We start from the raw sequence: 55,775 nt of genomic DNA on the forward strand, positions 1-55,775 counted from the left end.
GTCGGCACGAAGAGGCTCGTAGAAATGCAGGGCGAGCTGGCCGTCGGGTTCGGCGGCATAGGGCAGGCCGGGCGCGGTCCGGCGTTCGGCGCCGGGAAGGACATACTGATCGCCCTGGGCGGTCCTCTCGGTCAGCGGCACCAAGACACATCCCTTCGCCGGTTGAAGCCTCGCTCAACCTATCAGCTTTCGGCCGATCCTCTCCAGCGAATACGGCGGAATGCCGGGCGTGCGAAAGGATAACGGACCGCCACGGCGCCGAACGGCCGCCCGCACCTCCGGCACCGGTTCCGCCGTCATTCCCGCCCTGTCGGGACCGGCTGTCCCGCGCGTCGCACCAACGCCGCGAAGTCCTGTTCGGCGTGGTAGGAGGAGCGGGTCAGCGGGCTTGCCGAAACCATCCGGAAACCCTTGGCCCGCGCCACGCGTTCGTAGTCGGCGAACTCCTCCGGCGGGGCGTAGCGCACCACCGGGTGGTGGCGCGGCGTGGGCCGCAGATACTGGCCGATGGTCAGGAAATCGACGCCCGCCACCCGCAGGTCGTCCATGACCTGAAGCACCTCGGCGCGCTCTTCGCCAAGGCCCAGCATGATGCCGGACTTGGTGAAGATCTCCGGGCGCCGAGTCTTCACCTGGTCGAGAAGGCGCAACGAGTGATAGTAGCGCGCCCCCGGCCGAACCGTCGCGTACAGGCGCGGCACGGTTTCCAGATTGTGGTTGAAGACGTCCGGCCGGGCATCGGCGACGGTCTCCACGGCTCCCGTCTTGTTGCGGAAATCGGGGGTCAGGATCTCGATCGTCGTCGTGGGCGAGGCGGCGCGGACCCGTTCGATGCAACGCACGAACTGTCGGGCGCCGCCGTCCGGCAGGTCGTCGCGGTCCACCGAGGTGATGACCACATGGCGAAGGCCAAGCTCCAGAACCGCCTCGGCCAAGCGGTCCGGTTCCTGCGGATCGAGCGCGTCGGGCCGTCCCGTCGCCACGTTGCAGAAGGCGCAGGCCCGCGTGCACACGCTGCCCAGGATCATCACCGTCGCGTGCCGCTTGCTCCAGCATTCGCCGATGTTGGGACAGGCGGCCTCCTCGCAGACCGTGTGCAGGGCATGTCGGCGGACGAGGGCGCGGGTGTCCTCGTTGGCACCGGTGGACGGCGCGCGGGCCCGAAGCCAAGCCGGCTTCTCGGCCTGATGAACAGGCGCAGTGGGTGACGCGGGCATGGCCGTTATTCCACCGCGACGGCCGGGGCCGCCGGCTGCCCGATTATCTTCACGTTCCGGCCCTTGTTGTGGACCAGCTCCTCGAACCCGCGCGAGACGATCATGTTCGATCCTTCCAATTATGTCGTTGCCAATCTTGCCGTTGAACGGTGCGCATCGCCCCGATATCGCCGGGTTGCGGTCAGGCGAAGACCATCCCGCCGTCGACCAGCAGGGATTGGCCGGTCATGAAGTCGGAATCCGACGAGGCGAGGAAGCGCGCCACCCCGACCAGATCCTCCGCCGTCGACGGACGGCCCAGCACGGCGCCGGCCGCGAACTGGTTGAACGCCTCGTCCTCGGCCGTCGTCAGGCCGGTGTCGCGGAAGCCCTTGTCGATGATCTTCCACATCTCCGTCGCGACGACGCCGGGGCAGATCGCGTTGGCGGTGATCTTCTCCTTGCCGAAGGCACGCGCCGCCGCCTGGGTCAGGGCGACCACCGCGAACTTGCTGGCCGAGTAGTGGGCGAGCGGTTCGTACCCCTGCTTGCCGGCGATGGAGGCGGTGTTGATGATCTTTCCACCCCCGCCCTGCGCGCGGAAGGTCTTGATCGCCTCCTGCATGCCGATCAGCACGCCCAGCGCGTTGACGTCGGTGACGAAACGCCAGTCCTCCTCGGTGATGTCGAGGAAGGGCTTGGTCTGGGCGACGCCCGCGTTGTTGAAGAGGACGTCGAGGCGTCCGAAGGAGGCGACGGCCGTATCGATCATGCGGCGGACCGCGGCGCGGTCGCGGACGTCCACCGTGACCGCGACGGCGTCGCCACCGGTCGCGCGGATGGACTCCGCCACCGTCTTCGCATCGTCCTCCGTGCGATCGGCGATGACCATCCGCGCGCCGTCGGCCGCGAGCGCGCGGGCGATGGTGGCGCCGATCCCGCGGCCGGCGCCGGTGACGATGATGCTCTTGTCCTTGAGGGTGGGCATGGTGCGTCTCCAAGGGCCGGCCTGGGGGAGAACCGCAAGCCGGCCGCACGGGTGGAAAGGTCAGGCGTTTTTCGTGACGTGGTCCTTGACGAGGGCGTTCACCTTCCCGGCCGCCTCCATCTGCACCATGTGACCGGCGTTCGGGACCACCTCGACCCGCGCGGCGGACCCCAGCGCCGTGGCGTGGGCGGCGGGAATGATGCGGTCCTCCGCGCCCCACACGACCAGCGTCGGCACCGTCGCGGCCCCGACCGCCTCGCCGAGAACGGCCGTCTGCTCCCCGTTCTCGAACATCGAGGACGCGATGGCCCGAAGCGCACCGTCCACGCCGTCCAGCCGCTTGTACTTCAGCAGGTCGTCGATCAGCTGGCGGTTGACGAGCCCGGCGTCGGCGAACAGGGTTTCCAGCACCGGTTTCAGGTCGCGGCGCGAAGTCGCGCCGATGAAGCCCGTGATGTAGTCCTGGTTGATCTCCCGCCCCAGGCCGGCCGAGCAGATCAGCGACAGAGACGCCACCCGCTCCGGCGCGTCGAGCGCCGTGCGCATGGACACCGCACCGCCCATGGAATGGCCGACCAGATGCGCGGCCCCGATGCCCACCGCGTCCATGAAGTCCCGCACCGCCTTCGACAGGCCGGTCAGCGTCGGGTCGGGCAGCGTCTTGGCGGACTGGCCGTGTCCCGGCAGGTCCAGCGCGTAGACCGTGGCGCTCTCCGCCCGGGCGTCGATGGTGAACAGCCAGTTGTCGAGGTCGCCGCCGAAGCCGTGGACCAGCAGCACGGTCGTCGCCCCGTCGCCGCGCCTGGCGTAGCGGATGGTGCCCGCCGCCGTTTCGGCGAACTCGTAGCGCGGGCCGGCGTCGGCCCCGTCCTCCTCGCCGTCGGCGGCGGGGACGGCGTAGCCGGCGATGAAGGCGTCGATGTCGCTGTCCGGCACGTCGGGTTCGGCCAGCACGGCGATCAGCGCCTTCACCGGGTAGACGGTGCCGGGCTCGCCCAGCACCCGGCGCAGCACGCCGGCCTCGCCGGCCTCGACCACGTTGGTGATCTTGTCGGTCTCGACCTCCAGCAGGTCGTCGCCCAGCTTGACGGTGGCCCCCGGCTGCTTCAGCCAGCCGGTGACCTTGCCCTCCGACATGGACAGGCCCCACTTGGGCATGACGATGGGCTTGATGCGCTCGTTGGGAGTGGTCATGAAAAAGCGGCTCCGGGATCAGGCGGCGAGGGTGCTGCGGGGGGAGGGGGCCAGCGTGCGGCGGACGGCGGCGGCGACGGCCTCGGCACTGGGGATGTAGAGGTCCTCCAGCGAGGGCGAGAAGGGCACCGGCGTGTGCGGCGGCGTCACCATCTGGATGCCGGCCTTCAGCGCGCCGAAGGCGTTCTGCGCCACGAAGGCCGAAATGTCGGTGGCGAGGTTGCAGCGCGGGTGCGCCTCGTCCACCACGACCAGCCGGCCGGTGCGCTCCACGCTGTCGATGATGGTGTCCCAGTCGATGGGCGACAGGGTGCGCAGGTCGATCACCTCCGCCTCCACCTTGTCCCTGGCGAGCGCGTCCGCGGCCTCCATGGCGCGGTGGACGGTCAGGCCGTAGCTGACGATGGTGACGTGATCGCCGTCGCGGAGCACGTTCGCCTCGCCGAAGGGGATGGCGTAGGACTCCGCCGGCACCTCGGTCTCATGACCGTAGAGGTTCTTGTGCTCGCAGAAGATGACCGGGTCGTTGTCGCGGATCGACTGGATCAGCAGGCCCTTGGCGTCATAGGCGTTCGACGGGCAGACGACCTTCAGCCCCGGAATGTGGGTGAACAGCGGCGTGAGCATCTGCGAATGCTGGGCCGCCGCGCGGAAGCCCGCGCCGACCATGCCGCGGATCACCACCGGCGTCTCCGCCTTGCCCCCGAACATGTAGCGGAACTTGGCCGCCTGGTTGAAGATCTGGTCGAAGCAGACGCCCATGAAGTCCATGAACATCAGCTCCGCGACCGGGCGCATGCCGCAGGCGGCGGCGCCGATGGCCGCACCGATGTAGGCGGATTCCGACAGGGGCGTGTCCAGCAGACGGTCGCCGTGCTTCGCGAACAGGCCCTTGGTGACGCCCAGCACGCCGCCCCAGGCGTCGTCCTCGCCGGGCGCGCCGGTGCCGCCGACGATGTCCTCGCCCATGAGGATGACGGTCGGGTCGCGGCGCATTTCGAGGTCCAACGCCTCGTTGATCGCCGTCTTCATGCTGATTTTGCGGGACATGGTGTTTCCTCCGGTGAAGGCCGTTTCTTTGGCGTGGGCCGCTCAGTAGGCGACGTAGACATCGGTCAGCAGGTCGGCGGCGACGGGCAGCGGGGCCGCCTTGGCGCAGCGCACGGCGTCCTCGATCAGCGCGTTCACCTCGCGGTCGATGGCTTCCAACTCGGCGGGGGCGACGGTGCCGGTTTCGGTCAGGCGCTGGGCGAGCAGCGTGATGCAGTCGCGGTTGGCGCGCAGGCTCTCCACCTCGCCCTTGGCGCGGTAGGTCTGGGCGTCGCCTTCGAAATGGCCGTAGAAGCGGACCATGTTGCATTCCAGCAGCGCCGGGCCGCCGCCTTCGCGGGCGCGCCGGATGATCTCGCCGGCCGCCTCGTGCACCGCGAAGAAGTCGGTGCCGTCCACCGTCACGCCGGGCAGGCCGAAGCCGGTGGCGCGGTCGATGTAGCTGTCGCAGGACACCGCCCATTCCATGGCGGTGGATTCGGCGTAGCCGTTGTTCTCCACCACGAAGATGACCGGCAGGTTCCACACCGCCGCGAGGTTCATGCTCTCCAGGAAGGTGCCCTGGTTCGACGCGCCGTCGCCGACGAAGGTGATGCCGACTCCGCCGTCGCCCCGGAACTTGGCGGTCAGCGCCGCCCCGCAGATCAGCGGCGCGCCGGCGCCCAGGATGCCGTTGGCGCCCATCATGCCCTTCGACAGGTCGGCGATGTGCATCGACCCGCCCTTGCCCCGGCAGGCGCCGGTGGAGCGGCCGTAGATCTCCGCCATCATCTCGTGGACATCGACGCCCTTGGCGATGCAATGACCGTGGCCGCGATGGGTCGAGGCGATGCGGTCGTTGTCGTTCAGGTGCATCATGATGCCGGTGGCGCAGGCCTCCTCACCGGCGTAGAGGTGGACGAAGCCCGGAATGTCGCCCTTGGCGAAGTCGATGTGCAGACGCTCCTCGAACTCGCGGATGGTCCGCATGGTCCGGTAGGCTTGCAGCAGGTCCGCTTTGTCGAGTGGATAAGGATTGTCGGTCACGGACGTTTCTCCCTTGTCAGGTTTTTCAAAGGCAGGTTTTTCAGAGGCGGTTTTTTCAAAGCTCGGCCGTGACCGGCGCCGGGGCGCCGGTCAGCAGCCTGTACTGGGCGGCGTGCTGCATGCAGCCGCCCACGTTCACGGTGCGGAAGGCGTCGTCCCGGAGCGTCAGGGACACGCGGTCTTGCGCCGAGAATGCGATTTCCCGCTCGCCGTCGAGCGCGATGGAGCCGGCCTTCACCTCCGGCACGAACGGCACGCCGGCCGGCATGCGGCGCCAGTCAGCGACGCCGACCGAGGCCATCAGCCCCGGCGCGATGGGCGCGCGCAGCACCGTCACGCCGGACGCCGCCGTGCCGGACGCCGGTGCGCCGAGACGCACCATCAGCCCGCCGCTCTCCTCCCGCGTCACCGGCTCCAGCAGGCCGGCGATGGCCGACATGCCGATGACCTCCGGGTCGGCGAAGGTGACGAACAGCTCGCGGAAGCTGTCCGGCTTCCACAGGGCGCGGGCCCCGACGTAGCGCTCGGTCACCAGGGCGACGTCGACCAGCGCGATCTCCTCCACCCGGCCGTTGAGCGACACGTCGATGCGCTTGTTCGCCGCGAAGGCGATGTCCGCGGGCACTCGCCCGGTCACCGCCAGGCCGGTCGCCAGTCCGGTGATGGTCGGCTCGCGGTGTTCGGGAAAGGCGTTGTTGGTACCGGTGGAGATGCCGGCCACGGGCACCGCCCCGCAGTGCGCCACCACGGCGCGGTGCGTGCCGTCGCCGCCCAGCACGACGATGGCGGCGACTCCCGCCCGGCGCATCGCGTCCGCCGCCCGATGGGTGTCGGCGACGGTGCCGGTGACCGGCATGGGCAGCGGGTGAATGGCGGGGTAGGGCGCCTCGCCGTGCGCCGCCGCCCGCGACAGCCCGCGCGCCACATGGCGCCCGATGCCGCCATGCTCCGGCATCATCAGGACGTCGGTGACCCCGCAGGCGCGCAGCGCGGCCAGCACCCGCAGGACGATGTTGGCGCGATCCGTGATCTGGAGGTTCGCCGCGTTCGCGACGACCCGGCGGATGTCGCGTGCGGATACTGGATTGGCAATGATGCCGACGGCCGGTGCCACGCGTCCACCCCTTCGCTTCGCTGTTTTGAAGGGGTCTATGGCAAGAGCCGTGCCAAATGTGCGTGTGGCTGACTATCGTGGTTCCGCAACGGTTTGCGCGACGAGTGGCGGTGTTGCGATCACCTCACCTGTTGCATGACCTGTTGCAGGGGCGTTGCAACAGGTGTTGCATGCCTCAATCCAGCCGGTGCGGCGGGACGATGCCGAAACGGCGCATCTGGCGGTGGACGGTCGAGCGGTCCACGCCCATGTCCCGCGCCGCCGCCGACACGTTCCAGTGCAGGCGGCGCAGCACCTCGCGCAGGCGGACGGCGGGGTCGTCGCTGTCCGGGGCGGCTGTCGGAGCGCCCGCCGGCCACGCCTTGAACACGTCGCTGCGCTGCATGGGGTCGGGAATGTCCATCAGCTCGATCAGCCCGTCGGTGCAGACGGCGCAGGCGTAGTCGAGCGCGTTCACCAGCTCGCGCACGTTGCCGGGCCAGCCATGGGCGCGCAAGGCCGCCAGCGCCGGGGCGGCGATGGCGTAGGCGATGCCGTCCCGCTCCGTCCGCTCGGCCAGCAGCCGGTCGATCAGCCAGTCGAGGTCGCCGCGCTGGCGCAGCGGCGGCACGGTGAACACCGCGCCGTTGAGACGGAAATACAAGTCGTCGCGGAACGTTCCGGCCTTGATCAGCTCGACCAGATCGCGGTGGGTCGCGGCGATGACGCGCACGTCCACCGACACCGCCCTGGTGCGGCCGACGGGCGTGACCTCCCGCTCCGCCAGGACCCGCAACAGGCGTGTCTGCGAGGACAGCGGCATGTCGCCGATCTCGTCCAGGAACAGCGTGCCGCCGTCCGCCTCCAGGATCAGCCCCTTCTTGCCCCGCGACGCGGCCCCGGTGAAGGAGCCGGGCTCATGGCCGAACAGCTCGCTTTCGATCAGCGCCTCCGGCAGCGCGGCGCAGTTCACGGCGACGAAGGGCTTGGCCGCGCGCACGCTCGACTGGTGCAGGGCCTTGGCGAGGTGCTCCTTGCCGGTGCCGGTCTCGCCGTGGATCAGCAGGCTCATCCGCGTGTTCACCAGCTTCGCCGCGCGCGTCAGCACCGCCTTCAGCGCCGGATCGCCGCCGCACATCGCCTGGAGCGGCTTGGGCAGGCTTCCCTCGTCTCCTTTGTGTGGGCGCGGGACGGCGATGGCCGGAGGCGGCATCGCCTGCGCGAACAGGGGGGTCCCGCTGCGCCGCAGGCGGAGGGTGCGCTGGTCGGTGGGCTGAGAGCGCACGAACCGCACTAGGTCGTCCACCTGGCAGTCGAACAGGTCGGAGAAGGATCGTCCGATGAGTTGCTCCCGGCCCTCCCCCTCGCCGGCCAGCAGTCGACACGCGCGGTGATTGAAGCCGATGATCCGCCCGGCGCCGTCCAGCGCGATCACGAAGTCCGGATCGACTTCCGCGAACTCCTGGGAGGCGGAGAGCTTGACCACCCACTCCCGGCGGAAATTGTTGTAGAGGTTGGCGTTTTCGATCTTGTGCGTGTAGGCCTTGACCAGTTGGAGGGCCAGATACTGGCTGATCTTGGGCTCCGGCGAACGGAGCGCGGAGATGTCCAGCACCGCCGCAAGCCCGCCGCCGCTGTGGAACACCGGAGCCGCCGTGCAGGTCAGGGGAATGTGGGTCGCGTCGAAATGGTCCGTCTGGTGGACGGTCAACGCCTCGCCCGTGGCGATGCAGGTGCCGACCGCGCAGGTGCCGGCCCGGCCCTCGTTCCAGTCCGCGCCGAGATAGAGGCCGGTCCGGCGCAGGTCGTCGTCCGACGCCCGGTCGCCGATGAAGTCGACGGTGACGCCGTTGCTGTCGGTCAGCAGCAGGGCGTAGCCCATGCCGGCCACCTGATGATACAGCGCCTCCAGCCCGAAACGGGCCATGCGCAGGAACTCGTCCATCGCGTCGCGGTGCAGGCACAGGCGCTCGTGCGGCAGGATGTAGGCCTCGCGCCGGACGGTCGGGTCCAGCTTGTGATCGGCCACGCACCGGCGCCAGGATGCGGTGATGATGGCGTCGCGCTTCGACGCGATCCCTTCCGAGACGCGGACCAATTCGTTGATGTGCGCCGCTTTGGCGTTCTCCATCAGCGTATCCTCCCTGGAGCGCAAGCGCTCTGATCTGGTCAGCCGAATCGGAGCAATATATCAAGCGCCGCGTCGCACAGGCAATTTGTGCAATAGTATTGCAGGCAGCCTGTGCTGCGGCCCGGAAATGCGCCACACCCCAATGACTGACTGACGCTCAACCCCTCCCGACGGGCCCCTGGAGATCGCCGTCGACACGGCGCCACAGGTTCAGCGGGTTGCCGTCCTGAACCGCCTCGGGCAGCAGCGCCGCCGGAACATCCTGGTAACAGACGGGGCGCAAAAAGCGGCGGATCGCCAGGGCCCCCACCGAGGTGGTGCGGCTGTCGGAGGTCGCCGGAAAGGGGCCGCCGTGGACGATGGCGTGGCACACCTCGACCCCCGTCGGCCAGCCGTTGAACAGCACCCGCCCAGCCTTCCGCTCCAGCGTCGGGAAGAGCTGGCGGGCCATGTCGGCGTCCGCGTCGTCGGTGTGCACGGTGGCGGTGAGTTGGCCCTCCAGACGCTCGGCCACCGCGCGCATCGTCGCCACCTCGGGGCAGCGGACCACCAGCGAGGCGGAGCCGAACACCTCCTCCTGCAAGCCCGGGTCGGACAGGAAGGCCGCGGCGTCGGTGGCGAACAGCGCCGCCTGGCACTGGTTCGGCCCGGCGCAGGCCTGCCCGCGCGCGACCGTCCGCACGTCCGAACGTGCCGTCAGCCGGCGCACGCCGTCGTCATAGGCGGCGTGGATGCCCGGTGTCAGCATGGTGGCCGCCGCGCTCTCCCGCAAGGCTGCCGAAGCCGCCTCCAGGAAACGGTCCAGGCCGGGGCCGTCCACCGCCAGGACGAGCCCCGGATTCGTGCAGAACTGACCGGCGCCCATGGTCAACGAGGCGGCGAACGCCTTGCCAAGCGTCTCCGCGCGCGTCTCCAACGCGGCGGGCAGCAGGAATATCGGGTTGACGCTGCTCATCTCGGCATAGACGGGGATGGGCTCCCGCCGCGCCGCCGCGACGTTCATCAGCGCGATGCCGCCCCGGCGCGAACCGGTGAAGCCCACGGCCTTGATGCGCCAATCGGCAACCAGCGCGGTTCCGGCCGCATGGCCGGAATCGAACAGCATGGAGAACACGCCGTCCGGCAGGCGGCATTCGGCAACCGCAGCCTGGATGGCGCGCCCGACCAGTTCCGATGTGCCGGGATGGGCGGGATGCGCCTTGATGACCACCGGGCAACCGGCGGCCAGCGCCGACGCGGTGTCACCGCCGGCCACGGAAAAGGCCAGCGGGAAGTTGCTGGCGCCGAACACCGCCACCGGGCCCAGCGCGATGTGGCGCTGGCGCAGGTCGGGCCGCGGCAGGGGGCTGCGCTCGGGCTGTGCCCGGTCGATATGGGCGTCGAGCCAACCGCCCTCCCGCACCACTTGGGCGAACAGGCGCAATTGGCCGACGGTCCGGCCGCGCTCGCCCTCGATACGGGAACGCGGCAGGCCGCTCTCGGCAACGGCCCGCTCGACCAGCGCGTCGCCCAGGTCGAGGATGCGCCGGGCGATGGTCTCCAGGAAACGGGCGCGGGTCTCCGGGCCCGTTTCACGAAAGATGTCGAACGCCTCCCAGGCCAGAGCGCAGGCGCGCTCCACCTCGTCCTCGGTGCCACCGCCGAACGCCGGCTCCATCTCGCGGCCGGTGGCGGGGTCGACTGCCCGGAAGGCGACGCCCTTGCCATACACGCCGCCGCCGCCGATCAGCATCTCGCCAGTCATCGTCATGGCACGTTCCTGTCAGGGGGTTCTTGAATTGCAGCGCGGAGGACTCCTGGGAGCCCTCCGCGCGTGGTCACGATGATGAGCAGCCGACGCGTCACGTCAGGACGGGGCGCGCCTTGGCTGCGTCCACGAGCTTCAAGGCGCCCGCCAGCGCCCAGGAGCCGAGGGTCACCACCGCGAGGGCGATGGCGAGCGGGCGGTCGAAGAACACGGACACGTCTCCGCCGCTCTTCAGCATGGACGTCATGAAGGTCTGCTCGATCACAGGCCCGAGGATCAGGCCGAGCACCGCCGGAGCGACCGGAATGTCGTTGGCTTCCATGAAATAGCCGAGCAGACCGACGATGGCGATGATTCCGACCGCGAACAGCGTGTTCTCGACCGAAAAGGCCCCGACGATGCAGAAGAGCAGGATGATCGGTGTCAGGTAGGTCCTCGGCACCTTCAGGATCAGGCCGAAGGTGCGGATGCACAGGATGCCCAGCGGAATCATCAGGAGGTTCGCGACGAAGAAGATCGCGAAGATCGAGTAGATCGCCGTCGGGTTGTTGAGAAAGATGGTCGGGCCGGGGTTGAGACCCTTCAGGAACATGACGCTGATCACGATGGCGGTGATCGCGTCGCCGGGAATTCCGAACACGGTCGCCGGGATGTAGGCTCCACCCAGGCTGGCGTTGTTCGCCGCGCCGGCGGAGATGAGGCGTTCGACCTTCTGGTCGAGGGCGTTCGGGTCCTTGCCCTTTTGCGACCGGCGGGTGACCGCGTAGGAGATCCATGCGGCGATGTCCGCGCCGGCCCCCGGCAGAGCGCCGACGAGCGTTCCCAGCGTGCTTCCGCGCAGGACCTCGCGGCGGTGTCGCCACATCAGGCGCCCCATCCCGGCGCTGACCGAGCCGACCGCCGGCTGCGCCCGCCGTTCGTCGGTTGGCGGAAGCGTCACGGTGCGCAGCAGCTCGGAGATCGCGAAGACGCCGATGAGCAGCGGAATCAGGCCGAGGCCGCCGAGCAGATTGGTGACGCCGAAGGTGAAGCGGGGGGTTCCGGAGACCGGGTCCATCCCGATGGTCGACAGCCCCAGCCCGAACAGCAGGGCCGCCACCCCCTTGAGAAGCGACGATCCGCCGACGAAGGTCGCGCAGCTGAGGCCCAGGACCGCGAGCCAGAAATATTCCACGCTGCTGAACTGAAGCGCCAGTTCGGCGAGGTTCGGAGCCGCCAGGGTCAGGACCAGGGCGCTCAGCAGGCCCCCCAGGACCGAGGAGAACAGGCCCGCTCCGAGGGACAGTCCGGCCTTGCCTTCGCGCGTCAGGCTGTACGCGTCGTCGGTGTAGGCCGCCGACGCCGGCGTGCCCGGCATGCGCATGAGCGCGCCCGGGATGTCGCCGGCAAAGATGGCCATGGCGGAGGAGGTGATGATGGCCGCGATAGCCGGCACGGGTTCCATGAACATGACGACCGGCACCAGCAGGGCCGTGGCCATCAGCGCGGTCAGGCCGGGGATCGCCCCCAGCACCAGCCCGTAGATGGCCGAAGCGACGATCACCAGCAGCAAGTGGACGTCGAGCAGGACGCCGAGAACGTCCGTAAGGATCACCATAGCAGCCACCCCGAAATGGTCTGAAGCGGTCCCCACGGCAGGGGTACGTGGAGCACGGAGGCGAAGATCGCCGTCAGCACGACCGCGGTGACGGCTCCCGCCGGCACGCTGCGGCGCAGGGGCACACCGGATACGGCCAGCACGAGGACCATCACCAGGACGGCGGTGAGCAGGAAGCCGGCCGCGTCGACGATCAGCACGTAGAGGGCGATCGCGGCGGGGATGGAGCAGAACCGCACCCAGCCCTGCCGGGTCCGCGACCACTCCGGCCGGTGCCAGAGGGGTTCGGTGCGCAAGGTGCGGAGGCCGAGCAGAGCGATGACCCCTCCGACGAGGATCAGCCCCGAACCGATGATCAGCGGGAAGAATCCGGGGCCGAACTTGAGGTGGCGCGGCGGCTTCAGGTCGGCCGCGTGGTCGATCATCAGGATGCCGATCACGATGAAGAACAGACCGACGAGGACGTCTTGAACTTTCATGGCGGATAGCCTCCACCGTCAGAAGGAATGCATGGTTTGCCCGGCTCCCCGCTGGTCACTTGCCGTAACCAAGGGCGTCCATGACGCGGGCGGTGTCCTTCTCGTGCCGCAGCATCAGCTCCTCAAGCTGCTTGCCGTTCAGGTACTTGACCCCGAAGTTCGCCTTCGCCATGGCGTCCTTGTACGCCGGGCTCTGCGTTGCCTTGGCGACCGCGGCGTCCAGCTTCGCGACCACGTCGCCCGGCATTCCGGCCGGACCGCCGAGGGCCCGCCACGTTCCGCCGTCGACGGCGGTGCCGATGGACTGCTTGGTGGTGGGCGCGTCGGGGAATCCGGGCACCGGCTCGGGGCTCAGAACGGCCAGGGGACGCACGCGGCCGGCCGACATCAGGGCGGACGCCTCGGGAAGGGAGGCGGTCTGGAAATCCACGCCGCCCGCCGCGAGCTCGATGAGGCCGGGTGCGGCGCCCTGGCCCGGCACCCATTTGATCGTGGCGACGTCGATCCCATAGTCGAGCATCATGCCGGCCACCGGGATGTCCCACACGCTGCCGCAGCCGCCGCTGCAGTGAACCTTGAAGGATCCCGGAGAGGCCTTGATCGCCTCCAGGGCCGTCTTCAGGTCCTTGAAGCGGGACCCGGAACCGACCAGAAGGGAGGAGGAGTCACCGTTGAAGTTGGCGATCGGCGTGAAGTCCTTGGCCGAGAAGTCGGCTTGTCCCGTCGCCTTGTACCCCGCGTACGGGAAGAGAAGCCCGATGGTGTAGCCGTCGGGCGTGGCGTTCTTGATCGCCGTCAGGCCGACCACGCCACCGCCCTGGCCCTGGTTGATGATGGTGATCGGCTGCCCGAGGATGTCCTTCAGTTCCCGCGCCAGGATGCGGGTCGTCGTATCGCCGCCGCCGCCGGCCGCCGCCGGAACGATGATCGTCACCGGGCGCTCGGGATATTCGGCCTGCGCCGTGCCGGCCAGACCGGCGAAAGCCATCAGAACGGATGCAAGAACGCTGATGCGCATGGATTTCCCTCCCGTTGCCGTCCGAGGCGCGCACGCCATCGGATCGATATCTTACTTGTTGTACCCGACGGCGTTGATCGCGCGTGCGGTCTCCTGCTCGTGCTGCTCCATGAAGGCCCTCAGCTCGGTCCGTCCAAGCCAGGCCGCCCCGAACCGGCGCGCCTTCATCTCGCTCTGGAAGCGGTCGCTCTCGAACGCGTCCTTCACCGCGGATTCGATCCGCGCCACGAGCGCGGGGTCCATGCCGGGGGGGCCGGCCAGACCGCGCCAGGTGCCGCCGCTGTACGGCTTGCCGACCTGTTCGCCGACGGTGGCGACGTCCGGGTAGCCCTCGATGCGTTTCTCGCTCATCACCGCGATGCTGCGGACCCGGCCCGCGTCGCGCAACGCGTCGACCTCGGGAAGCGAGCACAGGACGACATCGACGCCGCCGGAGGCCAGTTCCTGCAGCCCGGCCGCCGATCCGGCGGCGGGAATCAGATTGAGCCGCTTGGCATCGACGCCCTGGTCGAGAAGCAGGGAAATGAAGGGGATGTCCCAACTGGCGTTGCACGTGCCGCCGCACGAGATGCGGAGCGAACCGGGATCCGCCTTAAGCTTGGCCACGATGTCCGCCACGCTCTTCAGCGGGGAGTTCTGCGCAACGTGCACCGCCGCGGGATCGGCGTTGAACTGGGCGATCGGGGTGTAGCTCGCCGACGTGAAATCGGCCTGTCCCAGCAGCTTGTACTGGGCGAACGGGGCGATCTGGCCGAGCGTGTAGCCGTCGGGCTTGGCCGTCGTATAGGTCGTCATCCCGACGACGCCCGACGCCTGAGGCTGGTTCACGACGTTGAAGGGCCGGCCGAGCTTGGCTTCGAGTTCCCGGGCGAGCAGGCGCATCGTGTAGTCGCTGCCGCCCCCGGCCCCGGCAATGACGATCAGCGTCACCGGCCGCTCGGGCCATTCGGCGAGAGCCGGCGCGGCCCCCGCAAGACACGTCAACATGGCAACGGTGGCCGCCGTTCCACGGCCGAGCCTGCCTATGGGCAGTCCCATCATGAGCGTCTCCTCCAAGACATGCCGCAGGGCGGTTCGGCGCCCTGCCTTTTCTGTCGTATCCCACGATACGGGATGTTCGTCAAGCCAACATACTTATATAACCAGCATTGACAACGTTAATCAGCGTTGACAGGTTATGGGCGCTGAACGCAAATACCGCAATGTGGGACACACAAAGAGGAAACGTCCAAATGTCAACTTCGCTGAGCGGCATCATCCCCCCTCTGGTCACACCGTTCACGGCCGACGGGGAGATCGATGAGGCGGCGTTCCGCGCCCAGGTGCGGTTCATGCTGCAAAAGGGCGTCCACGGCGCCTGCGTTGGAGGAAGCACCGGCGAGGGGCACACCCTCTCGACCGAGGAGCTGACGCGTCTCGTCGCCATTTCCTGCGAGGAGGTCGACGGCGCCGTTCCCGTTGTGGCGGGCATCATCGTCAACAGCACCCGCGACGCCATCGCCAAGGCCAGGGCCCTGGAGCACCTGCCGGTGGCGGCCTTGCAGGTGACGCCCGTCCACTACGTCTTCAAACCCGACGAGGACGCGACGCTGGCGCATTTCCGCACGCTCGCCAGCGAGACGCGGATGCCGATCGTCATCTACAACGTGGTGCCCTGGAACTACCTGTCGCCGTCGCTCCTGGTCCGCATCATGAAGGAGATCGACAGCGTCATCGGCGTCAAGCAGAGCGCCGGCGACCTCAAGCTGATGGCCGATCTGCTGAACGAGCAGGTGCCGGGCAAGCTCGTCTTCACGGCGGTCGACGCGCTTCTCTACCCGTCCTTCGCGCTGGGAGCCCACGGCACCATCGCGGCGAACCCGGCCGCGGTGCCCGGCGTGACCGTCGCGCTGTGGAACGCCGTGCAGGCTGGCGACCATCCGCGCGCGCTGGAAATCCACCGGAGTCTGCTGGCCTTCTGGAACACGATCAACGGCGACAACCTGCCGGGGTGCGTCAAGCATTCGCTCAGCCGGCAAGGGTGCGAGGTCGGCGTCCCGCGCCAGCCGATGCCCGCCGCCACCGAGGCGCAGAAGGCGCGCATCGATGCCGCCCTGCGCGAGGTGCTTCGTTACGAGGCCTCGCCGACAACGGCCGCGGCGGAATAACCGCGTCGGCCGAAGCCATGGAATGCCGGCCACCCTCGGAAGCGCGCTTGCGAGGGTGGCATCCCCAGGGAGGGACGCCAGGGAGGGACGATGAGCACGTCGACACGACTTGACCCCGAAGGGCCGGTTGGCCGATCTTTGCTTCGCCCTGCGCCTGAAGCAGGCGGAACAGGGCTCAACGGCCAAGCCCGATACGCCTGTCCGGCAGGGGAGCAGAAGGAACAGGCATTCTTGAAGACGAACAACATCAAGTCAGCTGGAAAGATGCTCAGCGTCCTTGAATGTTTTTCCACGGTCGACCGCAGGCTGTCGCTCGCCGATGTGGCGCGCCGGACCAAGCTTCCGCGCAGCACGGCACACCGCCTTATTCTCACGCTCAAGGAAATCGGGTTCCTGGAACAGGACCACAGCCGCGACGAGTACCGGCTCGGCATCAAGCTCTTCGAGCTGGGATCGATCGTTCTGGCCAACATGGACGTGCACCGCGTGGCGAAGCCGTACGTGGACGCGCTCAGCACGCTGTCGCGGGAGACCGTCCACCTGTGCGTCTTCGACGGCATGAAGATGGTCTTCATCGAGCGGGGCGCGGGGGGCCGGTCCGGCCAGAACAACGCGACGACGACGATGGAGGCGTCGCCCTGCCATTGCACCGGTGTCGGCAAGGCGACCCTGGCCTTCCAATCCGACCTCGTCATCGACCGCGTCCTCGGGATGGGGCTTCCGGCCTACACACGCAACACCCTCACCGACCCCGACCGGCTGAGGGAGGATCTGGCGGCGATCCGCCAGCGCGGATACGCCATCGACGACGGTGAGATCGACATCGGCGTGCGCTGCGTCGCCGCGCCGATCCGCAACACCAGCGGCCATGTCTTCGCCGCGGTGAGCGTGAGCGGCCCCGCCACGCGCATGACGCACGAACGGGTGCAGAGCCTCGCCCCGGTCGTCATGAGCCACGCGGAGTCGATTTCGCTCCAGCTGGGCTACAGCAACGGTGACGACGCCGCGGCGCTGGCGCTCACCACACCCATCACGTAACGGGCGGGACCGGGCCCCAGCGTCCGGCCCCAAGCCCCACAAGCCCGCATCCGACCATCGAATCCTTCCAGGCACCGACGCGCCGGAGCGCTGCGGGCGGAGGGCTGTCATGGCGCGCGGACGCGGCGCAACGGGAGGAATCCATCGTGAAGAAGCTGATCAACGATCCTGCGCATTATGTGGACGAGATGCTTGACGGGCTGTGCGCCGCCCATCCGTCACTCATGCGCGATGGACCGGCGGGCCGGGTGATCCGCCGCACCGAAGGCGCCCGGTCGGGCAAGGTCGGCATCGTGACCGGCGGCGGATCCGGACACCTGCCCCTGTTCACCGGCTATGTCGGTCCGGGCCTCGTCGACGCCTGCTCGATCGGCAACGTCTTCGAAGGCCCCACCGTGGATTCCTGCATGGCCGCGATCAAGGCGGCGGACGGCGGGCGCGGTGTCCTGCGCCTGTACGGGAACTACGGCGGCGACCGTATGAACTTCGACATGGCGGGGGAGTTCCTGGAGGACGAGGGCCTGGAGCTGAGCACGGTGCTCGGCACCGACGACATCGCCAGCGCCGCCCCCGAGGAACGCAGCAAGAGGCGCGGCGTCGCCGGCATCGTCTACGCCTACAAGATCGCCGGCGCCCGGGCCGACGAGGGCGCCTCGCTGGCCGAGGTGACCGCGGCGGCGGCGAAGGCCGTGGAGCGGACGCGGACCATCGGCTGCGCCCTCTCGTCCTGCCAGATCCCCGGTGCGGCGGAACCGTCGTTCCGCATCGCCCAAGGCGACATGGAAATGGGCATCGGCATCCACGGCGAACCCGGCATCTGGCGCGACACGCTCAAGCCGGCGGATGCCGTCGCGGACGAGATGCTCGACCGCCTTCTGGCGGAACGCCCCGAGGGAAGCGGAAACCGGGTGTCGGTCCTGGTCAACAGCCTCGGCGCCACCCCCCTGGAAGAGCTCTTCATCCTGTACCGGCGCGTCGCGGAACGGCTGGACAAGGCTGGGCTGGCGGTCGTCCAGCCCCTGGTCGGGCCTTATGTGACCTCGATGGAAATGGCCGGCGTGTCGCTCAGCCTTTGCTTCCTCGACGATGAGCTGGAACGGCTTCTCGCCGCTCCGGCATCCTGCCCCTTCTGGAAGGTTGGTTGACCATGGGCCTGACCGTCACGCACATCGCCGCCGGTGTCGCCCTCGCGCACGCGCGCATGACGACCCTTGAACAGGAACTCAACGCGGCCGACGCCAGGCTCGGCGACGGGGACACCGGCGGCATGCTGCGCCGGGTGCTGGATCTCATGGCCGGGCAGCGGATGGATGGGATCGACGATGTCGGGGTGAGCCTGGGCATCCTTGCCAAGGCCGCGACCGCCGCCACGGGATCGAGCCTCGGCACCTTGCTCGCGACCGGGCTCCTGACGATGTCGAAGAGGACGAAGGGGCGGACCGAAATCCCCTGGAGCGAACTGGCTCCCCTTCTCGAACAGGCGCGCGATGCCGTCATGGCGCGAGGCGGCGCGAAGCTTGGGGACAAGACCGTGGTCGATGCGCTCGATGCGGTCACCTCGGCCCTGGCCGGCGCCGGGAATCAGGCCGCGATCCGCGCAGGAGCGGTCGCAGCCTGTGACGAGGCGCTCGTCCGCTTCCGGAACGAACCTTGCCGCATGGGACGTGCCCGCATGTATGCCGACAAGAGCATCGGCGTGGATGATCCCGGCATGCTCGCTTTCGCGCGGCTCACCGAGAGCATCTGCCGGCGTGGCGCGTGAGGCACCGTCGGCTCGCTCGGTCAGGCAGCGAATGGCGGGTCGGCGACCTCGGCCCAGGCCGCCAAGGCCTGGGCGCGGGGCCTGCATGATCGATCGGCGGCTGCGCCGAAATCAATCGCACACGACGACGTCGGCGGACGAGAGGCGATGCAGCAGGTGTTTGCGGCGGCGTTTGTCCGGCGGCAGCAGCTCGTAAAGAAAGGTCTCGATGGGCCTCCAGACCGAGACCCAACCAAGGATGACGAAGCTTTCCTGCAAAATCCGGGTCATCGGGCGAGCCGGAAAGTTGTTGGAGATCTGCCAGGCAAGGAAAAGGCAGATCGACAGAACGACGAAGCCGATCAAGGCCGCTTGGCGCCAGGTTCGGATCGACTCGCGATTCCTTTTCGCCTCGCCGGCGGCACAGGCGGCGAAATGGCCGGTCAGCGCGGCGGCGACGTCGAACCGCGGATACCGCGTCATCTCCTCGGCCGGAAGATGGATCACGATGCGAACCGGCTGATTCGCGGGCTGTTCCTTCACACGCCTCAGGAAATACTCCTCGGCGCCCGACGTCAGAGTGCCTTCGCGGAACGGCGACGGATCGACGCTGTCGAACAATTGCGACAGGTGGCAGAGCCTGATGTCGATGACGTCGTTCTTCGTGTCCAGCGGCATCCTCATCTCCCGCGTTCAAGACCGAATGTCCAAAGGCGGTCACACCGCCGATGGACGAGCCGAAGCTGGCTTGCGCACCGTCTCGCGGCGGCCGAACCACGCCACATAGAGCGTCGGAAGGAAGACGAGCGTCAGAAGCGACGCGACGAGGAGGCCGCCCATGATCGCGAAGGCCATCGCACCCCAGAACACCGTGAAGGCGATCGGGATGAGACCGAGCACGGTGGAGGCGGCGGTCAGCATGATCGGGCGGAACCGGGAGCCGCAGGCTTCGACCACGGCGTCCGTGATGCCATGTCCGGCGGCCCGCTCCGCCTCGATCTGCTCGATCAGGATGACGGCGTTCTTCGCGATCATGCCGACGAGCGCGAGGACCCCCAATATGGCGACGAAGCCGAGCGGCTGGCCGGACGCCAGCAGCGCCAGAACGACGCCGATCAGGCCGAGCGGCACCACGCTCAGCACCATCGCCAGACGCTGGAAGCTGCGAAGCTGGACCATCAGCACGGTCAGCACCAGAAGCAGCATCAGGGGGACGACGGCGAAGACCGACGCGCGGCTTTTGGCGCTTTCCTCCGCGATTCCGCCGACCTCGATGCGGTATTCCGGCGGCAGGGCGGCCGACAGGTCGGCGATGCGGGGCGCCAGGGCGTCGATGGCGGATTCCGGTGGGACGCCGGGCGCGACGTCCGCCTGCAGCGTCAGGGTCGGCTGCCGTCCGCGCCGCCAGACGAGCGGAAGATCCTGGGCGTAGCCGAAGGACGCCAGCTGGTTCAGCGGAACGCTCCGCCCGTTCGGCAGGGACACCGGCAGGCTGCGCAGGGTTTCCACCGACAGGGTCTGCCCGCGGGCGTCCCGCGCCAGAACGTCGATCAGGTAGATCCCGTCGCGGATCGGCGTGACGGGGCTTCCCGAGACGGCGGCGTTCAGCATGGTGGCGACGGCGGCCGAACTCAGGCCCAGGCGCCGCGCTTCGTCCTGGTCGATCCGCACCCGCAGTTTGCGGGCGGTTTCCATCCAGTCGAAATTGATCCGTCGCGTCTCGGGAAAGGTCGCGACGACCTGCGCGAGCTTCAGCGCGATCTCGCGCACCTCGCTCGGGTCCGGCCCGACGACGCGGTACTGCAGCGGCCATCCCACGGGCGGCCCGAGTTCCAGGGGGTACACGCGCGCGACGGCATTCGGGAACTCCTCGGCCAGCAGGGTCTCCAGACGGGATTGCAGCCGTTCGCGCGCCGCGATGTCCGTGGTCACGACCACCGTCTGGCCGATGAAGGGGTTGGCGAGCTGGACGTTCAGCGGCAGGTAGAAGCGGATCGCGCCGCGCCCGGCATAGCTGCTCCAGCGCGCGATCCCCGGCTCCTTGGCCAGCAGCGCGTCGAACCGTTCCACCGCCTCGCGCGTGGCGTGGATTGAGGCGTTTTGCGGCAGGCGGAGATCGACCAGAAGCTCGACCCGGTCCGACGGCGGAAAGAACTGCCGCGGCACGAGGCCCAGCGCCAGGATCGCGGCGACGAACAGGCCGAGCGTCGTCGCGATGGTCACCCCGCGGAACCGGATCGCCCCGCCCAGAAGGCGGCGGTACAGCCGCAGCACGGCGCCGGGCTCTCCGCCCCGCCCCGGCTTGGGCGGCCGCAGCAGCATCATGCCCAGGACGGGTGCGAAGACGGTCGCGACGAGCCACGACGCGATCAGCGCGATGCCCACGACGGCGAAGATGGAGAAGGTGTATTCACCGGCGGAGCTCTGCGCGAATCCGATCGGCACGAAACCGGCGATGGTCACCAGCGTGCCGGACAGCATCGCGACCGCCAGCGCCTTGTAGGGATACACGGCGGCGACCTCCATCCGGTCGCCGGCGGCGAGCCGCCGGGTCATCGCGTCGATGGTGGTCATGGCGTCGTCCACCAGCAGGGCGAGCGCGATGATCAGCGCGCCCAGCGAGATGCGCTGGAGGTCGATGCCGAGCAGATCCATCGCGGCGAAGACGATGGCCAGCGTCAAGGGAATCGTGATCGCGACGATGGCGCCCGCGCGCAGGCCGAGCGCGACGAAGCTGACGATCAGCACGATGACCACGGCCTGCCACAGCGACGTGATGAAGTCGGAGATCGCCTCGTCGACCGTGCGCGCCTGATCGGCCACCAGATGCGCCTCGATCCCCATCGGCAGGCCGGCGCCGATGCGCGCCATCGCCGCCGAGACGTTCCGGCCGAGGGCGAGGATGTCGCCGCCCGGACGCATCGCGATGGCGAGCCCGATGGCCGGCTCGCCGTTCACCCGGAACAGCGGCTGGGGCGGATCGGCCAGATCGCGGCGCACCTCGGCCAGATCGCGCAGGCGCAGCATGCGCCCCCCGGCCACGAAATTGACGTCGAGGATGTCCTGCTCCGACGTGAAGGCGCCCGAGACCTGCAGGGACAGCGCCTCCTTGCCGGTGCGCAGCACGCCGGCCGGACGCACCGCGTTCTGCGCCTGCAGCGCGGCGATCAGGGCGCCGGGCTCGACCCCCAGCCCGGCCAGCGTCTCCAGCGAGAAATCCACGTAGACGCGCTCGTCCTGTTCGCCCAGAAGCTCGATCTTCGAGACGTCCGGGACGAGCAGCAGGCGCGAACGGACGTCTTCGACGGCGTCGCGCAGTTCGCGGTGCGTGAACCCGTCGGCGGTGAAGCCGTAGATGATGCCGAAGGTGTCGCCGAAGTCATCGTTGAAGCCGGGGCCGAGGACGCCCTGCGGAAGGGTGTGGCGCATGTCGCCGACCCTCTTGCGCACCTCGTACCAGGTGTCGCTCACCGCGCGGCCCTGGGTGCTGCCGACCAGATCGACGAAGATCACGGTCGTTCCGGGAACCGTGTAGCTGCGCAACGTGTCGAGGTTCGGCACCTCCTGCAGCGTCCGTTCGATCCGCTCGGTCACCTGCTGGAGCGTTTCGTCCAGGGTGGCGCCCGGCCACTGCGCCTGCACCACCATGGTGCGGATGGTGAAGGCCGGGTCCTCCGCCCGGCCGAGCTTCAGGAACGCGACCGTTCCCGCCAGGACGACCCCGATCATCAGGAAGAGGACCAGGGAGCGGTTCCGGATCGCCCACGCGGAGAGATTGAAACCGCTCATCATGGCCCGGCCCCGAGCATGCGCACCTTCTGCCCCGGCCGCAACGCCTGCACCCCCGCGGTGACCACGACCTCGTCGGCTTCGAGGCCGCGCGCGACGATGACGCGGGCGAGGTCGTAGCGTTCGAGGTCGATGTTGCGCAACGCGACGGTGCCCGTCGCCGGATCGACGACCCAGACCGCCGGCTGCCGGTTGGCCTGCGTCAGGGCCGTTGCGGGAATCTCGAAGCCGCCCACGCCGCCGACCTGGATCGACCCGTTGACGGTCGAGCCGAGGCGCATCGCGTCGGGCGGGTCCTGAAGGCCGACCCGGACCGTGAAGGTGCGGGTCACCGGATCGGCCTGCGGCGCCACTTCGCGCACGCGCCCGATGGTCTGCACCGCGGGGTCGGAGGCCAGGGACACCGTGACGACCGAGTTGGCGGGGGCGATCCGGAACACCGGTGCCGGAACGTCGAAAACGGCGTCGCGCCCGTCCCGGCGGGCCAGATGCACGATCATGCGGCCGGCCGCCACCACCTCGCCGGGTTCGGCGCCGCGGGCGGTGACCGTGCCGGCGCCGTCGGCCACCAACTCCGTGTAGCCCAGGTTATCCTGCGCGGTGTCGAACTGCGCCTGCGCCGAATCGACCTGCGCCGCCGCGGCCTTCAGCGCCTGCGCCGCGGTGTCGTAGCGGGCGCGGGTCGTCCAGCCCTGGCCCAGGAGGGTTTCCTGCCGTTCGTAGTCGTTGCGTGCCAGCGTCTGCTGTCCCATGGCGGCGCTCAGGTTCGCCTGCGCCATTCTCAGGGCGTTGCGGGAGGGTTCGGGGTCCAGGCGCGCGATGGGTTGCCCCGCTTCGACCTGATCGCCGACATTCACCAGGCGCTCGATCATCCGTCCGTCGATGCGGAAGGCGAGGCTGACCTCGTCCTGCGCCTGGATCTGGCCGGTCAACGACAGGGTCTCGCCGCCCTCATGCTTCGCGACCGTCACCACCCGCACGGGGCGGACCGGGTCCGCGACGGGTTCCTCGCCGGAACCGCAAGCCGCGAGCAGGATCGACGGCGCGACGGCGAGCAGAGCCCATCGGCGGTGTGCGCGTTCGGCTCGATTGTGGTTCACGCATTCCCCCATTCTTGCGGCGTCCGGCGATCCCGATGTGACGTTCGCCCTAGACCCCGAGGCGCTTGAGCAGGCTGGCCAGAACGATCAGGACGACCAGGGCGAGCATCGGTATGGCGGCGGCGACGACGAAGACGTCGCCATAGGAGTCGCGATGGTTGAGCCTGCAGACGGTGAGCAGCGTGATGACGGCGCCGTTGTGCGGCAGCGCGTCGAGCGCACCCGAGGCGACCGCCGTCACCCGATGCATCACGTCGAGCGAAAAGCCGGACGCCTGCGCCATGTCCACGAAGGCCGGACCGAGCGAGTCGAGGGCGATGCTCATGCCGCCGGACGCCGAGCCGGTCATCGCGGACAGAACCGCCACGGACGCCGCGACCGACACCAGGGGATTGCCGCCGCCGATGGCCAGAACGGCCTGGCTGATCGTCCCGAAGACCGGAAGGGCGGCGATCACCGCGCCGAAGCCGACCAGGCTCGCCGTGCTGAAGATCGGCAGGACCGAAGCGTCGGCGCCCCTGTCCAGGCTCGTGCGCAGATCGCCCAGGCGGTTCCAGTTGCCGGCGATCAGAAGAAGGATGGCGAGGAACAGCGCCACGATGACCGCCCATACGCCGCGCACGGCCTCGATGGTCGTGGCGCCGAACCGCGGCTCGGCGAGGAAGGCGGTGTCCATCCGGGGAGCGACGACCTGGACGAACAGGAAGTTGCTGGCGATGACCACGACGATCGGCAGCACGGCCAGCGCGGCGGGGGGCAGGGCCTCCGCGTCGGCGCGTCCCTGCCGCGCGGGTTCGGCGGAGAGTTCGGCAATGTCGAATCCCTCGCACTGGGCGCGTTCGCGCGCCACGCGGTCCAGCACCGGAGTGCCGTCGTCATGGTCGCCGTATCCCTCGCCGGATGCCTTTGCGGTGGCGGCGCGCCGGTCCAGCCACAACACCCCCAGCACGAACATCACGAACCCTGTGACGATCCCGAGGCCCGGCGCGGCGAAGGCCGTGGTGCCCAGGAAGGGCATCGGGATCGCGTTCTGGATCGCCGGCGTTCCCGGCAGGGCCGACATGGTGAAGGTGAAGGCGCCCAGCGCCAGGGCGCCCGGTATCAGCCGCTTCGGAATGTCGGCGTCGCGGAACAGGGCGGCGGCCACCGGGTAGATCGCGAAGGCGACGACGAAGGCCGACACGCCGCCGTAGGTCAGGACGGCGCAGCACAGCACCACCGACACGACCGCGCGGTCCGGCCCCAGCCGGCCGCTGACCAGCCGGGCAAGGGATCGCGCCGACCCGGTGTCGTCCATCAGCTTGCCGAAGATCGCCCCAAGCATGAACAGGGGAAAGAAGGCGATGATGAAGGAGCCGGTGTTGGCCATGAAGATCTGGGTGTAGGCGCCGAGGATCGGCAGGCCGCCGGTCAGCAGGGCGGCGAGCAGCGCGGCCGCCGGTGCGGCGATCAGCAGGGTCACGCCGCGATAGGCCAGGACGATGAGCAGCGCGAGCGCGGCGAGGACGACGGCGAGATCGATCATGGCGGTGGCTCCGTGGGGCCTGCTCAGGGGGCTCCGTGCGAAGGCGGCTGGGGCGGCTCGGGGTAGCGCGCGTCGTAGGGATAGCGGGGAAAGTCCTTGCCGAGCCTGCGCCAGTCCGCCAGCCACTGTTCGGTGACGGTTCGCCCCTCCTCGCGAAGCGCCGCGAAGTAATCCAGGCTGCGGTTGAACTTCGAGGTGTGCTTGAGGCCCCAGGCGGTGTCGCGGGTCATCTTGATGGTCCGGACCGCGACGATCTTGTGGGTGTCCAGCGGGGGGCGTTCGTTTCCGTGCCGCTCGATCCATTGGTTGATCGTCATGATGGCGTCCAGTTCCTGGTTGAGCGACAGGTTGCCGGCCAGATCGTTCTCCCGGTCCCGGATGTCCTCGAGACCGATGTTCGGGGAGGCGGGATGGAACTCCTGCGGGTTGATGCGCACGATCCAGACCTCGTCCGGCTTGTCGTCCTTCACCCTGCCGTCGAGAAGGTCGCGCACCGGCGGATTGCGCGAATACAGGCCATCCCAATAGAACCCGTTGCGGGTGACGGTGCGGCCCGGCACGCAGGTCGGGAACACCATGCCGGGGATGACCTGCGCGGGCATGACTTCCGGAAGCGTTCCCGACGCCGCCACGCCTTCCAACGAGATCGCCCGGCGCATGCGCCAGCGGGTGATGTCGTACTGGTTGATCTCCCGGCCGTCCGGCCGCAGGCCCATCTGTTCGAGGGTCTTGTTGGAATCGAACACCTCGAAATTGCCGCTGAGCACCTCGATGGCGCCCGCAAGAATCCGGATGTCGGCTTCGGCCACCCGCGGCCAATCGATCGCGTCGAAATGCGGACACAGGTCCTTCAGCAACTCCGGAAACCCAAGATACTGCCAGCGGGCTCCCATCATGTTGAGGCCGGCCAGTCCCAGTTGACCGACGGCGGCGTAGGGGTTGGCCGCCGGCAACGGCAGACCCTGCGACTTCCACTCCAGGAGGGCGGCGACCAGATGGTTGTGGGCGGTCTCCACCGGGGTGGTCGCGGCGAAGGTCGTCCACAGGAAGTCCAGGCGCTCGACGGCCTTGCCGATGGTGCCGCACGCCGTGTCGGCGGTGTTCGGGGCGAGGCCGTACCACGCCGCCAGCGCGCACAGCGCGCCCGCCGACGTGCCGCTGATCGCGACGATGTCGAAGGTGTCGCCGTCCCGTGGGGTTTTGTCCCAGCCCTGTTTCGTCGTCAGGATGGTTTTCAGGACGCCCCAGGTGAACGCGGCGTGCGTTCCTCCCCCCTGGCAAGCGATCGCGACCTTCTTGGTGGCCATGTCTTCACCGCCTTCCAGGGTGTTCAGGGGGACCGGTCGTTGGGCAGGGGGTGTCCGGACGTTTCCCCGGACGCTTCATGCGCCAAGGCTTCCTCAATCCGCCCCAGCAGGTAGGGGAAGAAGGGGTTGGATGACATGCGGAGCAGGGCATCCATGCTGACGATCAGCGCTCCACGCTCCCCCCGGGCGGCCACCGCGCCCAGGTGGATGCCGAAATCCTCGTTGGGATCGGGGTGCAGGCCGTACAGGGAGTCGGTCGTCGGAAAGGGAAGGGCGACGTGCGAGAGCGAATAGACGTCGGGGGGATAGACCAGCCCCAATTCCTGCACCTGTTCCGTCTCCGCACCGGCCTCCGTCGTGCGTGCGACCACGTCGGGGCGCTCCGCATCGGCGTTGGTGATGATCGTGGTTCTGAACCGGCGGGGCGGATCGGGAAGGATGCGCGCCAGCATGGTGTCGGACGCCGAACTCAGGAGCGGGCCGAACTTGGTGTTGCGGTTCACGTCGAACAGCACGAGTTCGCTGCCGTTGGCGGGCAGGTGGGCGTACAGTCCGGACAGGATCGCGCGCGTGCTGACGGTGAAGTCCATCACGGACTGGAAGGTGAGGATCGGGGCGAGGCCGTCCAGCCGGCCATGGCCCGCAAGGTTCGCGATCCGGCTCTGAAGGGCCGAGGTCAGCAGATGCGACTGCCGCGCGCCGTTGACCGGAAACGAGTTGTACTTGAAGGGGTTGAATTCCGGCACCACGCCGAGCCAGGCGGCTTTCGCGAAGGGGGGGAAGATCGCGGGCAAACCGGCCAGCCCGGCAAAGCGCGCGAATGCGGTGATCCCGATCATCGGCGAGATCAGAACGATGCGGTCGGGGCGCTTCAGCCGTGCATCGTCGAGGGCGTCGAGCGCGTACATCATCGCAAGCGCGCCGCCGTTCGAAAACCCGACCACATGGAACGGTTGGTCCGGAGCGATGCGCCGCTGCGCTTCCCGCGCCGCCAGCCGGGTGGCCGCCAGCCAATCCTCCCACGCGATATCCGTCAGGCCTGCGGGAACCGTGCCGTGTCCGGGCAACCGGATGGCGATGGCGACAAAGCCGTACGCTTGATAAAGACGGGCGATGTGACGAAGGCTGTAAGGGGAGTCGGTCAAACCGTGCAGGAACAGCACCGCTCCTTTGACGGGACCGTCGGGTTCGAGCACATAGGAACGGTTCCAGTCCTGATCGAACCGCCCGGGGTAGATCGGGCTTCCATCGAAATACCGGTTGACCGGGACGCGCTCCCCCGGGGGCAGTTTCTGGGTGACTTCCGCCCGGACACTGTCGAAGATGGCCGCTTCCGACGTCATGTATTCGGTCCAGCCGCCGCTCTCCAGATCCTTCCCGTGCAGTTCCTGTGGCACGAAGGTGTGCCAAATCTCGAGTGGCAGGCCACGTTGCGAGTCATAGGCGCGCACGAGAAGCAGAACGACGACACTCACGACGAGCAGCGTGATGATTCTCCCTGCGATTTTGCGGACCCACAGTCTCATGAAGATATGACCTTCGAGTTCAGAGGGTTCGCTTGGCCACCGCAAATCAGAGCAACCAGTTTGAGCGTTCCCGGACCCATGGGGAACCGAGGCGAGCCGGAACACGCCCATGGCGACGGCTGTCTTGAGAGGCGCCCGCACACAGCCGGGAGCCTCGGTCATCGCAAGCGGTCGTATAGGGATTTTAACGTAATGATCATGCCGCAACGCGATCAGGCATACCCATATTATGCAAAGGGCATTTCCGATGAAAGACTTCCATATTGACTAATCCGGCTATTCATTGTGAGTTATGGCGTCACACTAAATTTATGGCAGCCGCTGCAACGAAAATGCTTATTAAAAACTAAAACGGTACCTGATCAATGCTGTTTAGTGCCTGAATAATAGAGAAGGCCAGCGTGATTATGGGAATCGATCTGGGCTGCGCCGCATTCCGCGTCGGTGTTTCAAAACCAGAGCCCGTCCCTGGGATGGGCGGGAACGTGGCCCGGCGCTGTGCGTCAGCTTTGTGTGAAACGTGGACGCTGTCCGTCCCGTAGGCCTGTTGGCCGGATACGGCCGGCGCGTCAATTGACGCGCATCCACCGCAAAGCCCCCTTTCGACCGCATGACGGCGTTCGCGGGGGCCGATCCTTCGCCCGCGGTGCTTGTTGATCACCGTCCCCCGATCTTCGCACCAATGCCGTGGCCACCCGGAGCAGGCGGGTGGCCACCGCAAGGAGGCGGCGCCTTCTCAGCCGCGAACGTCGACGACGACGCGACCGCGAATCCGGCCAGCCAGGATCCGGCTTGCCAGATCCGGCAGCGCCTCGAAGGGCTGCACCTCATACATCGTCTTCAGCAGGTCTTTGTCCAGGTCGCGGGCCAGCCGCGTCCATGCGGCGTCGCGGCGGTCCGGCGGTGCCATCACGGAGTCGACGCCCAGCAGCGCCACGCTGCGCAGGATGTGCGGCAGGACCGTCCCCGGCAGATCGGAGGAGCCGGCCAAGCCGCAGGCGGCGATGGCACCGCCCCAGACCGTCTGCGACAGCGCGTTGACCAGCGTCTGCCCACCCACCGAGTCGACGCCGCCGGCCCAGCGCTCCTTCTGCAATGGGGCGCCCTTTTCCTGGAGGGCGGCGCGGTCGATGAATCCGCCGGCGCCGAGGCTGCGCAGGTACTCATGCGTCTCCGGCCGGCCGGTGGAGGCGACCACCGGATAGCCGCGCTTGGCGAGCAGCGCCACCGCGACCGAACCGACGCCGCCGGCGGCCCCGGTGACCAACACCTCCTTGCCGCCCGGCTGGACCGCGCCCCATTTTTCCAGGGCATCGACGCAGAGCGCCGCCGTGTAGCCGGCGGTGCCGATGCCCATCGCCTCTTCGAGCGAGAAGACGTCCGGCAACCGGGTCAGCCACTCGGGCTTCAGGCGCTGGAAACGGGTGTAGCCGCCCCACTGCGTTTCCGACAGGCCCCAGCCGTTGGCCACCACCTTGTCGCCGGGTTTCCAGGCGGGGGAGCGGGATTCGACCACGGTCCCCGCCAAGTCGATGCCGGCGACCATCGGCAGCTTGCGGGCGATGCGTCCCTTGCCGCTGACGGCGAGCCCGTCCTTGTAGTTGACGGTGGAGTAGGCAACCTCGACCAGCACGTCGTTGTCCGGCAGGTCGGCGAGGGTGAGTTGCTTGAAGCCGCCCTTGGGCTTGCCGTCGACGTCTTCGATCACAAAGGCATTGAAAGTTTCGGCCATGGTTGGGTCCTTGTTTAGCGGCGACGGGAATCGCTGCGGGAAGTGTTGAATGCCGGGGGCGGTGCGCGCTGCGCGTCAGCCGCCCGCGGAGAACGCCAGTTGCGCCCGCTCCTTCAGCTTGCCGCGCTGGATCTTCTCTCCGTTGGGGCTCATCGCCGTGGGGAACTGGTCCACCACGACGAAACGCGCCGGAATCTTGAAATCGGCAAGCGCGGCTCCGACACGCTCGCGCAGGGCGGCCTCGTCGAGAACGGCGCCCTCGCGCAGGCGCAGGAAGGCGACGGGCTTGTTGCCGCGCTCCGTCGCCGCCTCGACGACCACGGCGGTCTCCACGCTGTCGTCGCGTTGCAGCACCGTCTCGATCTCCGCCGGATCGACGAGGAAGCCGCCGAGACGGAGGACGTCGCCGCTGCGGCCCTTGAAGATGAAGCCGCCATCCACCCGCATCGTCGCCAGATCGCCGGTGATGAAGAAGCCGTCCTCGGTGAAGGCGGCGCGGGTCGCTTCGGGATTGCCGAAATACGCGCAGAACAATGTGTCCGACGCGATCTCCAGGCTGCCGATCCCGCCCGGCGGCAGGACCTGTCCGGTGGCGGTGTCGCGCACCCGCACCCGTGCCTTGGGATTGACCGGATGGCCGCCGGACAGCTTGCGCAGGCCGATCGGGGCGTTCGGGGCCTGTCGTGAGAAGAACGAAAAGATCTCGCTCATCCCGAAACCGTTGGTCATCGGCACGCCGCGCCGCTCCGCCTCTTCGGGGAACAGGGCCAGGGTCGGGTTGAAGGACGCGATCAGGCAGTCGCGCAGGGACGGAAACGGCTTGTCCTCCGGGCAGACGTCGAGCAGGCGCTTGAAGAGGTCGTCCGGTCCGTTCAGGTGGGTGATCGACCGCGACCGGATCAGGTCGCGGGCCTCCTCCGGCTCGAACAGGCTCATCAGCGTGACGGACGCGCCGCCGGCCAGGGTGGCGGCGAACTGCGAGAAGCCGAACACGCCGCAGAACGGGATGGCTTGCAGCAGATGGGCGTCGTCGGCGTCATAGCCGAAGGCGACCGCCACCTGCGCGGCGTGGTGGGCGACCGCGCCCTGGCGGTGCAGGGCGAATTTGGGAAGACCGGTGGTGCCCGAGGTCGGGAAGATGATGCAGGGAAGCTCCGGTGCCGCGGCGCTTTCGCCGGCCGCCTCGGCCAGCAGGTCATGGTGATGAACGACCCGCACACCCGGCAGCGGGAAGCCGGACCGCCCATCGTCTTCGCACAGGACCGCCAGACGCAGCGACGCCGTCGCGGCCGGGTCGAGTTCGCCCAGCATGGTCAGGAACGGGATGTTCTTGAAGCCGGGCCAGACGACGATGGCCGACGCGCCGGTGCGGCTGACGATGGATTCCACCTCGGCCCGGCGGAAGCGGGTGTTCACCGAGACGGCGATGGCGCCGATGTGCAGGCAGGCGAAGAACAGGTCGAGATACGGGATGCCGTTCGGCAGCCAGAAGGCGACCCGGTCGCCCGGACCGACGCCGAGCCCCCGGAGCGCCGACGCGCAGCGCAGGCTGCGGTCCAGCAGATCCCCGTAGGACAGGGAGTGCCCGTTCCATCGGACGCGCGCGCCGGGCGCCGTCGCGGCGGCGTGGCGCAACTGGTCGATGGGGGTGACGGTGAAGGGGGGAGCCACATGCGTCATCACGGTCCTGTCGTCATCCGATGAGCCGTTGGAAAGAGGGATCAAAAAGGACGTCCCCTCCCCCAAGCCTGGGAGAGGGAGCCGTCCCGTCGGGCCGATGGCCCGGCGCCGTTACCGGTCGCTCCACTTGGGCAGGGGAACCTTGCGCATCTCGGCGTTGGCGGCGCTCTGCGGCCAGACGACCTGCAGCTTGCCGTCCTGCCACTGCATGACCGAGATCAGCGCCCGGGTGTTCTGCCCGGCTTCCTTCTCGCCGATCTGGTTCAGCTTCACCCCGGCGCCGGTCAGCAGGCTGCCGTCCGGCAGGTCGGTGGCGTAGGCGGCCTTGCGCAGCGCCGCCAGATCGGTCGAGCCCGCGCGCGGGATGACGTCCGTGAACAGGGTCCAGAAGCCGCCGAAGGCGATCAGGCCCAGCGGTCCCGGATCGCGCTTCTCCTTGGCGCGGAAGCCCTCGATGAACTCCGCGTACAGCTTCTGCGTCGCCTCCGGCAGGTTGGAGACGTTCGGCGAGGCCGGGGCGTCCACGTCGAAGATGCCGTCGGCGCTGGCGCCCGTCGCGGCGAGGAAGTCGGGAAGCGCGTAGCCGGTGCCGATGCCGATCATGGCCGGAATGTGGAGATCCAGCTCGCGGACCTGGCGCCAGAACAGGGCGGCGTCGTTCAGGTAGGAGGTCGCGATGACCGCGTCGGGTTTGGCCGCCTTCAGGCTGAGCACCAGCGACGACAGATCGTTCACCGTGCGGCTGTAGCGTTCGTTGGCGACCAGCTGCATGCCGAGGGTCTTCGTCTGGTTCGCCGCCGCGTCGCCGACCGACTGGCCGAACTCCGAATCCTCGGAGATCACGGCGATCCGCAGATCCTTCGGGTCCTTGCCCAGCTTGCCGGCGATGTCCTTGGCGAAGTCCGCCGCCGTCTGGCCCATCATCGACGCGTTGAAGGTCAGGCGGATGGTGTTCTTGTACTTGCGCTGGGTGATCTTGTCGGCGACGGCGATGGTCTCCCAGTACAGGGCGCCTTCGCGCTCCGCCACCTCGCTGGCGGCCAGGGCAAGCGAACTGGCGTAGCTGCCAGCGATCACCGGCACCTTCTCGCGCACGATCAGCCGGGTCGCCTCGGCGTTGGCGGCGGTCGGGGCCGGCGCGTCGGCGACGGCGTAGGTCACCGGACGGCCGAGCACGCCGCCGCGCTTGTTGATCATGTCGCGGGCGACCTCGGCGGCCTGATAGGCCTCGTTGCCGATCAGCGCCATCGGGCCGGACAGCGGGAACAGGACGCCGATCTTCAGCGGATCGGCGGCCTGGGACGGAACGGCGGCACCGGCCGCCGCCGCGGCGATGGCCGCCGCGGCGAGGATGGATTTCAAGCTCATGATGGTTTTTCCTCCCTATGTGTTTTGTATCGTCGCGCCGTTGCCCTCTCGCGGATCAGCCGCCGAGATAGGCTTCCTTCAGGCGCGGGTCGGTCAGCAGGTCGGCCGCCGGGCCGGACAGGACGATGTGGCCGTTCTCCAGCACATAGCCCCGGTCCGACATGGCGAGCGAATGCTTCACGTTCTGTTCGACCAGCAGGATGGTGATCCCGGTCTCCTTGATGCTGCGGACCAGCTTGAAGACCACGTCGACCATGATCGGGGCGAGGCCCAGCGTCGGCTCGTCGAACATGATCGCGCGCGGCTTCGCCATCAGCGCGCGGCCGATGGCGCACATCTGCTGCTCGCCGCCGCTCATCGACCCGGCGAGCTGGCCGGAGCGCTCCCGCAGCCGGGGCATCAGGTCGAAGACCCGCTCCAGACTCTCCGCGCGGTGGGCGCGGGCGTGCGGAGCGAAGGCACCGAGTTCCAGGTTCTCCCGCACCGTCATGAAGGGGAACAGCCGCCGGCCCTCCGGCACCTGGACCAGTCCGTGCCGGGCGATCGCGTGCGGCGGCAGGGAGCCGATGTCCTGGTCGAAGAAGGACACCCGCCCGTACCGTTCGATCGTGCCGGAAATGGCGTTCAGCAGCGTGGTCTTTCCCGCCGCGTTGGCGCCGACGACGGACACCACCTCGCCTTCCCGGACGTCCAGGTCGACTCCATGGAGCGTCTGGATCTCGCCATAGAAGGCATCGAGCTTTCTAACCGTGAGCACCGAAGTCCTCCCCCAGATAGGCTTGGATCACCGCCTTGTCGTTCAGCACGTCGGTCGGCAGCCCCTCGGCCAGCTTGCTGCCGTGGTTCATGACCACGATCCGGTCGCTGACCGCCGTGATGACCCGCATCAGATGTTCGATGATCAGGATGCTGACGCCGTGCGCGCGGATGGCCTCGATCAGCAGGATGGCCTTCTCCACCTCCGACGGGTTGAGGCCCGCCATGACCTCGTCCAGCAGCAGCACCTTCGGCCGGGTTGCCAGAGCGCGGGAGATTTCCAGGCGCTTGCGGCCGGGCAGCGGCAGGCTCGCGGCCGGCACGTCGCGGCGGTCGGCCAGCCCGGTCAGGACCAGCGCCTCCTCGGCGATGCGGCGGGCCTCGGCGATGTTGTGCGTCTGGTTGATCGCGCCGACCACAACGTTGTCGAGCACCGACAGCCCGCCGAACGGCTTCACGATCTGATAGGTGCGGGCCAGCCCGGCGCGGCAGACCTGATGCGCCTTCAGGCCGGTGATGCTCCTGCCTTCCAGCAGCACCTGCCCCTCCGTCGGCGGAAAGGCCCCGGCGATGCAGTTGAACAGCGTGGTCTTGCCGGCCCCGTTGGGACCGATCAGGCCGACGATCTCACCCTCTCCAATGCGGAGATGGACATCGTTGACGGCGCGGAGGCCGCCGAACTGCTTGCTGATGCCCCGGACTTCAAGCATGGCGGCTCTCCTTGCGGACCGGACGGCGACGGGTGGACCCGCCAAACGCCCCGCGCAGGCGCCGGGCGGTGGCGCGCGGCGCGCGGACGGCGCTCATCAGGCCTTGCGGCAGGACAATGACCATCACGATGAGGAGCGCGCCGTAGACGAGCAGGTACAGGCCCTGAAGGCTGCCGGCGAACTCCGCGCGGAGATACTCGCTGAGCGGAACGATGAGCACCGCGCCCAGGACGGGGCCGAGCGGCGTGCCCATGCCGCCGATGATGGCGATCAGAGCGATCTCCACCGAGAAGCCGATGCTGAGCACGGTGGACGGCTCGATCAGCAGGATGTAGTTGGCGTAGAGCGTGCCGGCGATGGCGCTGAGGAAGGCCGACAGGCCGATGGAGAACAGCTTGGTCCGCACGGTGTCGACGCCCAGCGCCTCGGCCGCCTCCTCGTTCTCGCGCATGGCCGCCAGGGCGTAGCCGATCCAGGAGCGTTCCAGCACGTAGGTGATGAGAAGCACGACCAGAAGCGCCGCCATCATGATGTAGACGTACCAGAGCCGGTCGGAAAACATCATGTTGGCGAAGCTCGGGTCGAACGGCAGGGACAGCCCTTCCGCCCCGCCGGTGAAGGAGCGCCAGTTGACGATGGCGATGCGCAGCACCTCGGCGAAGGCGATGGAGGCCAGCGCGAAGAACGGCCCCTGAAGGCGCAGGGTCAGCGCGCCGATCAGCGTCGCGAAGGCCACGGCGGCGGCTGCCCCGACGAACATGCCGATCCAGGGCGACAGGCCGAAATGCATGTAGAGCAGAGTCGAACCGTAGGCGCCGAGCCCGAAGAACGCGGCATGGCCCAGCGAGAACTGCCCGGCGTAGCCGCCGGCGATGTTCCAGGCGGCGGCGGCCAGCGCCCAGAACAGGACCTTCCAGAGGAAGTGCAGCGTGTAGGAATCGGCGGCGATCAACGGCAGCGCCACCAGGACCGCGACCATCGCCAGGGACAGCAGGAGGCCCTTGCGGGTCGGCCGGTAGGGAGCCAGGAGGGACGTCAGCGTCATGGGTCAGGCCCCCAGCTTTTCGGAGCCGCGCTGACCGAACAGCCCGGCGGGACGGAGCAGAAGCACGGCCAGGAAGACGAGAAAGTAAGCCATCTGGCGCATCTCGGAACCGATGAAGAAACCGCTCAGCGTCTCGATCAGGCCGATCGCCAGGCCGCCGATCAGGGCGCCCGCGATGCTGCCCAGACCGCCGAGCACGACCACCACGAAGGCGATCAGCACGAGGTTGATGCCGACCGTCGGATAGACCGGGAACATCGGCGCCAGCAGGGCGCCGGTCAGCCCGGCGCAGGCGGTGCCGAGGCCGAAGGTGAACAGGTCGATCCCCTTCACGTCGATGCTCATCAGCGACGCCGACCGCCGGTCCTGCGCCACCGCGCGCATCGCCTTGCCGGTGTAGGAGGTTTTCAGGAACAGATAGATGACGGCGACCACCGCCATCGCGACCGCGAAGGCGATCAGCAGCGGCGCCGGCAGGGCGATGTCGCCGATCCGCAGCACCTTGCCGGCGAACACCGACGCTGTGGTGCGGAAATCGCCGCCGAAGATCATCAGCGTGACGTTCTGCAAGACCAGCCCCAGCCCGACGGTGGCGAAGATCTGCGCCACCTGCGGCGCGCCCTGGATCGGACGGATGATCGCCCAGGACAGGAACAGGCCGAACAGGAACATCAGCGGCGTCACGATCAGCAGGACGAGGTAGGAGTCCAGGCCGCTCCAACTGTTCAGCACATAGGTCAGGTACATGCCGACCATGACGAAATCGCCATGGGCGAAGTTCTTGATGCGGGAGACGCCGAAGATCAGCGTCAGCCCGATCGAGATCAGCGCGTAGATGCCGCCGAGCAGGAGGCCGGACACCACGAGCTGGACGATGATGGCCGACATGGCGTCATCCTCCCGCCGGAGTCTGGGATGGCGCCGGGCCATGGGACAACGGGCCATGGGACAACGGGTCGTAGGACAACGACCTCACCCGCATGTCCGCCGTGACCTTGCCCTCGTCGTTGCGGCTCTGCACCATCTCCAGGGCACCGTCGGCGGAGCGGCGGACCCAGAGGCTGGCGCGGGAGTCCCAGAAGACCGGGCGCAGGTAACGCACCTCGACGTCGAAGGCGGCGGGCGGGCGCTCGTCCGCCAGCACGGACAACAGCCAGACCGCCGTCATGATTCCCTGGGCCAGTGGCGCGCGGAACCCATGGCGGCGCGCGAACTCCTCGTCGAAGTGGATGTCGTTGCCGACATCCTGGGAGAAGACGCGGACCTTGTCGGGCGTCACCTGCTTCTCGCGCAGCAGGGTCCAGCCATCGGCCGGGGGTTCCGCCCGTCGCGGCATCGGCGGTGCGTTGCCGGAATTCTGCGGCGTCTGGCCCGGCGGATCGGCGAGGAGGCCGGTCAATTCGGTCTCGATGCAGACGCGGCCCTCGCCGTCGGTCAGGTGGTAGAGCTCGGTGACGCTGTGGCCCTTTCTCACCCGGTGCAGGTCGCGGACCCAGCCGGTCACGGTCAGCGGTTCACCGACCCTGGACGGTCGGATCTGGCGATAGACCTGCGAGAAGAACACGTAGCCGTCGATGTCGAGGCCGCTGGCGACCATCGAGTCGAAGCAGTCCAGCCCGAACAGGCCGGCTTCGTAGCGGTCGCCGTAAAGAGCGGGATCGACATCGGCTGCGGTCAGGCGTTCGGCCTGATAGGCCGCGGAATGGGCGACGCTGCGCGACGGGTATTTGAATCCCGGCTGCGCCCAGCGCGCACGCTCAGCACGCGGCGACCTGCTCGTCGCGTTGTCCATGCTCTCCCCCCAATCCCAATTCATGATTGTTTGGCCAATAATCAGACCCAGGGATCGATGTGTCAACTCCCAAGACGTTTTTTCGACTTGAGAGTCAAATTAGCACCCTGAAGGTCGATCTGGGCTTGATCGGAACGCCCGGTTGTGTTCCAAGGGGACACGCTGGTGAAGCGGGTTGCGGTACATCGCGAAGGCTGAGGCAACGGACGACATGGCACGCTGGAACAAATCTGTCCTCAACCCTGAGCAGCAGAGAAGCCTCAAGCTTGAGGTGCTTTATAAAGTCGCTGCCGCGGCCTTCCGTCGAAATGGCTATCACGGAACATCTTTGATCGATATCGCCGATATTCTCGGAGTATCCAAGGCCACGCTCTATTATTACGTCAAGAACAAGCAGGATCTTCTCTTTCAGTGCCATCTGGCCGCGGCGGACCAGGCGCTGGAAACCATTTGCACTGATCCGTCACTGAATGGTCTTGAGCGGTTGCGGCGCAGTCTCGTCGCTTATGTCATTTCGATCATCGGCGAGGACAGCTTCAGCGTCGTCATCCTGGAGGAGCGGTCGCTCAGCGACGAACAGTTGCGGGTGGTGATCGAGAAGCGCGATGCCTTCGAGCGCCGCTTGCAGGACGTCGTGCGCACCGGGGTGACGGATGGCAGCATCCTGCGCTGCGATCCGAAATTCGCCGTCTTCTCCGTCCTGGGTGCCGCAAACTGGGTGACGAAATGGCATCGGCCCGAGGGGGCCTGGACCATCGACGAGATCGCGCAGGCGTCGGCGGCTCTCCTGTGCCGCGGCCTGGCGGCCGGCCCCCTTCCGAGCTACCCGAGCAATCGGCTGTACGGAGACCAACAACCGTAGCGCCGGACGTCGCGGCCGCCGGCGCATCGCCGGCGGTGGCTTCATCCATGTTCCGCGCCGTTGTGTGGTCGAACGGTCCTTGGGATGGCTCGGACGGCGGCGAGGCGTGTCATGCCCCCCTTCACCACCTCCCTTCAGCAGGCGATTCCTTGCAATTGTGATAAAAGTAGACCAATTCCGAAAGTGGCGGGCGTGTCGCGTTTTCTTCAAATTCTTGACGGCCGTCAAGTAACGGGGACACGAAATCTGGGACGTTGGCTTCGGAAGCAACAATCGCCCTGGATTGCATCATGAAAACCAAGACCTTCCTCGTCACCGTCAGCGCCGCCGCCCTCATCGCCCTGTCCGGGATCGGCGCCGCATCGGCCACCACGCTGTACGCCGAGCCGAAGGTCAAGGAACCGGCGGTCGACATCGTCCAGGACCCCGCGGCGGTCCCGGCGCCGGAAGCGGCGGGCAAGCGCGCGCCCAAGACCCACAACGTCGTGCTGACCACGACCGAGGTCGAAGCCAGGCTGGATGACGGCACGACCTACACGTACTGGACGTTCAACAACAAGGTCCCCGGCCCGATGGTCCGCGTCCGTGTCGGCGATACGGTGAACGTGTCCATGACGAACGCGCCGGGGTCGGTCATGAACCATTCCATTGATTTCCACGCGGCGACCGGCTTCCTTGGCGGCGGACAGATCACCCAGGCGGAGCCGGGCCAGACCAAGGAATTCTCGTTCAAGGCGATGGCGCCGGGCGTCTACGTCTATCACTGCGCCACCCCGATGGTCGCCCAGCACATCGCCAAGGGCATGTTCGGTCTGATCGTGGTCGAACCCGAAGACGGTCTGCCGAAGGTCGACAAGGAATTCTACGTCATGCAGCAGGAGATCTACGCCACCAAGGCGAAGAACCTGCCGGCGGCGGAAGACGACTACGACGGCTTGGTGAACGAGAAGCCCGGCTATCTGGTGTTCAACGGCGCCGTGGGTGGTCTGGTGAAGGACAAGCCGCTGAAGGCCAGCGTGGGCGAAACCGTGCGCATCTGGTTCGGTGTCGGCGGGCCGAACTTCACCTCGTCCTTCCATGTCATCGGCGAGATCTTCGATCGCGTCCACAACCTCGGTGCCCTGGACACGCCGCCGCTGAAAAACGTGCAGACGGTCACGGTGGCGCCCGGCGGGGCGACGATGGTGGAATTCAAGGTCGACTACCCGGGCAAGTACGCCTTGGTCGACCACGCTCTGAGCCGCGCCACCAAGGGGCTCATCGGCATTCTGGAAGTCGATGGCAAGGCGGACGACAGCATCATCCTCGACAAGAGCGGCGATTCCCGCAAGCAGCTTGGCGAAATGAAGCATTGATCCCATCCTGACGGGATGCGCACGGGGAGGGTGGGGGTCGAAACCCCCGCCTTCCATTGTGGGCATTCCCTGCTTGCCGCTGGTGCTCGGCCACGCCGAACGGCGCGCGGTTTGCGCGGGCACAAAGAGGCTCGGTCATCGTCGCGGCATGATCCGGTTATGACCTTTCCATCCTTTTACGATGCGGCGCCGCGGCTCGTCCTGCGCGACCCGCTGAGCGAGTTCCTCGGCGCGGCCGAGGGCGGCCTGATTCATTACGGCTATGCCGATGCCGTGCGGTTGGCCGGCCATTCCTGTCCAACCGTCGCGGGGGCCTACCTGATGACCGTACGGTCGTTGGAGCGTCTGTATCCTGATGAGGTGCCCGAACGCGGGGCCGTTGCGGTGTCGGTCCGCGAGGCCGCCGACGACGGCGTGGCCGGCGTGATGGCAAGCGTCGCCACGCTGCTGACCGGAGCGACGGAGAACACCGGCTTCATGGGCATCGGCGGGCGCTTCGATCGCCGGAACCTCCTGTCCTTCGGGGTCGGCATTCAAGGGACGATGGCCTTCGTCCGCACGGACACGGGGGTGGGCGTGCAAGCGACGCTCGACAGCGGCGTCGTGCCGGTCGATCCGGCGATGCGCGACCTTCTGCAACGTTTGTTGTCCCACGCGGCATCGCCGGATGAAGCGGTGCAGTTCCGCATCCTGTGGCAGGAGCGGGTCCGGCGCATGCTGGTGGACCACGCCGACGACCCACGATTGGTCGGGCTTGCCGCTTGGAATGGCCGATCCGGCGCGTGACCTCCTTTTTTCGGAAGACTTTGGGCATGCACACCGACAGCCGGACCGGCCAACTCCTGCACGACGACCATCACCGCACCATCGACCTCCTGAACGCTTTCGAAGCCTACCTCGAACGCACCACCGAGGACGACATCCCGCATCTCGACGCGGACGGCCGCGCTCTGCTCGCCACCCTTGGCAAGGAGCTGGGCCAAGACCTCGAACGGCATTTCATCTTGGAAGAACAGTGCCTCTTCCCGCCCATCGCCGCCGCCGGCGCCTACGAGATGACGGTGGACCTGTCGACCGACCATGAGGCCTTGCGCCCACTCGTCCGCCGCGTCGCCCGGCAATGCGCCCTGGCTCTGCGTGAGGGGTTCGATGAGGAAAGCTGGCCGGTCTTCCGCCATTTCGGGCAGCAGTTGATCGACGGCCTCGTTCTGCACATTCAGAAGGAGGAGACCGCACTGCTTGGTGCCGTCGATGCCGTGCTCACGCCGGCCCAGGACGTCGCCCTTGCACGGGCTTACAGCGATGGCCCGGGTTCCGATTGACCACACGACGGCGCCGCCATGGGGAACCGGTCATGGCGGAGGCTGCTCAGCCGACGGCGTTGAAGTCGTCCAGAAGGGCGGCGATGCGCCCGCTGTCGCTCTGGTCCATGATGACGCGGGCGCGGCGGGTGGCCTCCTGAAGGTCCAGCTTGCGGATGCGCCGCTTCACCAGGGGGATGGCGGGCGGCACCATTGACAGGGCGCGCACGCCGAGTCCCAGCAGCAGGGCCGTGTAGCGCGCATCGCCGGCGATCTCGCCACAAACCGACACCGGGATGCGGGCGCGCAACGCCGCCTCGATGGTGAACTGGATCAGGCGCAGCACCGCCGGGTGCAGCGGGTCGTAAAGCGAGGCGACCTGCTCGTCGCCGCGGTCGATGGCCAGTGTGTACTGCGTCAGGTCGTTGGTGCCGATGGAGAAGAAATCGGCGGCGTAGGCCAGCGCATCGGCGGACAGGGCCGCGCCCGGAACCTCGACCATCACGCCGACCGGCGGCAGCGGGTCGGCGATGGGAACGCCGCGGCGGCGCAGGCGGCGGGCCACCTGGCCCATCATCTCGCGCACGCGCTGCACCTCGGCGACCGAACAGATCATCGGCAGCAGGATGCGCAGCGGCCCATGGACCCCGGCCCGCAGCATGGCGGCGAGCTGCGTCTCCAGCAGCTTCGGCTCGCGCAGGCCCAGCCGGACCGCGCGCAGGCCGAGCGCCGGGTTCGCCGGCTCGCCGTAGCGGCCCGCCATCCAGCCGGCCAGCTTCTCCCCGCCCACATCCATGGTGCGGGCGGTGACGGTGCGCCCGCCCATGCCCTCCACGATGGAGCGCAGGACGGTGTACTGTTCGTCCTCGTCCGGCAACTGGTCGCGGTTCATGAAGAGGAACTCGGTGCGCAGCAGGCCGATCCCCTGCGCCCCGTTCTCCAGAGCGTGGTCGAGATCGCGCGGCAGTTCCAGATTGGCCTGGAGCGTCACCGCGGTGTTGTCGCGGGTGACCGCGGGCAGCTTGCGCAGACCCTTCAACTGCTCGCGCTCGCGCTCCCGCTCGGCGCGACGCTGCCGGTAGTCCTCCAGCACCTCGGGGGTGGGGTCGATGATGACGCGCCCCTGAAGCCCGTCCACGATGATCGTGACCCCGTTCTTCAGCCCGGACAGCAGTCCGCCGACGCCCAGCACCGCCGGAATGCCCAGCGACCGCGCCATGATCGCCGTGTGCCCCTCGGCGCCGCCGAGCACGGTGGCGAAGCCGGCGACGCGGCGCGGGTCGAGCAGGGCGGTGTCCGCCGGGGTCAGTTCCTCGGCCAGGATCACCGAGCCGGGGTTCAGCATGGAAAAGGCTTGGTATTCGTGCCGCATCAGGTTGCGGATCAGCCGCCGACCAACCTCGCGCACGTCGGCGATCCGCCCGGCGAGGTAGCTGTCCTCCATGCTCGCGAAGGTCTGGGCGATGGTGGCGATCTCCGCCTGGACCGCGGCCTCGGCGTTGACCAGTTCCTGCTGGATTCGGCGCTCGACGCCGCGCGTCAGGCGGGAGTTGGTGACCATCGCCAGATGGGCGTCGAGAAGGAAGCCGATCTCCTCCGACGCGGAGCCGGGCAGAACCAGCGCCTTGGCCTTCAGCTTGCGGATCTGGCGGCGCGCCTTGCCGCAGGCGTCGGCGAAGCGCGCGGCCTCGGCCTCCACCTGGTCGGCGGCGAGCGTGTATTCGGGGACGCGGATGGCGCCGCTCTCCACCACATGGGCCGGGCCGATGGCAATGCCGGGCGAAACGCCCAACCCGCGCAACGACCGCCCCTGGCCGGCGGCCGGAACGTCAGTCTTCATCGAACTTGCGGGTGATCAGATCCACGAGCGCCGCCATGGCCTCTTCGGCCTCGCGGCCATAGGCGTACAATTCCACCGAGGTGCCGGGGCCGGCGGCCAGCATCATCAGGCCCATGATGGATTCGCCCGACACCTGCGTCTCGCCGCGCCGCACCTCGATCTCGCAGTCGAAGGTGGCGACCAGTTTCACGAATTTCGCCGCCGCGCGGGCGTGCAGGCCGCGCTGGTTGCAGATGGTGACGGTCTGGCAGATTTCGGGGTTCCGGCCCTCGGGGGCCTGCCCTTCGATTCCAGGGGCGCCTTGGTCGGGCGCCTTCTCGTTCGGAGAACTCATCGGGTCACCCGTCCGACAGCAGCGAGGAAGCGACGTTGATGTATTTCTGCCCAGCCTCCCGCGCGGCGGCCACGGCGTGGGTCAGAGTCTCCTGGCGGCGCACGCTGGCCAGCTTGATCAGCATGGGCAGGTTCACGCCGGCGATCACCTCGACCTTCGCCTTGTCCATGATGGAGATGGCGAGGTTCGACGGGGTCCCGCCGAACATGTCGGTCAGCACGACGACGCCGGCCCCGTCGTCCACGTCGGCAACGGAGTTCAGAATGTCCTGACGGCGCTGCTCCATGTCGTCGTCTGGGCCGATGCACACGGCCCGCACCTGCTGCTGCTCACCCACCACATGCTCCAGCGCGGCGATGAACTCTGCCGCGAGGCGCCCGTGGGTTACCAGAACCATACCGATCATGGGACATCCTTCAATTCTGGAGCCTCCCCCGAAGCCACATTCATATTGCGGCACTTATGAACGATCCCTTATCCGGATCGATCCGCTCCCCTGGTCAACCCCTCTGGTCCAACCTTGGTCCGTCAGCCGGTCCGCGGGGCCTGCCGGTCCAGCTCCCGATGGCTGATCCCGACCTTCAGGCCCAGCCCGCCCAGCCACGCGGCCAGCCGTTCGGCGACGAACACGGACCGGTGCTTGCCGCCGGTGCAGCCGATCGCAATGGTCAGGTAGCTCTTGCCCTCCTGGTTGTAGCGCGGCAGAAGCGGCTGCAACAGGTCCGTCAGATGACGGAAGAATTCGGCGAAATCCGGGTCGTTTTCCACCCGCGCCGCCACACGGGGGTCCAGGCCGGTCAGCGGTCGCAGTTCCGGATCATAATGGGGATTCGTCAGGAAGCGTACGTCGAACACGAGGTCCGCCTCGCGAGGCAACCCCATCCGGAACGAGAAGGAGGTGACGAAGACCTGAAGCGCCGCCTGGGTGCCGATCTGGAAGTTGCCGGCCAGGATGCGGCGCAGGTCGTGGATCGACAATTGCGTGGTGTCGATGGTCACGTCGGCCTGCTGCTTCAGCGGCAGCAGCATGGCGCGTTCCAACTGGATGCCGTCGGGCACCGGGCGGTCGATGGCCAGCGGGTGGCGGCGGCGCGTCTCGGTGAAGCGGCGCTGCAGCGTCTCGTCTCCGCAATCGAGGAAGACCAGCCGCACGTCCAGCTCGGCGTGGGCCTTCAGCGCCTCCACCTCCTCCAGCATGGCGTGGGCGGAAAAGTCGCGGGTGCGGCTGTCGATGACCAGGGCCAGCGGGCGCCTGCGGGGATCGGCCTGCTCCAGCAGCGCCGGGACCAGCGAGAGGCGCAGGTTGTCCACCGCCTCGTAGCCGAGGTCCTCCAGCGCCTTCAGGGCGATGGACATGCCGGCTCCGGACATGCCGGTGACGAGCACGAGTTGACCGTTCTGGCTCGCCGGCCGTTCCGCGGGATGGCTTTCGAAGGGGAGGCGGTCGGTCATGGCAGGTCCGGAACCTTTCCCAGCGAACCGGCCCGCGCGGCGCCGGCGGCCAGCCTGAGCTTGGCCGGGGTCGAGGCGTCGAAGGGGCAGAGGGCGAGGCGCGGCACGGTTTGGTCGAGAAGGTCCGCCGCCTCCTCTCCGGGCAGGCGCTCCACGGCGTCGCGCGGCACCAGATCGACGACCAGCCCGACTTCCGCTTCCGTGGCGGCGGGCACGGGCATGATGCCGACGCCCCGCACCTCCAGCAGGCCGGCCAGCGCCGCCGGCGCCGTCGCCATCAGCCTGCCCTGGTCCACGCGCAACTCCACCCGGTCGTCCGCAACCAACAGGGCACCCGCATCGATCATCCGCAAGGCCAGATCGGACTTGCCGCTGCCCGACGGCCCCCGCAGCAGCACGCCGACGGGCGTTCCGCCCCGTATGCCGCCGCCGATTCCATGGCTGTCATTCCATGTGCCGACCAAGACGCAGGTGCCGTGAATCGTTACCATGATCCCGCGAAAGTGAGGCGTGCCGCTGGTTCTGTCAATGGGATGCCGAAAATGCATCCTTTTCCCGCCTGATACGCCTCGAAAGCGCCGGTGCGCCCTCCATGGTCCAGTGCCCGCCGCCCGAGTCCCGGCCTCAGCCCAACGGGCCCCGGCCGGCGGTCAGGCCCAAGCGCAGGCCCGACCGGGTGCCGCGGCGGATGTCCGCCAACTCGCTGGCCAGCGCGTCGCGCCGCCGGATCATCTCGTCCAGGTCGTCCAGCTCGGCCGCCTCCTGGCAGGCGGTGCGGAAATCCTTCTCTCGGGCCAGCCGGGTCAACAGATGCGTGTAGCTGTCGGCGATGGTCGCCAAATGCCGCTGGGCGCCCTGGAGAGCCTCCGCCAGCTGCGTCCGTTCGTTGGCCGACACCCGCATCATCCGCGCCAGTTCGCCCTGCTGGACGCTGGCGTCGTTGATGAGACGGGCCAGCCGGTAGCGGCGGAAGTCGATGACCTTGGTTGAAGCCGGGGTGGCCGAAGCCGGGGCGGCTCCGTCGACCGGGCGCGGTGCGGTCGGCTTGAGGTCGGGCTTGATGTCGGACATGGCCCTCTTCCGGTTGGTGACGTCCGGTTGTCGAAAGGCCAGCCGTCGCAGGCGCGGGTATGACCAGAATCGAGCATCCGCCGCACCCACGACTTTGTCCATACATCTTTTCTCAAATTGCAACTATGCCGCATCCACCCTGCGGAATCGCGTCAGGGGCGGGGCAGGCGCACGGTGAAGACGGCGCCGACCGTCTCCCCATCGCGGCCGAGGCGGTTGGCGGCCCGGATGGTGCCGCCATGGGCCTCCACGATCTGCTTTGAGATCGACAGGCCGAGGCCGGAGTGGGTGCCGAACTTCTCGCCCGCCGGCCGTTCGGTGTAGAAGCGCTCGAAGATCGCCTCCTCCTTGCCCTCCGGGATGCCGGGGCCGTCGTCGCTGACCGTCACCTCCACCGCGCCCTCCGGGGTGCGCCGGGCGGCCAGCCGGACCTGCCCGCCGGGCGGCGAGAAGGACAGGGCGTTGGCGATCAGGTTCTGGAAGACCTGGGTCAGCCGCCCCTCCAGCCCCCTCACGGTCAGGGATCCGCCGCGCGGCGGTTCGATGACGACCTGCGGCGGAGCCTCCGTTTCGTCGCCGTCCTCGTTGCCGTCCTCGTCGCCGTCCTCGTCCTCCGCGGTGGTGCGGTGGATGTCGGCGAGCGTACGCAGCATCGCGCCGATGTCCACCGGCTCCAGCGCGGCGCGGGACAGCTCGGCGTCCAGGCGCGAGGCGTTGGAGATGTCGCTGATCAGCCGGTCCAGCCGCTGCACGTCGTCGGCGATGATCGCCATCAGCTTGTCGCGGCGGGCCGGGTCCTGGATGCGGCTGACCGTCTCGACCGCGCTGCGCAGCGAGGTCAGCGGATTCTTGATCTCATGGGCGACGTCGGCGGCGAAGCGCTCGATGGCGTCCATGCGCGCCCACAGTGCTGCCGTCATGTCGCGCAGCACGCCGGACAGCTCCCCGATCTCGTCGCCACGGCGGGTGAAGTCGGGGATTTCGGTGTGGCGCCCATGGCCGGTGCGCAGCCGGTCGGCCGCCTGGGCCAGCTTGCGGATGGGCCGGGCGATGGTGCCGGCCAGATAGAGCGACAGCAGGACCGTGACCAGAAGCGCCACCGCGAAAACGCGCAGGATGTCGGTGCGCACCGACCGGATGGCCTCGTCGATCACCGTGCCGCTGCGCGACAGCAGCACCGCGCCCAGCACCTCCTTGTAGCGCTGGACCGGAACGGCGACCGTCAGCAGCAGGTTGGAGCGGGCGACCGGGGAGGCCAGCCGCCACACCGTCGCGCTGTTCTCGCCGGCCAGCGCGCGCTCCACGTTGGGCGGCGGGGCGGCCGATTCGGCGGCGTGGCCCGGCGGCTCGCGGTAGAGCGGCAGGTTCTCCCGGCTCGGCACCACGTCGATGAAACGGGCGTAGAATTCGTTGACCGCGCGGGACGCCGGGTCGCCGGAGGGCGGCAGCGGCAGCTCCTGGATCTCGATCTTGCCGGGCGAGCCGGTCAGCACCCGGCTGTCCGAGAGCAGCCGCCCGTCCGGCCCGTAGAGCCGGGTGTGCGTCTCCGTCGCCAGCGCCAGCCGGCGGATCATCTGGCGTCCCAGCTCCGGCGACAGCTCGTAGCTTTCCTGGCCCAGTTCCGGCTCGTCGGCGGCCCGCTGCACCGCGCCCTCGCCGAGCGCGGAGGCGAAGATGCGCGCCTCCGTCTCCAGCGCGTCCAGCTCCGCCTGGACCAACCGGTCCTGGTAGCGGCCGAGATAGAGCAGGGCGCCGACCAGCAGCAGCAGCGCCAGCACGTTGACGGCGAGAATCCGCAGGGTCAGCGGCGACGGCACGCCGCGCACCCGGCGCCTGGACGCGGCGCGCGGCGCGGCGCCGGGCTTGACGGGCGGGGAAGGGGCGTGGTCCGGACCGCGGACCTCACTCCCTGTATCGGTAACCGACGCCATAGAGCGTTTCGATCTGCGCAAAGTCGGAATCAATGGCCTTGAACTTCTTGCGGAGCCGCTTGATGTGGCTGTCGATGGTGCGGTCGTCGACATAGACGTTCTCGCCATAGGCGGCGTCCATGAGCTGGTCGCGGCTCTTCACATGGCCGGGGCGCTGGGCCAGCGCCTTCACCAGAAGGAACTCCGTCACCGTCAGGTCGATGGGCTGGCCGTTCCAGGTGCAGGAATGGCGGGCGCCGTCCATGACCAGCGGGCCGCGGGTCAGCAGCACGCCGGGTTCCGGCGCGGTCTTGTCGCGGGTCGCCGCCTCGCGCCGCAGCAGGGTGCGGATGCGCTCGACCAGCAGGCGCTGCGAGAAGGGCTTCTTGATGTAGTCGTCCGCGCCCATGCGCAGACCCATCAGCTCGTCGACCTCGTCGTCCTTGCTGGTCAGGAAGATGACCGGCAGGTGGCTGGTCTGGCGCAGGCGCTGCAGCAGCTCCATCCCATCCATGCGCGGCATCTTGATGTCCAGCACGGCGAGGTCCGGCGGACGCTGGGTCAGGCCGCGCAGCGCCTCGGCGCCGTCGGTGTAGGTGCGCACCTCGAACCCCTCCGCTTCCAGCGCCATGGCAACGGAGGTCAGGATGTTCCGGTCGTCGTCCACCAACGCTACGGTGTGAGACATGTCGTTCGCGTTCCCAATCGCACACCCCGGTTTCGGCAACCGCCGGTTCCGGCGGCCAGCTCCGGCGGCCAGCTCCAGCGGATGACCGGCCCGTTACGGTCGCTTACTACGGAAGATATGGTTTCGTCTTATTTCGAAATGCGGGCTTTCCTTATGCTCCACGATGCCCATGAGGCGGCGCAAAGGCATGAAAAGCCAACTTTTCGCTTTTCCCAACCTATTTGTCTGGGCCAATATGGCACCAATGCGGCGCCGGGGAAACGGTGCTGCGCGGGAGAACGCATTCGTTTCAGGGCATGAGTTCCGACGAGTCCCCCATCCGTCCGACCCCAGCGGGGCCGGGCGCCGCGGCGTCATCGGACGTCGGCGGCCATACGGGAGGCGCCGCAAGGCGTCTGATGCGTGGTGCCGGTCTGGCGACGCTGTCCACCGCCCTGCGCGGGGAAGGCGCCCGGCACGATGGCCAACACGATGACCGGGGCGGCTGGCCCTATCCCTCGCTGGTCCAGGTGGCCTTCGATCTGGACGGCACGCCTCTTCTTCTTCTCTCCACCCTCGCCGACCACACGAAGAACATCGCGCGGGATCCGCGCGTCGGCCTGCTGTTCGACGGAACCGCGGGGCTGGCGGAGCCGCTGTCCGGGCCGCGGCTGTCCGTTCTCGGACGGGCCGAGCGTTCGGAGGAGCCGCGCCACCGCGCCCGCTTCCTGGCGCGCCATCCCGGTGCGGCCCTCTACGCCGGTTTCACCGATTTCAGCGTCTACGCGGTGTCGGTGGAGCGCGCCCATCTGGTGGCCGGCTTCGGCCGGGTGCGGTGGCTCGACCGCACCGACCTGCTGCTGCCCGGCGTTCCCGCGGCGCTGGCCGAGGCCGAGGGCGCCATCCTGAGTCACATGAACGCCGACCACGCCGACGCCTTGCGGCTGTACGCCACGGTTCTGGCCGGACGCCCTACGGAAGGTGCCGAACCGTGGGTGATGACCGGCATCGACCCCGACGGCTGCGACCTGCGCCGCAGCGGCGAAATGGCGCGGGTTGATTTCGATCACGGCGTGGAAAACCCCGAAGACGCTAGGGTCACTCTCGCCGGGCTCGCCCGGCAGGCCCGCCAGAGCGCGACCGGCAGTGTGCCCGGCAGCGCACCCGGCGCCGCCGATGACCCGGTGGATTCGCCGGTGGATTCGCCGGTGGATTCGGATGATCGTGACGGCTAACCACGACGCCGCGGCAAGCGGCGCGCAAAAGAGCGCAACCAGGAGAAAACGTCAGTGGACCATAACGGACCGACCCGTTGCCGTTTTGGGTTTGTGGCCCTCGGGCCACCCCTCTCTTGCCAATCAGGACATCGGGCGCGCCCGGGGGGCGCGTCGGGATGACCGCCGTCCGGCCTGCGGGCCGGGCTGCGGTGGTATGAGCCGGCGGAAAGACACCGCCACCGAACGAGGACGGCTTCGATAAGGGCCGAAAAGGCCAGCCGTCCGGACCTCCGGGCACCGGCCCCCGCATTCCAGGGGGGCGGCGAACCCGGAGACGAGTTGAGAGGCAAAGGATGACCGGAACAACGCGCACGCGGAACAAGAAGCTCCTGGCCTGGGTCGAGGAGATCGCGAACAAGTGCAAGCCCGAGCGGGTGCACTGGTGTGACGGATCGCAGGAGGAATACGACCGCCTGTGCGCCGAGATGGTAGAATCGGGCACCTTCATCAAGCTGAACGAGGCCAAGCGCCCGAACTCCTACCTCTGCCGTTCCGATCCGGGCGACGTCGCCCGCGTCGAGGACCGGACCTTCATCTGCTCCGAGCGCAAGGAGGATGCCGGCCCGACCAACAACTGGGTCGCCCCGGCCGAGATGAAGGCGAAGCTGGACGGCTTGTTCGAGGGCTGCATGCGGGGCCGCACCATGTATGTGGTGCCCTTCAGCATGGGGCCGCTGGGCTCCGACATCGCCCACATCGGCGTGCAGATCTCCGACAGCCCGTACGTCGCGGTGAACATGCGCATGATGACCCGCATGGGCCAGAAGGTGCTGGACATCCTGGGCGACGGTGACTTCGTGCGCTGCCTGCACTCCATCGGCGCGCCGCTGGAGCCCGGCCAGCCGGACGTGGCCTGGCCGTGCAACGCCGACCACAAGTACATCGTCCATTTCCCGGCCGATCACTCGATCGTCTCCTTCGGCTCGGGCTACGGCGGCAACGCCCTGCTCGGCAAGAAGTGCTTCGCGCTGCGCATCGCCTCGTCGATGGGCCGCGAGCAGGGCTGGCTGGCCGAGCACATGCTGATCCTCGGCGTGGAAAGCCCGGAGGGCGAGAAGACCTACGTCGCCGCCGCCTTCCCGTCGGCCTGCGGCAAGACCAACTTCGCCATGCTGGTCCCCCCGGCCGAGTTCGAAGGCTGGAAGGTTCGCACCATCGGTGACGACATCGCCTGGGTGAAGCCGCAGCCGGACGGAACGCTGCGCGCCATCAACCCGGAGGCCGGCTTCTTCGGCGTGGCGCCGGGCACCAGCATCAAGTCGAACCCGAACGCGCTGAAGACGCTGAACTCCAACGTCATTTTCACCAACGTCGCGCTGACCGACGACGGCGACGTGTGGTGGGAAGGTCTGACCGACGAGACGCCGGCCCACCTGATCGACTGGCAGGGCAACGACTGGACCCCCGCTTCGGGCCGTCCCGCCGCGCACCCGAACTCGCGCTTCACCGCCCCGGCGGCGCAGTGCCCGTCGATCGATCCGGCCTGGGAGGACCCGGCGGGCGTTCCGATCTCCGCCTTCATCTTCGGCGGCCGCCTGTCCAAGACCTTCCCGCTGGTGTTCGAGGCCTACAACTGGCGCGAGGGCGTCTATTGGGCGGCGACCATGGGCTCGGAGGCGACCGCCGCCGCCGTCGGCCAGGCCGCCATCCGTCGCGACCCCTTCGCCATGCTGCCCTTCTGCGGCTACAACATGGCCGACTACTGGAACCATTGGCTGGCGATGGAAGGCAAGGTGGAGAACCTGCCGCGCATCTACCGCGTCAACTGGTTCCGCAAGGACGAGAACGGCAAGTTCGTCTGGCCGGGCTTCGGCGACAACATGCGCGTCCTGCGCTGGATCGTCGACCGCGTGCGCGGCCGTGCGGTGGATGCGGCGGAAAGCCCGTTCGGCTACATGCCGCGCTACCAGGACCTGAACTGGGCCGGCCTCGATTTCGCCGAGGACAAGTTCCGGAAGATCATGGACATCGACCGGAAGGAGGCCGAAGCCGAGGCCAAGGACCAGGAGGAGCTGTTCAACCGCTTCGGCAGCCACCTGCCGGACGAGATCGAGCAGCAGCGCGTGGCGCTCCTCAAGCGTCTGGAGAAGGCTCCGGACACCTGGCGGATCGGCTGATCGGGCCGGCGCCGGATCGTCCGAGCGTGTGAAGAGGGGCCGCCCGCGGGCGGCCCCTTTTCTTTTGCGCGGGCGGCCACGGCGGGCCGCTTTTCGGGTACTCCTTTCGTGACACGATCCTTTGTCACGGCTAGGATCGCGTCCGACGCCGGGTGATTTACAAAAACTCAAGGGATTGCTGCGTCACTGGGCCGGCAGAACGCAAGCACGCTCGCCTGACCGGCTTTCCGCGGAGCGGACCGGCCAAGGCACGGAAAATGACGCTGGAGGACGGAAGACATGTTCGTGATGATCGGCTTCGGCGTCGTGGTGTTCAGCGTCTTCGGGGGCTACGTCCTGGGCGGTGGCCACCTGGGCGTGCTGTGGATGCCCTTCGAGTTCATGATCATCCTGGGCTCCGCCGCCGGCGCGTTCCTGATCGGCAATCCAAAAGCGGTGGTCACACACACTGGCAAGGAACTTGGGCACCTCTTCAAAGGGCCAAAATACAAAAAGGATGATTTCCTCGAACTTCTCACCATGATGTATCAGGTCTTCAAGATCGCGAAGACCAAGGGGCTGCTCGCCCTCGAACAGCACATCGAGAAACCCGAGGATTCGCCACTCTTCCAGCAATTCCCGAAATTCTACGGCGACCATCACGCCATATCCTTCCTCTGCACCTATCTGCGCCTGATGTCGCTGGGGGCCGACAACCCGCACGAGCTGGTCGACCTGATGGACGAGGACATCGAGACCATGCACCACGAGCACCAGCGGATCGCCGACGCCATCCAGGCGGTGGCCGACGCCGTGCCGGCGCTGGGCATCGTCGCGGCGGTGCTGGGTGTGATTCACACCATGGGGTCGATCACCGAGCCGCCGGAGGTCCTGGGCAAGCTGATCGGCGGCGCGCTGGTCGGCACCTTCACCGGCATTCTCGTCGCCTACGGCTTCCTGGCGCCGATCGCCAGCGGCCTGAAGAACATCTACCACGCCGAAGGGAAATACTATCAGGCGATGAAGATCGGCCTGATCGCGCATCTGTCCGGCTACGCGCCGGCCATTTCGGTGGAATATTCGCGAAACGTGCTGGAACCCGAATACCGGCCGAGCTTCGCCCAGGTGGAAGAGGCCACCTCGGCCCTGCCGCCCGCCTGACGCCGGACCCGCCCATGCCGTCTCCGACTTCCACCGAAGGCGCCGTCACCATCCTGTGGAACGAGGGAACGGTGGGCGAGTGGGCCGCGCTTTTCGCCCGCGTTCCCCGCTCCACCCTGCCGCAGTGCTTCGCCTATGCCGGCGCCATGGGGCGCACCCACGGCTTCGTGCCGCGGCTCGGCCTGATCCAGAGGGACGGTGCGTCCATCGGGATCGTGCAACTCCTGGAGCGGCGCACGCTCCGCCTGTTCCACCAGCGTCAGATCCACCGCGGCCCGCTGTGGCTTGACGGGGGTGAGCCGAATCTGGAGACCCAGGAGGCGGTCTTCCGCCTGCTGCGCCGGGCCTGTCCCGACAACCCGCTGAACCGAGCCAGCCTGCTCCCCGAACTGGCCGCCGGCGCGGAGGCGGAGGCGCTGCTGCAACGCTGCGGCTTCCGCCGCTTCGGCCCCGGCTATCGCACGGTCTGGCTCGACCTGTCCCGCGGCGAGGAGGCGTTGCGCGCGGCGATGGCCCGTGACTGGCGCCAGCGGTTGAAGGGGGCGGAGAAGGCCGGTCTGGTCATCGACCTCGACTGGGAGGCCAAGAACCTGCCCTGGCTGATGAAGCAGGAGCATGAGCAGGCCCAGACCAAGCAATTCCGCCCGATGACCGGCGCGCTGGCCGTGCGCATCCGCAACGGGCTGCTGAAAGGCGGGGGGAAGGGTGATGGGGTGCTGATGGCCGCAGCGCTGGAGGACCGGTCCATCAAGACCGGCCCCGCGGCGAGCGCGCTGTTCTACATCCATGGCGGCACGGCCACCTACCAGATCGGCTGGTCCAGCGAGTCGGGGCGCAAGAGCGGAGCGATGCGGCTGGTGCTGTGGCGGGCGGCGCTGGCGCTGAAGGCGCGCGGCGTGGGCTGGCTCGACCTCGGCGGCGTCAACCCGGACAGCGCGCCGGGCGTCACGGAGTTCAAACTGGGAACCGGTGGGCTGGCGGTGGAGAGCGTTGGCCTGTATCGCTGAAGCCGTTTCGATTCATCGAGGGCCGTTGCAACATGAGGCGGCCTGTCTCATCCTGATCGCGAGCGGAGGAAGCACGTCATGGCCAAGGACGACATGAAACCGGAGGAAGCGCAACTTGCCATTGCCAAGGCGGCTCAGATGAAGCCGCAGGTTCAGGCCATGCGCGACCGCCTCCGCAAGATGGCGGACGACGAGGAGAGGGGCGTCCAGATCCTCGCCAGCGCCATCCGCCGCTTTCTTCACCAGGAGTAGGCGGGGCGACGCCTCAGCAGGTGGTCGCCCTGGTGCAGCCCTTGTCCTCATGCGGGCCCGGAGTGCGGGCGAGCTGGAGGCCGCTGCGTGCCTGATCGAAGGTTTTTTCCAGAGACCGCACCGTCTGTTCGAAGGCTTGCAACTCACGGCCCTCCAGCTTGTCGCCGGTCGGCAGGTCGATGCTCTTCGGGTTGATCTGCTGGCCGGCCTTCAGCACTTCGTAATGCAGGTGCGGTCCGGTGGAGCGCCCTGTGGTGCCCACATAGCCGATGACGTCGCCCTGGTCGACACGCGCGCCGCGGCGCGTGCTTTTGGCGATCCGGCTCAGATGGGCGTAGGCCGTGGCGATCTGCGTGTTGTGGCGGATGCGGATGTAGTTGCCGTACGCGCCCTTCGGCCCGACCTCCTCGACCACGCCGCCGCCCGCGGCGTAGATCGGCGTGCCGGTCGGCGCGCCGAAATCCATGCCCTTGTGCATCTTGCTGAAGCCCAGGATCGGGTGATGGCGCATCCCGAAGCCCGAGGTGATCCGCGCGCCGTCGATCGGCGTGCGCAGCAGGGCGCGGCGGATGCTTTCGCCGTCGCGGTTGTAATAGTCGATGCGGCCGTCCCGGCTCTTGTGCCGGTAGATCGGGTATTCCTTGCCGCTCAGCACCAACGCGGCGTAGAGCACGTCGCCTTCGCCGGCGTATTTGCCGTCGGCGGTGACCAGCCGCTCATAGAGAACCTCGAACTGGTCGCCCGGCTGGAGGTCACGCTGGAAGTCGACGTCATAGGAATAGTCGCGGATCAGCGCCATCATCACTGACACCGGCACGCCGGCCGCGTTCCCCGCCTCGAACAGGCTCGACCGGATCACGGTCTGCGCGGCAACCGGCTGGCGGGTGACGGCCTTTTCCGATTCGCTCGACGTGAATCCGGCATCGCCCTTGCGGGACACCGAGACGGAGCGCACCACGTCCGGCAGGAACTCCAGTCCGACGAACTGCTTGGTGCCGCCGCGGCGCGGCTCGAACAGGACGGTGACCTGCTGGCCGACCTGCAGTTTGCGCGGATCGTAGACCTTGCGCAGCGCCGCGATGGCGTTGGTCGCCTCGTCCGCCGGGACGTCGGCACCGGTCAGCATGTCCATCAGCGTGTCGCCGCGTCCGACGGACAGGATGTGACGGTGGGCGGTCGGGGACCGCTCGTCATCGTCGTCGCTTGTCTCTTTGGCGGTGACTTTGGCGGCCCGCTCCGGCGGGGCCGTCCGCGCGCCCGCCGCGTAGGCGGGCGGTGCGACGGTGTGGGAGAGGAGCCCCGCCAGACCAGCGGCAACCAGGGCGAGCGTGGGAAGGCCACCGAGCCTCGAACGCACCGTCATCCTCCTATGTTTCCTCACACGTTTCGGACCGTTGTGGCGGCAGGCTGTTCAGCCGCCCAAGGAGTTGCCACTTTCTATAGGCGACCATGAGCACCCTTTTTGTCACTGTCAACCCGATAGGGGTATCTGCGTCAATTGGTTGTGCGTGCCAGGGCCGTTCCCCCCGGGTGGTGCGCTCCGCCATGGCGGGGCGTCCGATCCGAGGGAGTGACGGACATACACTGATTCCAGCTTGGACTTCGGTGATAAGTCGCTCCGTGAAGAATTTTTCATGGAAATGCAAAAAGCCCTTGCGTCGTTCGGCGGGGTGCGCTTATAAACCGCTCCACCGACGCAGCGCCGCTGAGAAGCGCGGCAGCGACGGATCAAAAAGCGGACGACAATCCAAGAAGCGGCGCCAAGCATACGGCGCTGTTTGTTTTGTCTCCGGATTTCTGGTTCATCGGTTTAGGCCCTGGCGGCCCGCTCCTCGAAGGGGTTGGGTGCGGGGTGTTGCGGTTCTCCTGAGAGCCGCGGGATCTTGGATATCGTTGATACCGTGTTGTGAGAAGGGATGCGCAGGCGGCGGTTTTGGCCGTTGGCCGCGGACCGGTTCCGGAAGGGACTGGCATCGCGGGTCGCTTGAGCATCTCGGTCAAGCAGTAAGAGACGAACAGTTTCGAAGGCTTGGGTTGAGGTCGCTTTGAGCGGCCCTGTCAAGTGGATGCTTCGGTGTCCAGCTTGAACCTGAGAGTTTGATCCTGGCTCAGAACGAACGCTGGCGGCATGCCTAACACATGCAAGTCGAACGAAGGCTTCGGCCTTAGTGGCGCACGGGTGAGTAACACGTGGGAACCTGCCTTTCGGTTCGGGATAACGTCTGGAAACGGACGCTAACACCGGATACGTCCCCCAGAGAGATTTGGGCGGAGAAAGTTTACGCCGAGAGAGGGGCCCGCGTCCGATTAGGTAGTTGGTGGGGTAATGGCCCACCAAGCCGACGATCGGTAGCTGGTCTGAGAGGATGATCAGCCACACTGGGACTGAGACACGGCCCAGACTCCTACGGGAGG

Annotated in this window: 48 protein-coding genes and 1 rRNA gene; 14 read left to right on the top strand and 35 right to left on the bottom strand. The window is 68.0% G+C overall.

Annotated features, from left to right (window positions below):
* Positions 1–296 precede the first annotated feature (296 nt).
* The 12 genes from lipA to GBZ26_RS01465 form a co-directional block, all read right to left on the bottom strand.
* Positions 297–1,217, bottom strand: coding sequence for a lipoyl synthase (gene lipA / locus GBZ26_RS01410; protein WP_174437269.1), 921 nt, complete (start codon positions 1,215–1,217; stop codon positions 297–299).
* 181 nt (positions 1,218–1,398) lie between these two features.
* Positions 1,399–2,184, bottom strand: a complete 786-nt coding sequence (locus GBZ26_RS01415) for an SDR family NAD(P)-dependent oxidoreductase (protein ID WP_174437270.1) — start codon at positions 2,182–2,184, stop codon at positions 1,399–1,401.
* 60 nt (positions 2,185–2,244) lie between these two features.
* Positions 2,245–3,378: an acetoin dehydrogenase dihydrolipoyllysine-residue acetyltransferase subunit gene (locus GBZ26_RS01420; RefSeq protein ID WP_174437271.1), complete on the bottom strand. Its 1,134-nt coding sequence runs from the start codon at positions 3,376–3,378 to the stop codon at positions 2,245–2,247.
* An 18-nt stretch (positions 3,379–3,396) separates the two neighbouring features.
* Positions 3,397–4,428, bottom strand: a complete 1,032-nt coding sequence (locus GBZ26_RS01425) for an alpha-ketoacid dehydrogenase subunit beta (protein ID WP_137115767.1) — start codon at positions 4,426–4,428, stop codon at positions 3,397–3,399.
* Between the two features lie 42 nt (positions 4,429–4,470).
* On the bottom strand, positions 4,471–5,454 hold the full coding sequence (locus tag GBZ26_RS01430; RefSeq protein ID WP_174437272.1) for a thiamine pyrophosphate-dependent enzyme: 984 nt from the start codon (positions 5,452–5,454) through the stop codon (positions 4,471–4,473).
* Positions 5,455–5,509: 55 nt separating this feature from the next.
* Positions 5,510–6,568: an NAD(+)/NADH kinase gene (locus tag GBZ26_RS01435; RefSeq protein ID WP_174437273.1), complete on the bottom strand. Its 1,059-nt coding sequence runs from the start codon at positions 6,566–6,568 to the stop codon at positions 5,510–5,512.
* A 175-nt stretch (positions 6,569–6,743) separates the two neighbouring features.
* Positions 6,744–8,678, bottom strand: coding sequence for a sigma-54-dependent Fis family transcriptional regulator (locus GBZ26_RS01440; protein WP_174437274.1), 1,935 nt, complete (start codon positions 8,676–8,678; stop codon positions 6,744–6,746).
* 157 nt (positions 8,679–8,835) lie between these two features.
* A complete protein-coding gene (locus tag GBZ26_RS01445; protein ID WP_174437275.1) occupies positions 8,836–10,428 on the bottom strand; it encodes an aldehyde dehydrogenase (NADP(+)) in 1,593 nt (530 codons plus the stop codon).
* 91 nt (positions 10,429–10,519) lie between these two features.
* Complete coding sequence (locus GBZ26_RS01450; RefSeq protein WP_174437276.1) at positions 10,520–12,022, bottom strand: tripartite tricarboxylate transporter permease; 1,503 nt, start codon at positions 12,020–12,022, stop codon at positions 10,520–10,522.
* Positions 12,016–12,501 carry a tripartite tricarboxylate transporter TctB family protein gene (locus tag GBZ26_RS01455; RefSeq protein WP_174437277.1) on the bottom strand — a complete coding sequence of 162 codons (486 nt, stop codon included), beginning with the start codon at positions 12,499–12,501 and terminating at the stop codon, positions 12,016–12,018. The genes GBZ26_RS01450 and GBZ26_RS01455 overlap by 7 nt, the downstream gene beginning before the upstream one ends.
* Before the next feature lie 55 nt (positions 12,502–12,556).
* Positions 12,557–13,519 carry a tripartite tricarboxylate transporter substrate binding protein gene (locus GBZ26_RS01460; protein WP_174437278.1) on the bottom strand — a complete coding sequence of 321 codons (963 nt, stop codon included), beginning with the start codon at positions 13,517–13,519 and terminating at the stop codon, positions 12,557–12,559.
* A 51-nt stretch (positions 13,520–13,570) separates the two neighbouring features.
* Entirely contained in the window at positions 13,571–14,560 is a 990-nt protein-coding gene (locus GBZ26_RS01465; protein WP_174437279.1) for a Bug family tripartite tricarboxylate transporter substrate binding protein, read from the bottom strand.
* Between the two features lie 191 nt (positions 14,561–14,751).
* On the opposite strand from GBZ26_RS01465, the gene GBZ26_RS01470 reads away from it, so the two are divergent.
* From GBZ26_RS01470 to GBZ26_RS01485, 4 genes are all read left to right on the top strand, one after another.
* Positions 14,752–15,666, top strand: coding sequence for a dihydrodipicolinate synthase family protein (locus GBZ26_RS01470; protein ID WP_174437280.1), 915 nt, complete (start codon positions 14,752–14,754; stop codon positions 15,664–15,666).
* A 231-nt stretch (positions 15,667–15,897) separates the two neighbouring features.
* Complete coding sequence (locus GBZ26_RS01475) at positions 15,898–16,704, top strand: IclR family transcriptional regulator (protein WP_174437281.1); 807 nt, start codon at positions 15,898–15,900, stop codon at positions 16,702–16,704.
* Between the two features lie 146 nt (positions 16,705–16,850).
* Positions 16,851–17,849: a dihydroxyacetone kinase subunit DhaK gene (locus GBZ26_RS01480; RefSeq protein ID WP_174437282.1), complete on the top strand. Its 999-nt coding sequence runs from the start codon at positions 16,851–16,853 to the stop codon at positions 17,847–17,849.
* 2 nt (positions 17,850–17,851) lie between these two features.
* Positions 17,852–18,466, top strand: a complete 615-nt coding sequence (locus tag GBZ26_RS01485) for a DAK2 domain-containing protein (RefSeq protein ID WP_174437283.1) — start codon at positions 17,852–17,854, stop codon at positions 18,464–18,466.
* 111 nt (positions 18,467–18,577) lie between these two features.
* Here GBZ26_RS01485 and GBZ26_RS01490 read toward each other — a convergent pair whose 3' ends face one another.
* The 14 genes from GBZ26_RS01490 to GBZ26_RS01555 form a co-directional block, all read right to left on the bottom strand.
* The gene (locus tag GBZ26_RS01490) at positions 18,578–19,123 is read right to left on the bottom strand and encodes a hypothetical protein (RefSeq protein WP_246653820.1); all 546 of its coding nucleotides are present in this window, start codon (positions 19,121–19,123) and stop codon (positions 18,578–18,580) included.
* Positions 19,124–19,162: 39 nt separating this feature from the next.
* Positions 19,163–22,237: an efflux RND transporter permease subunit gene (locus GBZ26_RS01495; protein ID WP_174437285.1), complete on the bottom strand. Its 3,075-nt coding sequence runs from the start codon at positions 22,235–22,237 to the stop codon at positions 19,163–19,165.
* A complete protein-coding gene (locus tag GBZ26_RS01500; protein ID WP_174437286.1) occupies positions 22,234–23,334 on the bottom strand; it encodes an efflux RND transporter periplasmic adaptor subunit in 1,101 nt (366 codons plus the stop codon). The genes GBZ26_RS01495 and GBZ26_RS01500 overlap by 4 nt, the downstream gene beginning before the upstream one ends.
* Positions 23,335–23,383: 49 nt before the next feature.
* Positions 23,384–24,859 carry a GntP family permease gene (locus GBZ26_RS01505; RefSeq protein WP_174437287.1) on the bottom strand — a complete coding sequence of 492 codons (1,476 nt, stop codon included), beginning with the start codon at positions 24,857–24,859 and terminating at the stop codon, positions 23,384–23,386.
* Positions 24,860–24,882: 23 nt separating this feature from the next.
* Positions 24,883–26,166: a patatin-like phospholipase family protein gene (locus tag GBZ26_RS01510; protein WP_174437288.1), complete on the bottom strand. Its 1,284-nt coding sequence runs from the start codon at positions 26,164–26,166 to the stop codon at positions 24,883–24,885.
* Between the two features lie 23 nt (positions 26,167–26,189).
* The gene (locus tag GBZ26_RS01515; RefSeq protein ID WP_174437289.1) at positions 26,190–27,692 is read right to left on the bottom strand and encodes an alpha/beta hydrolase; all 1,503 of its coding nucleotides are present in this window, start codon (positions 27,690–27,692) and stop codon (positions 26,190–26,192) included.
* Positions 27,693–28,428: 736 nt separating this feature from the next.
* Positions 28,429–29,424, bottom strand: coding sequence for an MDR family oxidoreductase (locus tag GBZ26_RS01520; protein ID WP_174437290.1), 996 nt, complete (start codon positions 29,422–29,424; stop codon positions 28,429–28,431).
* 75 nt (positions 29,425–29,499) lie between these two features.
* Positions 29,500–31,104: an AMP-binding protein gene (locus GBZ26_RS01525; RefSeq protein ID WP_211104532.1), complete on the bottom strand. Its 1,605-nt coding sequence runs from the start codon at positions 31,102–31,104 to the stop codon at positions 29,500–29,502.
* A 111-nt stretch (positions 31,105–31,215) separates the two neighbouring features.
* On the bottom strand, positions 31,216–32,472 hold the full coding sequence (locus tag GBZ26_RS01530; protein WP_174437291.1) for an ABC transporter substrate-binding protein: 1,257 nt from the start codon (positions 32,470–32,472) through the stop codon (positions 31,216–31,218).
* A gap of 55 nt (positions 32,473–32,527) precedes the next feature.
* A complete protein-coding gene (locus GBZ26_RS01535) occupies positions 32,528–33,229 on the bottom strand; it encodes an ATP-binding cassette domain-containing protein (RefSeq protein ID WP_174437292.1) in 702 nt (233 codons plus the stop codon).
* Positions 33,216–33,938: an ABC transporter ATP-binding protein gene (locus GBZ26_RS01540; protein WP_174437293.1), complete on the bottom strand. Its 723-nt coding sequence runs from the start codon at positions 33,936–33,938 to the stop codon at positions 33,216–33,218. The genes GBZ26_RS01535 and GBZ26_RS01540 overlap by 14 nt, the downstream gene beginning before the upstream one ends.
* Entirely contained in the window at positions 33,931–34,983 is a 1,053-nt protein-coding gene (locus GBZ26_RS01545; RefSeq protein WP_174437294.1) for a branched-chain amino acid ABC transporter permease, read from the bottom strand. The genes GBZ26_RS01540 and GBZ26_RS01545 overlap by 8 nt, the downstream gene beginning before the upstream one ends.
* Positions 34,984–34,986: 3 nt before the next feature.
* Positions 34,987–35,871 carry a branched-chain amino acid ABC transporter permease gene (locus GBZ26_RS01550; protein WP_014198513.1) on the bottom strand — a complete coding sequence of 295 codons (885 nt, stop codon included), beginning with the start codon at positions 35,869–35,871 and terminating at the stop codon, positions 34,987–34,989.
* A 4-nt stretch (positions 35,872–35,875) separates the two neighbouring features.
* Positions 35,876–36,775 (bottom strand): MaoC family dehydratase, encoded by a 900-nt coding sequence (locus tag GBZ26_RS01555; RefSeq protein ID WP_246653819.1) that lies wholly within the window; start codon positions 36,773–36,775, stop codon positions 35,876–35,878.
* A gap of 211 nt (positions 36,776–36,986) precedes the next feature.
* Here GBZ26_RS01555 and GBZ26_RS01560 point away from each other — a divergent pair, with 211 nt between their 5' ends.
* From GBZ26_RS01560 to GBZ26_RS01575, 4 genes are all read left to right on the top strand, one after another.
* The gene (locus tag GBZ26_RS01560) at positions 36,987–37,637 is read left to right on the top strand and encodes a TetR/AcrR family transcriptional regulator (RefSeq protein WP_174437295.1); all 651 of its coding nucleotides are present in this window, start codon (positions 36,987–36,989) and stop codon (positions 37,635–37,637) included.
* A 290-nt stretch (positions 37,638–37,927) separates the two neighbouring features.
* Complete coding sequence (gene nirK, locus GBZ26_RS01565) at positions 37,928–38,992, top strand: copper-containing nitrite reductase (RefSeq protein WP_174437296.1); 1,065 nt, start codon at positions 37,928–37,930, stop codon at positions 38,990–38,992.
* Positions 38,993–39,151: 159 nt separating this feature from the next.
* Positions 39,152–39,778 (top strand): FmdE family protein, encoded by a 627-nt coding sequence (locus tag GBZ26_RS01570; RefSeq protein WP_174437297.1) that lies wholly within the window; start codon positions 39,152–39,154, stop codon positions 39,776–39,778.
* A 26-nt stretch (positions 39,779–39,804) separates the two neighbouring features.
* A complete protein-coding gene (locus tag GBZ26_RS01575; RefSeq protein ID WP_174437298.1) occupies positions 39,805–40,314 on the top strand; it encodes a hemerythrin domain-containing protein in 510 nt (169 codons plus the stop codon).
* Between the two features lie 46 nt (positions 40,315–40,360).
* Here the strand turns inward: GBZ26_RS01575 and ptsP are convergent, their stop codons facing one another.
* The 8 genes from ptsP to GBZ26_RS01615 all read right to left on the bottom strand — a co-directional run bounded on the left by ptsP (position 40,361) and on the right by GBZ26_RS01615 (position 47,588).
* Entirely contained in the window at positions 40,361–42,133 is a 1,773-nt protein-coding gene (gene ptsP, locus GBZ26_RS01580) for a phosphoenolpyruvate--protein phosphotransferase (protein ID WP_174437299.1), read from the bottom strand.
* Positions 42,123–42,467, bottom strand: a complete 345-nt coding sequence (locus GBZ26_RS01585) for an HPr family phosphocarrier protein (protein ID WP_211104528.1) — start codon at positions 42,465–42,467, stop codon at positions 42,123–42,125. The genes ptsP and GBZ26_RS01585 overlap by 11 nt, the downstream gene beginning before the upstream one ends.
* A gap of 4 nt (positions 42,468–42,471) precedes the next feature.
* The gene (locus GBZ26_RS01590; RefSeq protein WP_174437300.1) at positions 42,472–42,873 is read right to left on the bottom strand and encodes a PTS sugar transporter subunit IIA; all 402 of its coding nucleotides are present in this window, start codon (positions 42,871–42,873) and stop codon (positions 42,472–42,474) included.
* A gap of 122 nt (positions 42,874–42,995) precedes the next feature.
* A complete protein-coding gene (rapZ, locus tag GBZ26_RS01595; RefSeq protein WP_174437301.1) occupies positions 42,996–43,919 on the bottom strand; it encodes an RNase adapter RapZ in 924 nt (307 codons plus the stop codon).
* Positions 43,916–44,317: an HPr kinase/phosphorylase gene (locus tag GBZ26_RS01600; protein WP_343207249.1), complete on the bottom strand. Its 402-nt coding sequence runs from the start codon at positions 44,315–44,317 to the stop codon at positions 43,916–43,918. Before GBZ26_RS01600 ends, rapZ begins: the two co-directional genes overlap by 4 nt.
* A 226-nt stretch (positions 44,318–44,543) precedes the next feature.
* Positions 44,544–44,990: a hypothetical protein gene (locus tag GBZ26_RS01605; protein ID WP_174437303.1), complete on the bottom strand. Its 447-nt coding sequence runs from the start codon at positions 44,988–44,990 to the stop codon at positions 44,544–44,546.
* A 152-nt stretch (positions 44,991–45,142) separates the two neighbouring features.
* On the bottom strand, positions 45,143–46,921 hold the full coding sequence (locus GBZ26_RS01610; protein ID WP_174437304.1) for a stimulus-sensing domain-containing protein: 1,779 nt from the start codon (positions 46,919–46,921) through the stop codon (positions 45,143–45,145).
* On the bottom strand, positions 46,893–47,588 hold the full coding sequence (locus GBZ26_RS01615) for a response regulator transcription factor (RefSeq protein WP_174437305.1): 696 nt from the start codon (positions 47,586–47,588) through the stop codon (positions 46,893–46,895). Before GBZ26_RS01615 ends, GBZ26_RS01610 begins: the two co-directional genes overlap by 29 nt.
* A 398-nt stretch (positions 47,589–47,986) precedes the next feature.
* Between GBZ26_RS01615 and GBZ26_RS01620 the strand changes: the two genes are divergently transcribed.
* From GBZ26_RS01620 to GBZ26_RS01640, 5 genes are all read left to right on the top strand, one after another.
* Entirely contained in the window at positions 47,987–48,802 is an 816-nt protein-coding gene (locus GBZ26_RS01620) for a HugZ family pyridoxamine 5'-phosphate oxidase (protein WP_246653818.1), read from the top strand.
* Between the two features lie 290 nt (positions 48,803–49,092).
* Positions 49,093–50,961 (top strand): phosphoenolpyruvate carboxykinase (GTP), encoded by a 1,869-nt coding sequence (locus GBZ26_RS01625; RefSeq protein ID WP_343207283.1) that lies wholly within the window; start codon positions 49,093–49,095, stop codon positions 50,959–50,961.
* 279 nt (positions 50,962–51,240) lie between these two features.
* Positions 51,241–52,101, top strand: a complete 861-nt coding sequence (gene motA / locus GBZ26_RS01630; RefSeq protein WP_014199786.1) for a flagellar motor stator protein MotA — start codon at positions 51,241–51,243, stop codon at positions 52,099–52,101.
* Between the two features lie 14 nt (positions 52,102–52,115).
* Positions 52,116–53,108 (top strand): GNAT family N-acetyltransferase, encoded by a 993-nt coding sequence (locus GBZ26_RS01635; protein ID WP_174437307.1) that lies wholly within the window; start codon positions 52,116–52,118, stop codon positions 53,106–53,108.
* Between the two features lie 78 nt (positions 53,109–53,186).
* Entirely contained in the window at positions 53,187–53,360 is a 174-nt protein-coding gene (locus GBZ26_RS01640) for a hypothetical protein (RefSeq protein ID WP_170295990.1), read from the top strand.
* Between the two features lie 13 nt (positions 53,361–53,373).
* Here GBZ26_RS01640 and GBZ26_RS01645 read toward each other — a convergent pair whose 3' ends face one another.
* Positions 53,374–54,723 carry a peptidoglycan DD-metalloendopeptidase family protein gene (locus tag GBZ26_RS01645; RefSeq protein WP_211104529.1) on the bottom strand — a complete coding sequence of 450 codons (1,350 nt, stop codon included), beginning with the start codon at positions 54,721–54,723 and terminating at the stop codon, positions 53,374–53,376.
* Between the two features lie 722 nt (positions 54,724–55,445).
* Here GBZ26_RS01645 and GBZ26_RS01650 point away from each other — a divergent pair.
* Positions 55,446–55,775, top strand: a 16S ribosomal RNA gene (locus GBZ26_RS01650); the annotation flags it as partial.

Origin of the sequence: Azospirillum formosense (assembly GCF_013340925.1) — a bacterium.
Taxonomy (GTDB): Bacteria; Pseudomonadota; Alphaproteobacteria; order Azospirillales; family Azospirillaceae; genus Azospirillum; species Azospirillum formosense.

What these genes read in the sequence shown, in the direction of transcription:
- GBZ26_RS01540 (WP_174437293.1), bottom strand. Translation starts at nt 33,938, where the DNA reads ATGCTTGAAGTCCGGGGCATCAGCAAGCAGTTCGGCGGCCTCCGCGCC.
- GBZ26_RS01645 (WP_211104529.1), bottom strand. Translation starts at nt 54,723, where the DNA reads ATGACGGTGCGTTCGAGGCTCGGTGGCCTTCCCACGCTCGCCCTGGTT.
- GBZ26_RS01490 (WP_246653820.1), bottom strand. Translation starts at nt 19,123, where the DNA reads ATGCCGCTGGACACGAAGAACGACGTCATCGACATCAGGCTCTGCCAC.
- nirK (WP_174437296.1), top strand. Translation starts at nt 37,928, where the DNA reads ATGAAAACCAAGACCTTCCTCGTCACCGTCAGCGCCGCCGCCCTCATC.
- GBZ26_RS01555 (WP_246653819.1), bottom strand. Translation starts at nt 36,775, where the DNA reads ATGGACAACGCGACGAGCAGGTCGCCGCGTGCTGAGCGTGCGCGCTGG.
- GBZ26_RS01590 (WP_174437300.1), bottom strand. Translation starts at nt 42,873, where the DNA reads ATGATCGGTATGGTTCTGGTAACCCACGGGCGCCTCGCGGCAGAGTTC.
- GBZ26_RS01560 (WP_174437295.1), top strand. Translation starts at nt 36,987, where the DNA reads ATGGCACGCTGGAACAAATCTGTCCTCAACCCTGAGCAGCAGAGAAGC.
- GBZ26_RS01485 (WP_174437283.1), top strand. Translation starts at nt 17,852, where the DNA reads ATGGGCCTGACCGTCACGCACATCGCCGCCGGTGTCGCCCTCGCGCAC.
- GBZ26_RS01620 (WP_246653818.1), top strand. Translation starts at nt 47,987, where the DNA reads ATGCGTGGTGCCGGTCTGGCGACGCTGTCCACCGCCCTGCGCGGGGAA.
- GBZ26_RS01515 (WP_174437289.1), bottom strand. Translation starts at nt 27,692, where the DNA reads ATGAGACTGTGGGTCCGCAAAATCGCAGGGAGAATCATCACGCTGCTC.
- GBZ26_RS01465 (WP_174437279.1), bottom strand. Translation starts at nt 14,560, where the DNA reads ATGATGGGACTGCCCATAGGCAGGCTCGGCCGTGGAACGGCGGCCACC.
- GBZ26_RS01425 (WP_137115767.1), bottom strand. Translation starts at nt 4,428, where the DNA reads ATGTCCCGCAAAATCAGCATGAAGACGGCGATCAACGAGGCGTTGGAC.
- GBZ26_RS01415 (WP_174437270.1), bottom strand. Translation starts at nt 2,184, where the DNA reads ATGCCCACCCTCAAGGACAAGAGCATCATCGTCACCGGCGCCGGCCGC.
- GBZ26_RS01450 (WP_174437276.1), bottom strand. Translation starts at nt 12,022, where the DNA reads ATGGTGATCCTTACGGACGTTCTCGGCGTCCTGCTCGACGTCCACTTG.
- rapZ (WP_174437301.1), bottom strand. Translation starts at nt 43,919, where the DNA reads ATGACCGACCGCCTCCCCTTCGAAAGCCATCCCGCGGAACGGCCGGCG.
- GBZ26_RS01470 (WP_174437280.1), top strand. Translation starts at nt 14,752, where the DNA reads ATGTCAACTTCGCTGAGCGGCATCATCCCCCCTCTGGTCACACCGTTC.
- GBZ26_RS01610 (WP_174437304.1), bottom strand. Translation starts at nt 46,921, where the DNA reads ATGGCGTCGGTTACCGATACAGGGAGTGAGGTCCGCGGTCCGGACCAC.
- ptsP (WP_174437299.1), bottom strand. Translation starts at nt 42,133, where the DNA reads ATGAAGACTGACGTTCCGGCCGCCGGCCAGGGGCGGTCGTTGCGCGGG.
- GBZ26_RS01550 (WP_014198513.1), bottom strand. Translation starts at nt 35,871, where the DNA reads ATGTCGGCCATCATCGTCCAGCTCGTGGTGTCCGGCCTCCTGCTCGGC.
- GBZ26_RS01505 (WP_174437287.1), bottom strand. Translation starts at nt 24,859, where the DNA reads ATGATCGATCTCGCCGTCGTCCTCGCCGCGCTCGCGCTGCTCATCGTC.
- GBZ26_RS01575 (WP_174437298.1), top strand. Translation starts at nt 39,805, where the DNA reads ATGCACACCGACAGCCGGACCGGCCAACTCCTGCACGACGACCATCAC.
- GBZ26_RS01495 (WP_174437285.1), bottom strand. Translation starts at nt 22,237, where the DNA reads ATGATGAGCGGTTTCAATCTCTCCGCGTGGGCGATCCGGAACCGCTCC.
- GBZ26_RS01640 (WP_170295990.1), top strand. Translation starts at nt 53,187, where the DNA reads ATGGCCAAGGACGACATGAAACCGGAGGAAGCGCAACTTGCCATTGCC.
- GBZ26_RS01440 (WP_174437274.1), bottom strand. Translation starts at nt 8,678, where the DNA reads ATGGAGAACGCCAAAGCGGCGCACATCAACGAATTGGTCCGCGTCTCG.
- GBZ26_RS01635 (WP_174437307.1), top strand. Translation starts at nt 52,116, where the DNA reads ATGCCGTCTCCGACTTCCACCGAAGGCGCCGTCACCATCCTGTGGAAC.
- GBZ26_RS01445 (WP_174437275.1), bottom strand. Translation starts at nt 10,428, where the DNA reads ATGACGATGACTGGCGAGATGCTGATCGGCGGCGGCGGCGTGTATGGC.
- GBZ26_RS01455 (WP_174437277.1), bottom strand. Translation starts at nt 12,501, where the DNA reads ATGAAAGTTCAAGACGTCCTCGTCGGTCTGTTCTTCATCGTGATCGGC.
- GBZ26_RS01520 (WP_174437290.1), bottom strand. Translation starts at nt 29,424, where the DNA reads ATGGCCGAAACTTTCAATGCCTTTGTGATCGAAGACGTCGACGGCAAG.
- lipA (WP_174437269.1), bottom strand. Translation starts at nt 1,217, where the DNA reads ATGCCCGCGTCACCCACTGCGCCTGTTCATCAGGCCGAGAAGCCGGCT.
- GBZ26_RS01510 (WP_174437288.1), bottom strand. Translation starts at nt 26,166, where the DNA reads ATGGCCACCAAGAAGGTCGCGATCGCTTGCCAGGGGGGAGGAACGCAC.
- GBZ26_RS01420 (WP_174437271.1), bottom strand. Translation starts at nt 3,378, where the DNA reads ATGACCACTCCCAACGAGCGCATCAAGCCCATCGTCATGCCCAAGTGG.
- GBZ26_RS01460 (WP_174437278.1), bottom strand. Translation starts at nt 13,519, where the DNA reads ATGCGCATCAGCGTTCTTGCATCCGTTCTGATGGCTTTCGCCGGTCTG.
- GBZ26_RS01570 (WP_174437297.1), top strand. Translation starts at nt 39,152, where the DNA reads ATGACCTTTCCATCCTTTTACGATGCGGCGCCGCGGCTCGTCCTGCGC.
- GBZ26_RS01525 (WP_211104532.1), bottom strand. Translation starts at nt 31,104, where the DNA reads ATGACGCATGTGGCTCCCCCCTTCACCGTCACCCCCATCGACCAGTTG.
- GBZ26_RS01545 (WP_174437294.1), bottom strand. Translation starts at nt 34,983, where the DNA reads ATGACGCTGACGTCCCTCCTGGCTCCCTACCGGCCGACCCGCAAGGGC.
- GBZ26_RS01605 (WP_174437303.1), bottom strand. Translation starts at nt 44,990, where the DNA reads ATGTCCGACATCAAGCCCGACCTCAAGCCGACCGCACCGCGCCCGGTC.
- GBZ26_RS01585 (WP_211104528.1), bottom strand. Translation starts at nt 42,467, where the DNA reads ATGAGTTCTCCGAACGAGAAGGCGCCCGACCAAGGCGCCCCTGGAATC.
- motA (WP_014199786.1), top strand. Translation starts at nt 51,241, where the DNA reads ATGTTCGTGATGATCGGCTTCGGCGTCGTGGTGTTCAGCGTCTTCGGG.
- GBZ26_RS01615 (WP_174437305.1), bottom strand. Translation starts at nt 47,588, where the DNA reads ATGTCTCACACCGTAGCGTTGGTGGACGACGACCGGAACATCCTGACC.
- GBZ26_RS01530 (WP_174437291.1), bottom strand. Translation starts at nt 32,472, where the DNA reads ATGAGCTTGAAATCCATCCTCGCCGCGGCGGCCATCGCCGCGGCGGCG.